The 57,671-nt window shown below is 41.9% G+C and carries 59 protein-coding genes and 1 pseudogene (2 of these 60 only partly in view); 14 read left to right on the top strand and 46 right to left on the bottom strand.

The window, feature by feature from the left end:
- Positions 1-4 carry the 5' end (the start) of a YlaH-like family protein gene (locus tag GRQ40_RS05975; protein WP_066147068.1) on the bottom strand. The gene continues 314 nt to the left of window position 1, outside the view, so 4 of the gene's 318 nt are visible here — the first part of the coding sequence; it begins with the start codon at positions 2-4; its stop codon lies beyond the left edge, outside the window.
- A 17-nt stretch (positions 5-21) separates the two neighbouring features.
- The gene (gene typA, locus GRQ40_RS05970; RefSeq protein WP_044746637.1) at positions 22-1,863 is read right to left on the bottom strand and encodes a translational GTPase TypA; all 1,842 of its coding nucleotides are present in this window, start codon (positions 1,861-1,863) and stop codon (positions 22-24) included.
- A 119-nt stretch (positions 1,864-1,982) separates the two neighbouring features.
- Here typA and GRQ40_RS05965 point away from each other — a divergent pair, with 119 nt between their 5' ends.
- The gene (locus GRQ40_RS05965; RefSeq protein WP_066147064.1) at positions 1,983-2,168 is read left to right on the top strand and encodes a DUF5325 family protein; all 186 of its coding nucleotides are present in this window, start codon (positions 1,983-1,985) and stop codon (positions 2,166-2,168) included.
- Positions 2,169-2,197: 29 nt separating this feature from the next.
- On the opposite strand, the gene GRQ40_RS05960 is transcribed toward GRQ40_RS05965, so the two are convergent.
- The 4 genes from GRQ40_RS05960 to GRQ40_RS05945 form a co-directional block, all read right to left on the bottom strand.
- On the bottom strand, positions 2,198-2,992 hold the full coding sequence (locus tag GRQ40_RS05960; RefSeq protein ID WP_066147062.1) for an inositol monophosphatase family protein: 795 nt from the start codon (positions 2,990-2,992) through the stop codon (positions 2,198-2,200).
- Between the two features lie 130 nt (positions 2,993-3,122).
- Positions 3,123-3,311: a hypothetical protein gene (locus GRQ40_RS05955; RefSeq protein ID WP_044746640.1), complete on the bottom strand. Its 189-nt coding sequence runs from the start codon at positions 3,309-3,311 to the stop codon at positions 3,123-3,125.
- Between the two features lie 124 nt (positions 3,312-3,435).
- Positions 3,436-3,714 carry a UPF0223 family protein gene (locus tag GRQ40_RS05950; RefSeq protein ID WP_159719566.1) on the bottom strand — a complete coding sequence of 93 codons (279 nt, stop codon included), beginning with the start codon at positions 3,712-3,714 and terminating at the stop codon, positions 3,436-3,438.
- Between the two features lie 20 nt (positions 3,715-3,734).
- The gene (locus GRQ40_RS05945) at positions 3,735-4,694 is read right to left on the bottom strand and encodes an NAD(P)H-dependent flavin oxidoreductase (protein ID WP_080860950.1); all 960 of its coding nucleotides are present in this window, start codon (positions 4,692-4,694) and stop codon (positions 3,735-3,737) included.
- Between the two features lie 476 nt (positions 4,695-5,170).
- Here GRQ40_RS05945 and GRQ40_RS05940 point away from each other — a divergent pair, with 476 nt between their 5' ends.
- Positions 5,171-6,640 (top strand): aminotransferase class I/II-fold pyridoxal phosphate-dependent enzyme, encoded by a 1,470-nt coding sequence (locus GRQ40_RS05940; RefSeq protein WP_159719565.1) that lies wholly within the window; start codon positions 5,171-5,173, stop codon positions 6,638-6,640.
- A 259-nt stretch (positions 6,641-6,899) separates the two neighbouring features.
- Here GRQ40_RS05940 and GRQ40_RS05935 read toward each other — a convergent pair whose 3' ends face one another.
- Both GRQ40_RS05935 and GRQ40_RS05930 read right to left on the bottom strand, forming a co-directional pair.
- A complete protein-coding gene (locus GRQ40_RS05935; RefSeq protein WP_044746642.1) occupies positions 6,900-7,022 on the bottom strand; it encodes a GapA-binding peptide SR1P in 123 nt (40 codons plus the stop codon).
- 150 nt (positions 7,023-7,172) lie between these two features.
- Positions 7,173-7,475 (bottom strand): DUF3055 domain-containing protein, encoded by a 303-nt coding sequence (locus tag GRQ40_RS05930; RefSeq protein ID WP_044746643.1) that lies wholly within the window; start codon positions 7,473-7,475, stop codon positions 7,173-7,175.
- Positions 7,476-7,587: 112 nt separating this feature from the next.
- Between GRQ40_RS05930 and GRQ40_RS05925 the strand changes: the two genes are divergently transcribed.
- A complete protein-coding gene (locus GRQ40_RS05925) occupies positions 7,588-8,007 on the top strand; it encodes a DUF1885 family protein (RefSeq protein WP_080860952.1) in 420 nt (139 codons plus the stop codon).
- Between the two features lie 578 nt (positions 8,008-8,585).
- On the opposite strand, the gene GRQ40_RS05920 is transcribed toward GRQ40_RS05925, so the two are convergent.
- The 6 genes from GRQ40_RS05920 to GRQ40_RS05895 form a co-directional block, all read right to left on the bottom strand.
- Positions 8,586-8,822 carry a hypothetical protein gene (locus tag GRQ40_RS05920; RefSeq protein WP_044746645.1) on the bottom strand — a complete coding sequence of 79 codons (237 nt, stop codon included), beginning with the start codon at positions 8,820-8,822 and terminating at the stop codon, positions 8,586-8,588.
- Positions 8,823-8,936: 114 nt separating this feature from the next.
- Positions 8,937-10,346, bottom strand: a complete 1,410-nt coding sequence (gene lpdA, locus GRQ40_RS05915) for a dihydrolipoyl dehydrogenase (RefSeq protein WP_066147056.1) — start codon at positions 10,344-10,346, stop codon at positions 8,937-8,939.
- 4 nt (positions 10,347-10,350) lie between these two features.
- Positions 10,351-11,649 carry a dihydrolipoamide acetyltransferase family protein gene (locus GRQ40_RS05910; protein ID WP_044746647.1) on the bottom strand — a complete coding sequence of 433 codons (1,299 nt, stop codon included), beginning with the start codon at positions 11,647-11,649 and terminating at the stop codon, positions 10,351-10,353.
- A gap of 61 nt (positions 11,650-11,710) precedes the next feature.
- On the bottom strand, positions 11,711-12,688 hold the full coding sequence (locus tag GRQ40_RS05905) for an alpha-ketoacid dehydrogenase subunit beta (RefSeq protein ID WP_159719564.1): 978 nt from the start codon (positions 12,686-12,688) through the stop codon (positions 11,711-11,713).
- Positions 12,689-12,691: 3 nt separating this feature from the next.
- Entirely contained in the window at positions 12,692-13,801 is a 1,110-nt protein-coding gene (gene pdhA / locus GRQ40_RS05900) for a pyruvate dehydrogenase (acetyl-transferring) E1 component subunit alpha (protein ID WP_044746649.1), read from the bottom strand.
- A gap of 374 nt (positions 13,802-14,175) precedes the next feature.
- Positions 14,176-14,811 (bottom strand): YkyA family protein, encoded by a 636-nt coding sequence (locus tag GRQ40_RS05895; protein WP_080860956.1) that lies wholly within the window; start codon positions 14,809-14,811, stop codon positions 14,176-14,178.
- A 447-nt stretch (positions 14,812-15,258) separates the two neighbouring features.
- Between GRQ40_RS05895 and def the strand changes: the two genes are divergently transcribed.
- On the top strand, positions 15,259-15,813 hold the full coding sequence (gene def, locus GRQ40_RS05890) for a peptide deformylase (RefSeq protein WP_044746651.1): 555 nt from the start codon (positions 15,259-15,261) through the stop codon (positions 15,811-15,813).
- Between the two features lie 32 nt (positions 15,814-15,845).
- Here def and GRQ40_RS05885 read toward each other — a convergent pair whose 3' ends face one another.
- Positions 15,846-16,619, bottom strand: a complete 774-nt coding sequence (locus GRQ40_RS05885; protein ID WP_044746770.1) for a Cof-type HAD-IIB family hydrolase — start codon at positions 16,617-16,619, stop codon at positions 15,846-15,848.
- A 478-nt stretch (positions 16,620-17,097) separates the two neighbouring features.
- Here GRQ40_RS05885 and GRQ40_RS18300 point away from each other — a divergent pair, with 478 nt between their 5' ends.
- Both GRQ40_RS18300 and rnjA read left to right on the top strand, forming a co-directional pair.
- Positions 17,098-17,307, top strand: a complete 210-nt coding sequence (locus GRQ40_RS18300; RefSeq protein ID WP_044746652.1) for a DNA-dependent RNA polymerase subunit epsilon — start codon at positions 17,098-17,100, stop codon at positions 17,305-17,307.
- Positions 17,308-17,310: 3 nt separating this feature from the next.
- The gene (gene rnjA / locus GRQ40_RS05880; RefSeq protein WP_044746771.1) at positions 17,311-18,978 is read left to right on the top strand and encodes a ribonuclease J1; all 1,668 of its coding nucleotides are present in this window, start codon (positions 17,311-17,313) and stop codon (positions 18,976-18,978) included.
- A gap of 242 nt (positions 18,979-19,220) precedes the next feature.
- On the opposite strand, the gene GRQ40_RS05875 is transcribed toward rnjA, so the two are convergent.
- From GRQ40_RS05875 to GRQ40_RS05845, 7 genes and pseudogenes are all read right to left on the bottom strand, one after another.
- A complete protein-coding gene (locus tag GRQ40_RS05875) occupies positions 19,221-19,886 on the bottom strand; it encodes a potassium channel family protein (protein WP_236631808.1) in 666 nt (221 codons plus the stop codon).
- A 111-nt stretch (positions 19,887-19,997) separates the two neighbouring features.
- Positions 19,998-20,452 (bottom strand): annotated as a pseudogene (locus tag GRQ40_RS05870) (TlpA family protein disulfide reductase).
- Between the two features lie 54 nt (positions 20,453-20,506).
- Positions 20,507-21,049: a peroxiredoxin gene (locus GRQ40_RS05865; protein ID WP_044746654.1), complete on the bottom strand. Its 543-nt coding sequence runs from the start codon at positions 21,047-21,049 to the stop codon at positions 20,507-20,509.
- Between the two features lie 598 nt (positions 21,050-21,647).
- Positions 21,648-21,890: a YkuS family protein gene (locus tag GRQ40_RS05860; RefSeq protein WP_044746772.1), complete on the bottom strand. Its 243-nt coding sequence runs from the start codon at positions 21,888-21,890 to the stop codon at positions 21,648-21,650.
- Positions 21,891-21,948: 58 nt separating this feature from the next.
- Positions 21,949-23,073 (bottom strand): N-acetyldiaminopimelate deacetylase, encoded by a 1,125-nt coding sequence (locus GRQ40_RS05855; RefSeq protein WP_159719563.1) that lies wholly within the window; start codon positions 23,071-23,073, stop codon positions 21,949-21,951.
- Between the two features lie 110 nt (positions 23,074-23,183).
- Entirely contained in the window at positions 23,184-23,894 is a 711-nt protein-coding gene (gene dapD, locus GRQ40_RS05850; protein WP_044746656.1) for a 2,3,4,5-tetrahydropyridine-2,6-dicarboxylate N-acetyltransferase, read from the bottom strand.
- 71 nt (positions 23,895-23,965) lie between these two features.
- Positions 23,966-24,829, bottom strand: a complete 864-nt coding sequence (locus GRQ40_RS05845; protein ID WP_066147037.1) for a transcriptional regulator CcpC — start codon at positions 24,827-24,829, stop codon at positions 23,966-23,968.
- A 127-nt stretch (positions 24,830-24,956) separates the two neighbouring features.
- Between GRQ40_RS05845 and GRQ40_RS05840 the strand changes: the two genes are divergently transcribed.
- Entirely contained in the window at positions 24,957-25,688 is a 732-nt protein-coding gene (locus GRQ40_RS05840) for a sulfite exporter TauE/SafE family protein (protein ID WP_066147035.1), read from the top strand.
- A 14-nt stretch (positions 25,689-25,702) separates the two neighbouring features.
- Here the strand turns inward: GRQ40_RS05840 and cbpB are convergent, their stop codons facing one another.
- From cbpB to GRQ40_RS05815, 6 genes are all read right to left on the bottom strand, one after another.
- Positions 25,703-26,155 carry a cyclic-di-AMP-binding protein CbpB gene (cbpB, locus tag GRQ40_RS05835; protein WP_066147697.1) on the bottom strand — a complete coding sequence of 151 codons (453 nt, stop codon included), beginning with the start codon at positions 26,153-26,155 and terminating at the stop codon, positions 25,703-25,705.
- Between the two features lie 84 nt (positions 26,156-26,239).
- On the bottom strand, positions 26,240-26,440 hold the full coding sequence (gene abbA / locus GRQ40_RS05830; protein WP_044746659.1) for an antirepressor AbbA: 201 nt from the start codon (positions 26,438-26,440) through the stop codon (positions 26,240-26,242).
- A gap of 96 nt (positions 26,441-26,536) precedes the next feature.
- On the bottom strand, positions 26,537-26,686 hold the full coding sequence (locus tag GRQ40_RS18295; RefSeq protein WP_183186303.1) for a hypothetical protein: 150 nt from the start codon (positions 26,684-26,686) through the stop codon (positions 26,537-26,539).
- A 9-nt stretch (positions 26,687-26,695) separates the two neighbouring features.
- Positions 26,696-26,944: a YkuJ family protein gene (locus GRQ40_RS05825; RefSeq protein ID WP_044746660.1), complete on the bottom strand. Its 249-nt coding sequence runs from the start codon at positions 26,942-26,944 to the stop codon at positions 26,696-26,698.
- Between the two features lie 184 nt (positions 26,945-27,128).
- Complete coding sequence (locus GRQ40_RS05820) at positions 27,129-27,362, bottom strand: hypothetical protein (protein WP_066147033.1); 234 nt, start codon at positions 27,360-27,362, stop codon at positions 27,129-27,131.
- 54 nt (positions 27,363-27,416) lie between these two features.
- Positions 27,417-28,634: an EAL domain-containing protein gene (locus tag GRQ40_RS05815; RefSeq protein ID WP_066147030.1), complete on the bottom strand. Its 1,218-nt coding sequence runs from the start codon at positions 28,632-28,634 to the stop codon at positions 27,417-27,419.
- 500 nt (positions 28,635-29,134) lie between these two features.
- Here GRQ40_RS05815 and GRQ40_RS05810 point away from each other — a divergent pair, with 500 nt between their 5' ends.
- A complete protein-coding gene (locus tag GRQ40_RS05810) occupies positions 29,135-29,914 on the top strand; it encodes a C39 family peptidase (protein WP_159719562.1) in 780 nt (259 codons plus the stop codon).
- On the opposite strand, the gene fadH is transcribed toward GRQ40_RS05810, so the two are convergent.
- On the bottom strand, positions 29,894-30,658 hold the full coding sequence (gene fadH, locus GRQ40_RS05805; RefSeq protein ID WP_066147026.1) for a 2,4-dienoyl-CoA reductase: 765 nt from the start codon (positions 30,656-30,658) through the stop codon (positions 29,894-29,896). The genes GRQ40_RS05810 and fadH overlap by 21 nt on opposite strands.
- A gap of 281 nt (positions 30,659-30,939) precedes the next feature.
- Between fadH and GRQ40_RS05800 the strand changes: the two genes are divergently transcribed.
- A complete protein-coding gene (locus GRQ40_RS05800) occupies positions 30,940-31,827 on the top strand; it encodes a metallophosphoesterase (RefSeq protein ID WP_066147025.1) in 888 nt (295 codons plus the stop codon).
- 93 nt (positions 31,828-31,920) lie between these two features.
- Here GRQ40_RS05800 and GRQ40_RS05795 read toward each other — a convergent pair whose 3' ends face one another.
- The gene (locus GRQ40_RS05795; RefSeq protein WP_044746666.1) at positions 31,921-34,002 is read right to left on the bottom strand and encodes an RNA degradosome polyphosphate kinase; all 2,082 of its coding nucleotides are present in this window, start codon (positions 34,000-34,002) and stop codon (positions 31,921-31,923) included.
- A gap of 14 nt (positions 34,003-34,016) precedes the next feature.
- On the bottom strand, positions 34,017-35,546 hold the full coding sequence (locus GRQ40_RS05790) for a Ppx/GppA family phosphatase (RefSeq protein ID WP_066147021.1): 1,530 nt from the start codon (positions 35,544-35,546) through the stop codon (positions 34,017-34,019).
- A 110-nt stretch (positions 35,547-35,656) separates the two neighbouring features.
- Between GRQ40_RS05790 and GRQ40_RS05785 the strand changes: the two genes are divergently transcribed.
- Complete coding sequence (locus GRQ40_RS05785) at positions 35,657-36,094, top strand: YkyB family protein (RefSeq protein WP_066147019.1); 438 nt, start codon at positions 35,657-35,659, stop codon at positions 36,092-36,094.
- 541 nt (positions 36,095-36,635) lie between these two features.
- Here the strand turns inward: GRQ40_RS05785 and GRQ40_RS05780 are convergent.
- The 6 genes from GRQ40_RS05780 to corA all read right to left on the bottom strand — a co-directional run bounded on the left by GRQ40_RS05780 (position 36,636) and on the right by corA (position 42,963).
- Positions 36,636-37,541: a chemotaxis protein gene (locus GRQ40_RS05780; protein WP_044746669.1), complete on the bottom strand. Its 906-nt coding sequence runs from the start codon at positions 37,539-37,541 to the stop codon at positions 36,636-36,638.
- A gap of 126 nt (positions 37,542-37,667) precedes the next feature.
- Positions 37,668-38,318, bottom strand: a complete 651-nt coding sequence (locus tag GRQ40_RS05775; protein ID WP_044746670.1) for a glycoside hydrolase domain-containing protein — start codon at positions 38,316-38,318, stop codon at positions 37,668-37,670.
- Positions 38,319-38,582: 264 nt separating this feature from the next.
- Complete coding sequence (locus GRQ40_RS05770; RefSeq protein ID WP_066147017.1) at positions 38,583-39,833, bottom strand: ATP-binding protein; 1,251 nt, start codon at positions 39,831-39,833, stop codon at positions 38,583-38,585.
- Between the two features lie 125 nt (positions 39,834-39,958).
- Positions 39,959-41,185 (bottom strand): PLL family lectin, encoded by a 1,227-nt coding sequence (locus tag GRQ40_RS05765; protein ID WP_066147014.1) that lies wholly within the window; start codon positions 41,183-41,185, stop codon positions 39,959-39,961.
- Positions 41,186-41,425: 240 nt separating this feature from the next.
- The gene (locus GRQ40_RS05760; RefSeq protein ID WP_066147012.1) at positions 41,426-41,980 is read right to left on the bottom strand and encodes a TIGR00725 family protein; all 555 of its coding nucleotides are present in this window, start codon (positions 41,978-41,980) and stop codon (positions 41,426-41,428) included.
- Positions 41,981-41,997: 17 nt separating this feature from the next.
- On the bottom strand, positions 41,998-42,963 hold the full coding sequence (gene corA / locus GRQ40_RS05755; RefSeq protein WP_044746674.1) for a magnesium/cobalt transporter CorA: 966 nt from the start codon (positions 42,961-42,963) through the stop codon (positions 41,998-42,000).
- 687 nt (positions 42,964-43,650) lie between these two features.
- On the opposite strand from corA, the gene GRQ40_RS05750 reads away from it, so the two are divergent.
- Both GRQ40_RS05750 and GRQ40_RS05745 read left to right on the top strand, forming a co-directional pair.
- Positions 43,651-43,878: an IDEAL domain-containing protein gene (locus tag GRQ40_RS05750; protein WP_044746675.1), complete on the top strand. Its 228-nt coding sequence runs from the start codon at positions 43,651-43,653 to the stop codon at positions 43,876-43,878.
- A 168-nt stretch (positions 43,879-44,046) separates the two neighbouring features.
- Complete coding sequence (locus tag GRQ40_RS05745) at positions 44,047-45,198, top strand: aminotransferase A (RefSeq protein ID WP_066147010.1); 1,152 nt, start codon at positions 44,047-44,049, stop codon at positions 45,196-45,198.
- Between the two features lie 153 nt (positions 45,199-45,351).
- Here GRQ40_RS05745 and GRQ40_RS05740 read toward each other — a convergent pair whose 3' ends face one another.
- The 8 genes from GRQ40_RS05740 to glcT form a co-directional block, all read right to left on the bottom strand.
- Positions 45,352-46,218: an NAD(P)-dependent oxidoreductase gene (locus GRQ40_RS05740; RefSeq protein ID WP_159719561.1), complete on the bottom strand. Its 867-nt coding sequence runs from the start codon at positions 46,216-46,218 to the stop codon at positions 45,352-45,354.
- A 45-nt stretch (positions 46,219-46,263) separates the two neighbouring features.
- Positions 46,264-46,479, bottom strand: a complete 216-nt coding sequence (locus GRQ40_RS05735; RefSeq protein WP_369815489.1) for a TM2 domain-containing protein — start codon at positions 46,477-46,479, stop codon at positions 46,264-46,266.
- 74 nt (positions 46,480-46,553) lie between these two features.
- The gene (locus GRQ40_RS05730) at positions 46,554-47,339 is read right to left on the bottom strand and encodes an SDR family oxidoreductase (protein ID WP_066147004.1); all 786 of its coding nucleotides are present in this window, start codon (positions 47,337-47,339) and stop codon (positions 46,554-46,556) included.
- Between the two features lie 106 nt (positions 47,340-47,445).
- The gene (locus GRQ40_RS05725) at positions 47,446-49,419 is read right to left on the bottom strand and encodes a methyl-accepting chemotaxis protein (RefSeq protein ID WP_080860992.1); all 1,974 of its coding nucleotides are present in this window, start codon (positions 49,417-49,419) and stop codon (positions 47,446-47,448) included.
- 656 nt (positions 49,420-50,075) lie between these two features.
- On the bottom strand, positions 50,076-51,797 hold the full coding sequence (gene ptsP / locus GRQ40_RS05720) for a phosphoenolpyruvate--protein phosphotransferase (protein ID WP_080860996.1): 1,722 nt from the start codon (positions 51,795-51,797) through the stop codon (positions 50,076-50,078).
- Positions 51,797-52,063: a phosphocarrier protein HPr gene (locus GRQ40_RS05715; protein WP_044746683.1), complete on the bottom strand. Its 267-nt coding sequence runs from the start codon at positions 52,061-52,063 to the stop codon at positions 51,797-51,799. Before GRQ40_RS05715 ends, ptsP begins: the two co-directional genes overlap by 1 nt.
- A 104-nt stretch (positions 52,064-52,167) precedes the next feature.
- Positions 52,168-54,186: a glucose-specific PTS transporter subunit IIBC gene (ptsG, locus tag GRQ40_RS05710; RefSeq protein WP_159719560.1), complete on the bottom strand. Its 2,019-nt coding sequence runs from the start codon at positions 54,184-54,186 to the stop codon at positions 52,168-52,170.
- A 245-nt stretch (positions 54,187-54,431) separates the two neighbouring features.
- Positions 54,432-55,277, bottom strand: coding sequence for a glucose PTS transporter transcription antiterminator GlcT (gene glcT, locus GRQ40_RS05705; RefSeq protein ID WP_066146996.1), 846 nt, complete (start codon positions 55,275-55,277; stop codon positions 54,432-54,434).
- A 274-nt stretch (positions 55,278-55,551) separates the two neighbouring features.
- On the opposite strand from glcT, the gene GRQ40_RS05700 reads away from it, so the two are divergent.
- Together GRQ40_RS05700 and GRQ40_RS05695 are read left to right on the top strand one after the other, a co-directional pair.
- Positions 55,552-56,001, top strand: coding sequence for a staygreen family protein (locus tag GRQ40_RS05700; RefSeq protein ID WP_159719559.1), 450 nt, complete (start codon positions 55,552-55,554; stop codon positions 55,999-56,001).
- 472 nt (positions 56,002-56,473) lie between these two features.
- Positions 56,474-57,229 (top strand): alpha/beta fold hydrolase, encoded by a 756-nt coding sequence (locus GRQ40_RS05695; protein ID WP_338079029.1) that lies wholly within the window; start codon positions 56,474-56,476, stop codon positions 57,227-57,229.
- Between the two features lie 389 nt (positions 57,230-57,618).
- Here GRQ40_RS05695 and GRQ40_RS05690 read toward each other — a convergent pair whose 3' ends face one another.
- Positions 57,619-57,671, bottom strand: partial view of a cation:proton antiporter gene (locus GRQ40_RS05690; protein WP_044746688.1) — the final stretch only. 1,093 nt of this gene lie beyond the right edge of the window; the window shows 53 of its 1,146 coding nt (coding positions 1,094-1,146); its start codon lies off the right edge, out of view; its stop codon occupies positions 57,619-57,621.

Raw genomic sequence — 57,671 nt, 5'->3', positions numbered from 1 at the left:
TCATCCTTCTCCCCCCTTTTTTTATCTTGCTTGCTCGGCTGCTTTCTTTTTCTTGGCCAGCTTCTCCCGTTCGTTTTTATCTAAAATTTTCTTCCGTAAACGAATGGATTTTGGCGTTATTTCACAATATTCATCATCATTTAAGTACTCGAGTGCTTCTTCAAGCGTCATCAGCCGCGGTTTTTTCATGGTCACCGTCTGCTCTTTCGTAGATGAACGAATGTTGGTTGCGTGCTTTACTTTGCAGATATTGACGACTAAATCATTCTCGCGCGTATGCTCGCCAACAATCATGCCTTCATACACTTCTGTTCCCGGCTCGACAAAGATCGTTCCCCGATCCTCGACCTGCATAATGCCGTACGATGTCGCTTTACCTGTCTCCATTGAAATCAGGACACCTTGTCTCCGTCCGCCGACCAATCCTTTTTGTACAGGAGCATAATGATCAAATGAGTGATTTAAAATTCCGTATCCTCGAGTTAAGGACATAAATTCTGTTCGATAGCCGATTAAACCGCGAGCCGGAACCATAAAAATCAAACGGACCTGTCCATTTTCGTTATGAATCATATCCGCCATCTCCCCTTTACGCATGCCAAGCGATTCTATAATCGCTCCTGTATATTCCTCAGGGATATCAATTTGTACCCGCTCTATTGGCTCAGACAGCGTTCCATCCATTTCCTTCATAATAACCTCTGGCTTCGATACTTGCAATTCAAAGCCTTCCCGCCTCATATTTTCAATTAAAATGGATAGGTGGAGCTCTCCTCTTCCTGAGACAATCCAAGCGTCAGGAGAATCTGTATTTTCTACTCTCAGACTAACGTCGGTTTCCAATTGCATTCGAAGGCGCTCTTCAATTTTTCGGGCCGTGACGTGCTTTCCTTCTCTTCCGGCAAATGGGCTATTATTGACTAAAAAAGTCATTTGTAATGTCGGCTCATCAATATGCAGTGCCGGCAACGCCTCCTGATGCTCGACAGGGCAGACCGTCTCTCCCACATTAATATCCTCCATCCCTGATACAGCAATAATATCTCCTGCTTCTGCTTCGGTGATTTCTATTCGTTTTAATCCAATAAAACCGAATAGCTTCGTCACCCGAAACGTCTTCACCGTACCATCGAGCTTCATTAAGGCCACTTGCTGCCCCATTTTAATTGAACCGCGAAACACTCGGCCAATTCCGATTCTTCCTACATAATCATTGTAATCAAGCAACGCTACTTGAAACTGCAAAGGCTCGTTCCGATTATCGATAGGAGCTGGTATGTGTTCAATAATGGTTTCAAACAATACCGACATATCCGCTTCCTGCTTGTCCGGATCAAGGCTGGCAGTTCCATTTAAAGCAGAGGCGTACACAACCGGAAAGTCCAGCTGTTCCTCCGATGCGCCAAGTTCAATGAATAAATCAATGACTTCATCAACCACTTCTTCCGGCCGAGCAAATTCACGGTCGATTTTATTGACAACAACAATCGGTGTCAGCTGCTGTTCGAGCGCCTTTTTCAACACAAAGCGAGTCTGTGGCATGCAGCCTTCATATGCATCGACAACAAGCAGAACACCGTCAACCATGCGCATAATCCGTTCGACTTCTCCGCCAAAATCCGCATGTCCCGGGGTGTCCAAAATATTAATACGTGTATCTTTATAATGAATCGCTGTATTTTTAGCCAAAATAGTAATCCCGCGTTCTCTTTCCAAATCATTACGATCCAATGCCCGTTCCTGCACCTGTTCATTTGCACGGAAGGTTCCTGACTGGCGCAATAGCTGATCCACCAACGTCGTTTTGCCGTGGTCAACATGGGCAATAATAGCAATATTTCGCAAATCTTCTCGCCGTTTCACCTTTTTCACTCCTATGTGTAAATTGCTCGTTTATTATATCATAAAGATCATAGAAAAGCGGAATATTTTCGTGTAGACTGAATAAAGAAGAGAAAAGATAATGAAGAAGGGAGATTTTCATGAAATCGTTTCAGCCGATCTTTTTGCTGTTTGCAATCTTAGCAGCTTCCTCCATTATGGCTATTGGCATTTTTATCGCTGAACAAAGCGTGATCGGTATCATTATTTCATTCCTTATCTTTATCATCATCATGGGGACTGGATTTGCTGTGAAAAAACGAAAGCGGCAAAAGGGAACATTATAAACCGGGACAAACAACAGCTTGTCCCGGTTTCATTTCCGGATGTATTGCTGCAAAATCTCACGATGGAGCCCTGGCTTCGATACAAATACAGAACTCGGACCGAGAAGATCCAGCGGTTCACCATCTATATTCGTCACAAGCCCGCCCACCTCTTTAATAATGACAAGACCGCCGGCAAAATCCCATGGCGATAGCCTCATTGTCAAATAGGCATCAAGACGCCCCGCAGCAATATATGCCATTTCTAACGCAGCGGAACCATATGAGCGCGTTCCTCTGACTTCTTGTACAAGCCGGGCCAATTGTTTCGGATCGACTTGTTTATTTTCAATAATCCAAGATGCATTTAAGCAAATAATCGCTTCTGGAATGGATACAGGTTGCAACACTGGCAGCGGCTGATCGTTTAAAAAAGCGCCCTTGCCTTTTTGAGCATAATATAGCTCATCATGCACAACATCATACACATATCCAAGCATCCCTATACCATCTGCAAAAATGCCAATGGAAATCGCAAAATTGCGGCGTTGATGAATAAAGTTCATCGTTCCATCGATCGGGTCAATAATCCAAACTATGCCATCAAGCGCGGATATACAATCGCCAAATCCCTCTTCTCCCAAGACGCGATGGGAAGGAAAGGTTTGTCTGATTCGTTCAATAAAAAATTGCTCAACTTCTTTGTCCACATTCGTAACTAAGTCGCTGCGGCTTGATTTCGTTTCAATCGTTAGCGTTTTCCGAAAGGCTTGATGAATGCGTTCACCTGCTTCTTTTATCCATTCCTTGGCGCACTTGTCGATATGCTCCCAATTTGTGCTCATTTTACTCCTCCTAAACAAAAAAATAATCATAAGCTTGTATGTACAAATATAAATTAGAATAGTGCAATTTGGTATATTCAGCAAGAAAAAACGAACCGCATCGTGCGTGGTTCGCCATATGATTGTCTTTTTATAATTGAAGACGCATAAACTCTTGGCGTAGCCTCTCTAATTTTCTTTTGCATTCCTGTTTTTTTTCTTCATCATTTTCCACCATCGCCTCATAAAGAGTCGCTAATTCATAATCAAGTTCAAGGCGCAATACCGCCATTCGTCTTTCGCCATCCGACCGTTTTAATGAATTGACTGTTTTTTTCATTCACACCAGTCCCCCTTTCTTTTGTCCATTCTCGACCCAAATAACGAAATTTTCTGATAGTTGTTGTTTATATATATTTATGTCAAGAAAGGGGGCTATGCAACAAATTTGTGTATTCGTCTAATTATTTTTCATTTCCTTGAATCCAGTCGCCATTTTTGGCTTCCTTTGCTTTTTTAACCACTTGAAAAGACGAATACCCGCTCGCCTTTTCAAACTCATCATAAAGCTTTTTTTCCTCGCTTTTGCTCGGGACAATTTCTTTAAATCGACGGTACAGGCTCATGAATTGTTCCCGCTCTATTCCCCGTTCGTATGCGGTTTCAATCGCTTCAAAAAATTTAATCACATCAATAACCTCTTGCGTTGTCCAATCATAAGAAAATGGGTATGAGTAATCCACGATCTTTTTCACCTCCGCTGTTAGTTTGTCCATTTGTTGCGAATTTGTTCCGCTTCCCGAATCATCCGCTCCAACAGCTCTGCCACAGTCGGAACATCATGAATCAGCCCCATTACTTGTCCTGCCCACGCAAACCCCTCACTCGTTTTTCCGTCATAAATAAATCGGCGATTGGCTTCTCCGCTTATGTATGTTTTCAATTGCTCATATGTTCCGCCTTGCTGCTCAATCTGTAAAATTTTTTCCGTCCACTCATTGGCAATGGCCCGTCCAGGAGCGCCTAAGCTGCGTTTAATAACAACTGTATCACTTTCTGATCCCTTAACAAGCATTTCTTTATACAATGGATGGGCGTGGATACATTCTTGTGTCGCAATGAAGCGCGTGCCCATCTCAATCCCTTCTGCGCCAAGAGCTAACGCAGCCATGAGCCCTCGGCCATCTCCAATTCCTCCTGAGGCAATCACTGGAATCGATACAGAATCGACGACTTTTGGAATCAATACAAAGGTTCCTATATCATATTTTCCTAAATGGCCGCCTCCTTCTTGCCCAACCACCATCACTGCATCAGCGCCCAATTCTTCCGCTTTGACCGCCTGCCGCACAGCCGCAACAAGCACTAGCTTTTTCACATTCACTCCCTTTAGCTGTTCGAAAAATGGAGCAGGGTTTCCACCTGTAACCGATATAACCGGTACCTGCTCCTCAATGGCCGCCTCCAGCATGTGCGAAAATGGCCGTCCATGCTGTCCAATCGCAAAATTCACTCCAAACGGCCGATCGGTTTTTTCTTTGACTTTTTTGATCTCAGCGCGCAAAGCATCCGGAGACGGCAGAGACATCGCCGTAATCTGCCCTAAGCCTCCAGCATTAGAAACGGCAGCCGCTAGGTCAGCATAAGCCAAATACGCCAATCCTCCTTGTATAATTGGATACTGAATCCCTAGCAGTTCTGTCACTCTTGTTTTCCAACCCATCTTGTTCCCTCCTCATTTGATAAGGCTGTTCATTCATTGCAGCCAGTTCTTCTCCTTTTTCATCATAGTCCTAGCGACAAAAAGGCATTTGCGGCCCTCCTTTTAGCATGAACGCAAGCCATCACCAGCCTGTCCTGATCGCTAAAGCCTATAAATGCAAAAAGCATTTTTCATATTAAGTATACTATCTTTCTTGATAAGCTGGCGATTTTCCTGTTTATCTGTTTGTTATTTATCAATCACATGCTGAATCGATCATGCCAAGGCGTGACTGACCGTTGACTCTCTAGAGATTTTTAGACTGCATGCATATCACCCTTTACTTATATACACGAGAAAAAACGCCATGATGCAAGCGACAAAAATTCTATAGAAAAAAGGTGGCTGATTTGTCAAAAATGATTCTTTGCAAACAAATAAATAAGTGCTATAATGCATTTGTTTTATTTTTATGCAAAAAGAGGTGTGAGGAAGAATTGTCACAGTATGAAACGCCGTTATTTACCGGACTGCTAGAACATATGAAAAAAAATCCGATCCAATTTCACATTCCCGGCCATAAAAAAGGAGCAGGAATGGATCCTCAATTTCGCCATTTTATCGGCGAAAACGCATTAGCAATTGACTTAATTAATATTGGACCGTTAGATGATTTGCACCAGCCAAAAGGCATCATTAAACACGCCCAAGAATTAGCAGCTGAGGCCTTTGGTGCTGATTATACGTTTTTTTCTGTACAAGGAACAAGCGGGGCAATTATGACAATGGTGATGTCCGTAGCAGGTCCTGGTGATAAAATCATTGTTCCTCGCAATGTGCATAAATCGGTGATGTCCGCGATCGTTTTTTCTGGAGCAACTCCGATTTTCATTCATCCTGAGGTTGATAAAGAGCTTGGCATTTCGCATGGAGTTACACCAGAATCGGTAGAAAGTGCCTTAAGGCAGCATCCTGATGCAAAAGGAGTGCTCGTGATAAACCCTACTTATTTTGGCATTGCTGGCGATCTGAAAAAAATTGTGGACATCGCCCACGCTTATCATGTTCCCGTTCTTGTTGACGAGGCGCATGGCGTGCATATTCATTTTCATGAAAGATTGCCGATGTCGGCCATGCAAGCGGGAGCGGATATGGCAGCAACAAGTGTCCACAAGCTCGGCGGCTCGATGACGCAAAGCTCTATTTTAAATGTCCGCGAAGGGCTTGTATCCGCTAAACGTGTTCAAGCGATTTTAAGTATGCTCACGACGACCTCTACGTCCTATTTGCTGCTCGCTTCTTTAGATGTCGCACGCAAACGCTTAGCCACAGAGGGACGAGAGCTTGCTGAAAAAGCCATTCAGCTGGCTGAAATGATCCGGGAGCAAATTAATCAAATTCCTCATTTGTACTGTGTAGGAAAAGAAATTTTAGGCACAACCGCAACATACGATTATGATCCAACCAAATTAATTATTTCTGTTAAAGAGCTTGGGCTAACCGGTTATGACGTCGAAAACTGGCTGCGCCAAATGTATAATATCGAAGTAGAGTTATCTGATTTATACAATATTCTATGTATTATCACACCTGGAGACACGGAGAAGGAAGCAGACATTTTGATAACGGCTCTTCGTCATTTATCAGAGGAGTTTCGCCATCAAGCAGATAAAGAAATCAAACCGAAAGTATTGCTGCCGGATATTCCTTCTCTCGCTTTCACGCCGCGCGACGCGTTTTATTCAGACACAGAAGTCGTACCGTTCGAAAAATCAGCTGGAAGAATTATCGCTGAATTTGTGATGGTTTATCCTCCAGGCATTCCCATTTTTATTCCTGGAGAAATTATTACAGAAGAAAATTTAGCCTACATTAAAAAGAATTTAGAAGTAGGATTACCGGTGCAAGGGCCTGAAGATGATACACTGCAGACATTGCGCGTGATTAAAGAGGTTCAATCCCTATAAAAAGTACCATGTGGTAGACAAAGTAGAGATTTACTTTGTCTACTATTTTTTTAGATCCAGCCGTTTCAATATTTTTCGATATCAAACGGTCTGACACAACTGACAGGCAATCGATGCAGAATGAAAGCACTTGCCAACAACCTGAGAACACAAGTCGATGGATCAGCCTGTGTTTTTTATAACAAAAAAAACGCATGCTTCTCCCGTTCGCATGCGTTTTCTTTATTTTGAAACCCTTCCCCCATCTTTTGACCGTGACTTATTGGTTGTCATCTATTTTGTCATGTGTGCATTCTGCACATTTTCCATAAAGTGTTGTTACTTTTTCATCTTCAAAATGTCCAATTGTCGAATTGCACGTTTGACAAACGATTGTACCCATCCATACAACTCCTTTATGATGACTTAATGACTGACTGATTTAATAATAATATATCACATTAAAGGTGTCAATGGTTATTTTGTATGTCACATTTTTAAAAAAAGATACAAAAAAAGCAGGCATCAATGCCTGCTTTTTTTCTCTCCTGTTTTAGTAATCATACTCGGGATGCAGCGGTGCTGGTGGAATAAGATCAGAAAAGAAATCAGCCAAATCGGCAGTCTGACTTGCTGTATCAATACGAAAAATATTCTGTAAGTATTCATGATTTTCTACATCTCTTGGATCGAGGAGAGCGGAGCGTCCAGTTTGCATACAAATGACAAGCGGTTTACCAAAAAACAAGTTTGTATACACGATTCCGAAATCATAGCGTGTGTCCTTCGTGGCAAATCCCACAAATTGGACCTTCACTTGTTCGTGTTCGTCATACAACTTATCTACTAAATCCATAAACTCCCCTCCTTTTAAATATACTGAATTTTATTATAATTCAGTATATTTAAAAAATCAATAGAAAATTTTTTCTACTAATGCTAAAATGCGATTAGAGAGGTGATTATTTATGTCAACCCATGCATACATAAAGCTCGTTCCTGCTTCACGGCAAAAGACGGTAACGCTCGAAGAAGTAAAAAAGCTGCTCGATTCATATCAAGAGATGACAAAAAAGACAGGAGAACAATTAGGTTGGGAATATAAAGAAGCTGCTTTTCCGTATGAAATCATGGAAGTGAACAACGAAAACGGCTCTTGGCTTTATTTAAAAGGAAAAAATGGACGCTACCAAGCCATTTTCATCGTTGTCGGTCAAACGCAGCCAAATGAAACAGAAGCAAGTTCCTTTATTCAAATTACCCTCCCTAACGGAGCCACTCACGGAGACAAAGGAAAGGCCAATGAATTTTGCAAATTTTTAGCCAAAAAGCTTGAAGGAGAACTCCATTTATTTAATGGACGCATCATGTATTTTTATAAACGATAAAATGATAGAGAAAATCCCATTTTAATTTTATGTACAAGGGATGTTGATTGTCTAATTGACATCCCTTGATTCTTAGTGCCGTAGTGGGCAAGCGATGTGCTTGCCCACTACGCATGTTTTCTCAAATCAGAATACCAGCTGGCTCGTTCACTTGCGTTCGCTGTTTGAAGACAAAGGCAGAAAAGCCTGCGTTTAGCTAGATAATTTAGTATTTTCATCCACACTTTTATGTTTGTCTCCTATCATTTTGATCCCCCCATTCATTCCACTTCAGACTGGCTTGTCATTGCTTGATCAACAAGTTGTTCACGGGCAGACAAGCGCAGCCAGTGACGCAAAATATAAAAGCGCTTATCAATGAAACGATAGCCAAATAGCGATCGTTTTCTTTATTGATGAAACAGAGCTTCAGCCTCTCCTTTCCTCCAACGGTCCAAAAGGGGAATTCTGCTTTCGAATCAGCTGTATGTCCATCTTCTGTCGTATCTATGATCTGATTAAGAAAGCCTGTAAGTCGGCTAAAAGAACAAGGAAATCAATGGGCTTCTGTCAGAACAACCATTTATATTTACAAACGATCATGCTTCCCAGACAAGCCGCTGACAACTAAAATAAATAATCGCCGTCAGCAAGGTAATCCATATGGCTTTCTTTGTGCGCAATCCCATTTTTCTCGCCAGCAAAAAAGCAAAATACCAAAATATGCAAAGCAACAAACCTCGGAACAGCGGGCGATCGCGGCCAGACAACCATTCAATGAGTGAAAAGCTGCTCCAAATCATCATCTGCGACAAAAAAACAACATATTCTTTCATTGGACGATCCCCTTTTTTCTTTATACCATAACGATATGAAGCAAAAAGAAAAATTAGTCGCAGTCAATAGATAAAAAAAGGACATCCCTTCTGCTGGGATATCCTTTGATGCTTTTACTTAATAATATGAATCGGACTGCCAAGAACAGCTTCAGCTGTTTCCATCGCAATCTCGCCTAATGTTGGATGGGCATGAATCGTCATAGCCACATCTTCCGCCGTCATTCCCGCTTCAATAGCAAGACCAAGCTCAGCAATCATATCAGAGGCATTTGGTCCAACAATTTGCGCACCGATTACAACACCGTCTTCTTTACGCACGACAAGCTTCATAAAGCCATCCGTATCGTTTAATGCGAGCGCTCGTCCGTTTGCTGCAAATGGGAATTTAGCGGTTAGAACTTCAATTCCTTCATTCTTCGCTTGCTGTTCAAAATATCCGACAGAAGCGCACTCAGGATCTGAGAAGACAACAGCAGGAATCGCTAAATAATCGATTTCAGATGGATGTCCCGCAATCGCCTCTGCCGCAATTTTCCCTTCATAGGACGCTTTATGAGCAAGCGGCGGGCCTTGAACGATATCGCCAATCGCATAAATATTTGGAACGCTTGTGCGGCATTGTTTGTCAACCTCAATGAGCCCGCGCTCTGTCATTTTGATGCCTACTTGTTCTAGGCCAAGTTCATCCGTATTCGGACGTCTTCCAACGGTTACAAGCACATAGTCCGCATCGATTGTTTTCGTTTCACCTTTGCTTTCAAATGTAACCGTTACACCGTCTTCTCGTTCCTCAACACCTTTTGCCAACGCATTCGCAAAGATTTCTACACCTTTTTTCTTCAAGCGGCGTTTAACAATGGCGCTCATTGATTTTTCAAAACCGGATAAAATTTCATCTGCACCTTCAAGAATCGTCACTTGTGTGCCAAAGTTCGCATACGCTGTGCCTAATTCTGTTCCGATATATCCACCGCCGATGACAACCATGGATTTTGGAATTTCAGGGAGATTTAATGCCCCTGTTGAATCAAGGACGCGCTTCGAAAATTTGAATGCTGGAAGCTCAATTGGACGAGAGCCTGTCGCAATAATCGCGTTTTTGAATTTATATGTTTGTGCGCTGTTTTCTGTCATCACACGCACCGTGTTAGCATCAACAAAATAAGCCTCGCCGCGGACAATCTCAACCTTATTTCCTTTTAGAAGCCCTTCAACGCCGCCAGTTAATTTTTTTACAACGCTAGCTTTCCATTCTTGCACTTTTGTGAAGTCAACTGTGACATTCTCCGCTTTAATTCCCATGTCCTCTGAATGCTTCGCCGCTTCGTAGCGATGAGCAGCTGAAATTAAAGCCTTGGATGGGATGCATCCTACATTTAAGCAAACACCGCCTAGGTTCGCCTTTTCAACAATTGTTACCTTTTGGCCCAATTGAGCTGCGCGAATGGCAGCAACATATCCACCAGGCCCTGCGCCAACGACAAGAGTTTCTGTTTCGATTGCAAAATCACCGACTACCATTGTTTTACGCCTCCATTAATAATAATTCTGGATCATTTAACAGACGTTTAATATGGTTCAATGCATTTTGTGCTGTTGCTCCGTCAATCATGCGATGGTCAAAGCTTAATGACAAGGCTAATACCGGAGCAATGACAATTTCTCCATCGCGAACGATAGGTTTTTCAGAAATACGGCCAATACCCAAAATCGCTACTTCCGGATGGTTAATAACCGGTGTGAACCATTGTCCCCCAGCAGAACCAATATTCGTAATCGTGCAGGACGCGCCTTTCATTTCAGCTGGAAGAAGCTTACCTTCGCGCGCTTTTGTTGCAAGCTCGTTAATTTCTTTGGCAATTGCAAACATTGATTTACGATCCGCATGCTTCACAACAGGAACAAGAAGGCCTTTATCTGTGTCAGCCGCTATGCCAATATTGTAATAATGCTTGTGGACAATTTCTTCTGTAGCATCATCAATCGACGTATTCAGCGTTGGAAATTCACGCAATGCCGATGTTAATGCTTTTACAACATAAGGAAGGAATGTGAGTTTGATTCCTTTCTGTGCTGCAAGATCTTTGAATTTCTTGCGGTGTGCCACCAATTTTGTCACATCTACTTCGTCCATCAATGTGACATGTGGAGCCGTATGCTTAGAGTTAACCATCGCTTTAGCAATTGCGCGACGGATACCGCTCATTTTCTCGCGTGTTTCAGGGAACTCTCCCTCAAGCACAGCTGGTTGTGGTGCTGCTTTTGACGCCGCTTTTTCTTCTGATTGCTCTGCTGGAGCTGTTGAAGAAGCTTCTGCTTTCGGCGTTGCGGCACCTCCCGCTAAAAATGCATCAATATCGCTTTTCAAAATACGACCATTTTTTCCTGTCCCTTGCACAAGACGGATGTCAATTCCTTTTTCCCGAGCGTATTTCCGTACAGATGGCATCGCAATGACGCGGCGATTCGGGTCCGCTTCAGCCGCCGCTGAAGAGGCTTCCTGCGCTGGAGCAGCTTCCTGCTTTGGCTCTTCTGCTGCTTTTGGTTCGTCATGATCCTGTCCCTTAAATTTTAAGTTTTCGTACCCCGGTGCGTCAAATTTAATTAATGTTTGACCAACCGTTGCAACCGTTCCTTCGTCTACTAAAATTTCGAGCACTTTTCCTTTGACAGGAGAAGGGATTTCTACAACCGCTTTATCGTTTTGCACTTCACAAAGCACATCGTCTTCGTTGACTTCATCCCCAGGCTTCACAAACCATTTGACAATCTCGCCTTCATGAATGCCCTCGCCGATATCTGGTAATTTAAATTCAAATGCCACTGTTTGTCGACCTCCTAATTGTTTCCAATGTGCTAGAGGAGGAATTTTCCTCCTCTTTCGCTTAGAAATTCATGACTTTTTTCACCGTTTCGATCACATCTTTGAAGTTTGGCAACCAAACAGGCTCTGCTTGAGAGAATGGATAAACCGTATCTGGAGCTGCTACGCGCAATACCGGAGCCTCTAGGCTTAAAATCGCGCGTTCATTAATTTCTGCTACCACATTCGCAGCAATTCCCGCTTGTTTTTGTGCTTCTTGAACAACAACAGCTCTGCCTGTTTTTTCTACAGATCCGATAATCGTTTCAATATCTAATGGCTGAACGGTGCGCAAATCGATCACTTCTGCAGAAATCCCTTCTTTTTCAAGTTCTGTTGCTGCTTTTAATGATTCATGAACCATTGCGCCGTAAGCAATAATGGATACATCTTTTCCTTCCCGCTTAATATCCGCTTTGCCAATCGGGATGGTGTATTCTCCTTCTGGAACTTCTTGACGGAATGAGCGATATAATTTCATGTGCTCCAAGAAAATAACTGGATCGTTATCACGAATGGCAGAAATCAACAATCCTTTTGCATCATATGGAGTAGAAGGAATAACCACTTTTAATCCAGGCTGCTGTGCTACTAATCCTTCTAAGCTGTCCGCATGCAATTCAGGTGTATGAACGCCGCCGCCGAATGGAGAACGAATCGTAATTGGAGCACGGTAGCGTCCACCTGAACGATAGCGCATACGAGCCATTTGTCCGGAAATGGAATCCATGACCTCATATACGAAGCCAAAAAACTGAATTTCAGGAACCGGACGAAATCCTTCGAGCGCAAGACCGATCGCAAGACCGCCAATTCCAGATTCAGCAAGCGGTGTATCAAATACACGTTCTTCCCCAAATTCCGCTTGCAAGCCTTCTGTCGCGCGGAATACCCCGCCGTTTACTCCAACGTCTTCCCCAAACACCAACACGTTCGGATCGTTTTTTAATTCGATGCGCAATGCATCCGTGATTGCTTGAATCATTGTCATTTGCGCCATGGCCTATTTCGACTCCTTCTCTTTATAAATTTCATATTGTTCTTTTAAATGAAACGGCATCTCTTCATACATAATGCTCATTAAATCCGTTACTTTTTGTTTCGCTGTTTCGTCTGCTTTTTTGATCGCTTCTTTAATATCTTCTTTCGCTTGCTCAATTACGCTGTTTTCTTCAGCTTCGCTCCAAAGACCTTTTTTCTCCAAAAACTTGCGGAAGCGAACGATCGGATCTTTTTTCTCCCACTCGTTTTCAAGTTCTTTTGTGCGGTAACGAGTTGGATCGTCCCCAGCCATTGTATGTGGACCGTAACGGAAGCACAATGTTTCGATCAGCGTTGGACCTTCTCCATTAACCGCGCGCTCACGAGCTTCACGCACAGCTACGTAAACAGCTAATGGATCCATGCCATCCACTTGAATGCCAGGAATACCCGCTGCTGCGGCTTTTTGAGCGATCGTTTTTGCTGCTGATTGCTTTTCTACTGGGGTCGAAATCGCAAAACGGTTGTTTTGCACAACAAAAATAGCAGGGGCTTTAAACGCTCCGGCAAAGTTCATTCCTTCATAAAAATCGCCTTGGGAAGCTCCGCCATCGCCTGTGTATGTAATGGCTACCGCTTTTTTGCCGCGCTTTTTCATTCCTAAAGCAACGCCGGCTGTTTGAATGATTTGCGCTCCGATAATAATTTGTGGCGGCAATACGTTAACGCCTTCAGGAATCTGATTGCCATGAAAATGGCCACGCGAGAATAAAAAGGCTTGATAAAGCGGAAGTCCATGCCAAATCATTTGCGGTACATCACGATAACCAGGCAAAATGAAATCTTCTTTTTCAAGCGCAAATTGGCTTGCAAGCTGGCTTGCTTCTTGACCGGCCGTTGGCGCATAAAATCCTAAGCGTCCTTGGCGGTTTAACGAGATCGAACGTTGATCAAGCACGCGTGTATAAACCATTCGACGCATTAATTCTTTTAGTTGCTCATCGCTTAAATTCGGCATCGCTGCTTCGTTTACAACTTCGCCTTCTTCGTTTAAGATTTGGAAAGTCGGAAATTGCTCAGCCACTTTTTCGAGCTGCTTCTTCAAATTGAATACGGATGTTTTCGCACCCATTCCATTCACCTCTACCTTTCTTGTATATAAAGTAAAATCAACCATACCAAGCATCTGCAAGCACTTTCATACAGCATTAATTTACCCAAATTCCGCTATAAACAGACAATATTTGCCGGCCGTCTGCACATGATGTGGCAGGATTACGAGAATCAAAAAACTGTATCAATGTTTTCACAAATAAAATTAGTACAATGATTATTTGCAACTTCAAGTTTACACCTTCTTAATCCATCCGTCAATTACTTTGATTTCTCGAATCGCTCCCATACATATATTGTAAAATGAAATAATCTGTTATAATATATAAATGAAGTTGTGTTATATTCTGTTATAGTATATTAAGGCATTAAAAAAAGCTGCCTTTTCGACAGCTATTTCCATTCACGATATAATCGCTTCTTTTCTTGATTATACTGTTCCGTATAATCATTAAATTGGTCATTGTCTGAAAGCAGTTCTTTATATGCACGATTAATTTGGTCCGTTTGGTGTTGCAGCTTTTCTAACGTTATATGCTCATCTTCAAGAAGACGATAAAATTCCTTTTCTAGCGCTAACGCTTTATGATAGTGATCATATACTGACTTGTACGCATCGTACCGCTTACCAATAATTTTTATCAAGGAACTCGCCTGTTTTTTCATTGTTTCATCTTGTACATGCGAAAGGCTTTCCTTAACGATGGTTAATTGTTCCTCAGCCTTTTCAATGTTTTTATATTCTTCCTCTATTTGCTTGTTTCTTTTTTCAATAAGCACTTGAGCCTTTCGCGATAATTTGGACACTTCAGAAAATCGTTTCATTCCAAGATCCATGATCTCGTTGTACAGCTTTGTCTGCTCCTGCTCGAGACGAACAAGCTGTTCATGCTCTTCGTTCATTTTGTCCTCGTATTTAGCCATTTTCTCCAACGCATCCATCACTTCTTTTTCAGGTGCCAACACCTTGCACCCTTGCACGAAAACCATCAGACAAAGAATCAGAAAAAATAGTTTAGCTTGCTTCATCTTTCATTCCCTTCTTTCCTGACCCATTTTATCGTATGTTTATTTACGATCCACAAATTTGTTTGATAGACTATTATAGATGAAAAACATTTAATTCTTCTATATAATATGGTATTGTTTTCGACGGTGGGGGGTCGCTTCATACCCCCGTGAATGGGTCTGAAAGCGGCGTGTTCCGCGTCTTTGTCACGCGAATATGTGGCGAAAACAGGTCCGAAGCTTGCCTCCAATCGTCGATTGTTCACAGATCATTTTTTGATCTTTCAGTTGCACAGATATTATTTCACTAGTGTTGATGGTCCATTATTTTACTTTAAAACAGATGATATGGCTCACCATCCGCTTTTCTACTGAAGCAGAAAAGCGAGGAATTCAGTACTGTTCATTTGTTTTTATTCAATCATCAACACGCTTGATATGATTTCATTATACAAGGAGTGATAAGCGATGATTACCATGAAAGATATTGTTCGCGAAGGCCATCCGGCTTTACGGGCCGTTGCTGAACCAGTTGCTTTGCCTGCTTCTAAGGAAGAGCAGGACCTTTTGCGAAGCATGCTGGAATACTTAAAAATGAGCCAAGATCCAGAGACGGCGGCAAAATATGGACTGCGTCCCGGCGTTGGATTAGCAGCCCCACAAATTAACGTCTTAAAACGAATGATTGCTGTTCATGCCCATGATGAAAAAGGAACGCTATATAGCTATGGTCTGTTTAATCCAAAAATCATAAGCCATTCCGTTCAGCTCTGCTATTTAACAAGCGGAGAAGGATGCTTGTCTGTTGACCGCAACGTTCCCGGATATGTACCGCGTTATGCCCGAATTACGGTTACCGGTACAACCCTTGAAGGCGAAAATATCACTTTGCGCTTAAAAGGATATCCGGCCATTGTCTTCCAGCACGAAATTGACCACTTAAACGGTATCATGTTTTATGATCACATCGATCAAGAAAACCCTTTCAAAGCACCAGAAAATGCGATTCCGATTGAACGATAAAGCGTAAAAAGAAGGGCGGACCGCCCTTCTTTTTACTTAATCAGCTCGAGCTGCTTCAGTCCGTATAAAATCCCTTCTTCATCCACTCGCTTTGTTACAAAATTAGCCACTTCTTTCACTTTCTCATTGGCATTTCCCATAGCCACACCTGTACCGACAAACTGAAGCATTTCGATATCATTTAGCCCATCGCCAAATGCATAAACATCCTCTTTGTCAATGCCGACTCGTTCGATCAGCCTGCGAATTCCTTCCGCTTTCGAACCACCAAACGGCAATACATCTGTAGATACGTTATGCCAACGCACAAAATGAAACTCAGGATACGATGTGATATAGACATGCTCTTCCTCTGGTTTGCAAAACAAAAGCGCTTGATAAATATCGCGCTGCTCATAGTAAAGCGGATCAAATGGAGGATGAGAAAATTTTAGGCTTTCCATACTTACATGAATATATGGATGTTCTTCAACGCTCGCCCTCATCCTTTCGGCATCCATAAACACAAGCGGATGCCCATTCTCATGAGCACGCTCTTTCAATTCATGCAACTTAGAACGATGCAAAGGATTTTTATAAATGACCTCGTCTTCAAAAACGACATATTGACCATTAAAGCTGACAAAGGAATCGATTCCTAATTTCTTCCGCAAATTTTCAAACATAAAAGGAGCTCTTCCTGTCGCAATCGCTACATACACTCCCGATGTTTTAAGCTTCTGAATAGCTTGCACAGTAGAAGCCGGCAATTCTTTGTTTTCATCAAGCAGTGTGCCATCAATATCAAAAAATACAATTTTCTTCATCGTTTTCTCACCTTTATAAAAAATCATTGCATTTCTTCATCATTACGTTAATGAAAAAAAGCAGGAATGTCAAACAAAAAATCTTCCAGCTTTCACCATGAAAAACCCTTCTTAATCTTCATATACTAAATAAAAAAAGTGGACATTTACTTTCGACAAGAAATGAGTACAATAAAAAGTAGGGAGTGATGAGAGATGTTGAAGAAGCTCAAGAAAAAATTGCTCCAACAATGGAAAGATTTGCTCCGTAAAAAATCAATCGCTTAACCGGACAGCCCTTCTTAAGAACAAAGAAGGGCTTCTTTTAAAATGAAAGACATGAATGAAAGCTCGGAGTTTCGTCAAAGATGATAGAAGTAAAAGGCAGCGCTGCTTGGAACATGTGCCGTGTCCAAAATAAAAAGCATGAAAATCAACTATATTTTATATATAATAAAAAAGTTAGGGAAATTATCGGTTAGTAAGGAGAGGTTTTACAATGATTTTTAAAGTGTTTTATCAAGAAAATCTTGACGAAGTGCCTGTAAGAGAAAAAACAAACACGCTGTATATCGAAGCGGAATCAGAACGGGAAGTACGCCAAAAACTTAAAAATCGCGCAATCAACATTGAATATATTCAGCCTCTTGAGGGCGCTCATTTAGAATATGAAAAACAAAGCCCAAATTTTAATGTACTGGAGATTTAGATGATGAAGTTTTTAAAAGAAAACCAAGTTGGTGTATTTGCGCTCGGCGGATTAGGCGAGATCGGAAAAAATACATATGGCGTACAATTCCAAGACGAAATTATTATCATTGACGCGGGAATTAAATTCCCGGAAGATGAACTGCTCGGTATTGATTATGTTATTCCTGATTACAGTTATTTAGTCAAAAATGCAGAAAAGATTAAAGGATTATTTATCACTCATGGTCATGAAGACCATATTGGCGGTATCCCCTATTTGCTTCGTCAAGTGAACGTTCCAATATACGGTGGAAAGCTTGCTTTAGGACTCATTCGCAATAAACTAGAAGAGCACGGATTATTAAGCCAAACAAAGCTCATTGAAATTAAAGAGGATGATGTGATCCGTTTCCAAAAGACAGCCGTTACGTTTTTCCGGACCACTCACAGCATTCCGGATAGCTATGGGATTGTCGTAAAAACTCCAGCGGGGCAAATCGTGCATACAGGTGATTTCAAGTTCGATTTCACTCCAGTAGGTGAACCAGCCAATTTAACAAAAATGGCTGAAATCGGAAAAGAAGGTGTTCTATGCTTGCTATCCGACAGCACCAATAGCGAAATTCCACATTTTACAATGTCAGAACGCCGCGTCGGTGAAAGCATCCATGATATTTTCCGCAAAGTTCAAGGCCGGATTATTTTTGCCACATTCGCTTCTAACATCCATCGTTTGCAGCAAGTAACTGAAGCTGCAGTACTTAATAATCGAAAAATCGCTGTATTCGGCCGCAGCATGGAGGCAGCCATTGAGATTGGACAAGGACTTGGCTACATCAAATGTCCAAAGGATACATTTATTGATGCCGGACAAATCAATCGCCTCCCAGCCCATCGCGTCACGATTTTATGTACAGGAAGCCAAGGAGAACCAATGGCAGCATTATCTCGCATCGCCAACGGCACGCATCGGCAAATTCAAATTATTCCTGGGGATACAGTTGTCTTTTCATCCTCCCCAATCCCTGGAAACACGGTCAGCGTGAACCGTACGATTAACATGCTGTATCGAGCCGGTGCCGAAGTGATTCATGGACCGTTAAATGATATCCATACATCCGGTCACGGTGGGCAGGAAGAGCAAAAGTTAATGATTCGTTTAATGAAGCCAAAATATTTTATGCCGATTCACGGAGAATACCGAATGCAAAAAATGCATGCGAAGCTTGCTGTTGACTGCGGGGTTCCTGAAGAGAACTGCTTTATTATGGACAACGGCGAAGTGCTTGGTCTAAGTGCAGAGGAAGCAGGAATCGTCGGTAAAGTTCCGTCCGGATCTGTTTATATTGATGGCAGCGGCATTGGAGACATCGGCAATATCGTGCTTCGCGACCGTCGTATTCTTTCTGAGGAAGGCCTTGTGATTGTCGTTGTCAGCATCAATATGAAAGAATTCAAAATCGCGGCTGGTCCCGATATCATTTCACGCGGTTTTGTTTATATGCGGGAATCTGGCGATTTAATTAGCGATGCTCAAGCATTAATTACAAAACATCTTGAAAAAGTGCTTGAACGGAAAACCAATCAATGGTCAGAAATCAAAAATGAAATCACAGATACTCTTGCGCCGTTTTTGTATGAAAAAACGAAGCGCAAGCCGATGATTTTGCCAATTATTATGGAGATCTAATCAGAAACAGCAAAAAGCAGGGAGAGTCTCCCTGCTTTTTGCTTTCCATATTCCCGGTTTGAAACAACCACTCGGCGAAAAGACAACCTTCTGCTTTTGAATGGACTATACGTTTCAGCCTCTCTTAACATCTAAAAAAGCGCCATAAGCAAGACATGAAGGGCGGCTGAAAAACGAGGAAAATCATTGTCTTATGCCACGTATTGATACAAAACAGCAGCGGTTCGTTTCCTCCTATGCTTTTAGCCGCTCACCACTTTTGCTTCAAAGCGGTCAATATCTTCGTCGGCGCCGATGACAACCAATATGTCCCCTTTTCGAATCATTTCAGAGGCCAACGGAGAAACAATAACTTCATTGCCTCGCTTAATCGCAACAATATTGATCCCATAACGCGCCCGAATATCCAACTCCAGTAATGAATGGCCCTCAAGGCGATGGCTTGCTGCAATTTCAACAATGCTATGAACATCAGAAAGCTCTAAATAATCAAGAACATTATTCGAAATAATGCTGTGTGCAATTCTTTCTCCCATATCGCGCTCTGGATGAACAATTTGGTCGGCTCCGATTTTTTTCAATACTTTTTCATGATAGTCGTTGGTAGCTTTTACGGTAATATTTTGCACCCCAAGCTCTTTTAAAATTAACGTCGTTAAAATGCTTGCCTGGATATTGTCGCCGATCGCAACAATCACATGGTCAAAATTGCGAATGCCTAAGCTTTTCAGCACGGCCTCATCAGTTGAATCTCCTACCACAGCATGTGAAGCAATGGAGGCATATTCATTGACGCGATCCTCATCAATATCAATCGCAAGCACTTCCATCCCTTGTTCACTTAATGTACGGCAAATACTGCCGCCAAATCGACCTAATCCAATTACAGCAAACTGCTTTTTTTTCACATGTATTCCTCCAATTTCACATCGCAACATGATCTTCTCTTGTTAATGTAATACGTTATGACAAAAAATGCAAATCAAAAAGGAACGAGCGGTATCGTTCCTTTTGGAGCTTTATTCTGCTTTTTGCTTTTCCTCCAGCACTCGATTGACGCGTTTTTCCAGCATCTTCATTCCGCTTCCACCCGCTTGAAAATGGCGCAGTTTTCCTTCTGCATCGAATACATAGTAAGCAGGAACGTATTGGTTTTCAAATGCATCCGTAATATGGTGTTCATTGTCTACTAAAATCGGCTGTGTCATGCCATGTTCTTCTGCCGTTCTTCTGACTAGATCAATATCTAAATCTCTTTCCGAGCGTGCATATGTACAGCCACCACATTTAATACATCCTTATAGCGATTGCGAAATTCATTGACTTGCGGCATCGCTTCCTTGCAAACATGGCAGCTTACGGACCAGAAATGAATAAGCGTCGGTTTTTTTCCGATCAAATCCTCGTTTGTAACAGTGCCATTTACATAAGCTGTTGCTCCGTTCAATGTAGGCATTGTCTCACGTAATTTCATCATATCCCTCCTCGTAAACGAAGGTCTAACATGATGTTGTTAGACCTTCTTCGATTATACCTCCAGCGTTTTTTGCCTCGGGTTTGCCGGGCAAAGCTGGCCTGTTTGCAGCGCTTGCAGAACGCGCAATACTTCATCCACATTACGACCGATATCGTTATGATGTGCGACTGCGTATTTTAGCTCTCCCTCTGGATCAATAACGAATAAACCGCAAAGCGCGACTCCTTCCTCCTCAATAAGTACGCCATAGTCACGGGATACTTGATGATTTGTATCCGCTGCTAATGAATACTTAATCTTTCCAAGGCCATTTTCTGTGCGCGACATATTTATCCATGCTTTATGAGAATATACAGAGTCTGTAGAAGCACCAATGACAACCGCATCTAAATCTTCAAATTCTTCATAGCGTTCAGAAATAGCGGTGATTTCTGTTGAACACACGAACGTGAAATCTAATGGATAGAAGAAAAGAACCGTCCATTTATTATTTTTGATATTTTCTTCTAAGCTGACCATGCCAAAATCTCCGTTAGGTAAAACAGCTTTCATTTCAAAACGAGGAGCCTGCTTACCTACCATACGCTCTGCCATATGTATCCCTCCATCATTTTAGATTGAGAAAATATTATATATTTCCTCAATGGTATACCATATATGCGGAAAAATTATACAAAAAGCTATATGGTTATGAAAGATTATATAATAATCGATTCTGAAAAGCTGTTGAGCGACTTCTTAACATCCCTATTCATTCACAACAGACCAAACACTCACGATTCCATGAAAATGTTATGAGCCAAAACACAGATAGCGCGCTGATCAAACTGATCGCCATTATTCTAGTGATTATAATTCGCTCACTATTTTTTCTATATCCATATCATCGTTTTCTAATCGATTGACATGCTTGCATCGTGGACTTTATACATAGATCCCATTAGAAGATTAGGCTTATAGCCCATTCCAAAGCCCCGCTTTTCGTCGTTTGGAGAACAAGTCAACGATTTGTCCCGACCACGCCAAAACATGGCCAAGCGCCAGAATCAATGATCACTAGGTCACTCGGAAACAAATGCTGACACATCAAGTGGTATCTATATGTCACTTGCATGCAAACGATTGAGAGCAGAAAAAGACTAGGAAGGCGCCTAGTCTTTTTTCAAAAGCTGTTGATTTACGAGACGCTTGATTAGCGTAACTTCTCCTCGACTTTTTGGCAAACCTCGTCTGCGGTCAAACCGCTCGCTTCAATAACAGAAGCTGAGGATACAGCATTTTGGATGCCCATCACATTTGAATCCTGGCCAGTCACAACGCAGCAATCGCATCCTTTTGCATCACTTTCCTGTTGAAGTGCAATCACTTCATGACCTCTTTCTTTTAATGCTTGTTGAACATTTGTTAACGATGGTTCTACCCCAATCTTTGCCAGCATTCATCCACCTCCTCATTCACATAATGTGCCTTATCGGAGAGGAAAATATGCCATTCTAATTATTTCCTTTCCATCCAATATAAGATGCCAGCAAGGAAATGGCTTGATCAATCGCAAGTTCGTTCGGATTTAACTTTGCATGATGCAGCCCGTATTCTGATTCTACACCAAGCCAAAACATAAACCCTGGAATTTCGGCAAGCATATAGCCAAAGTCTTCTCCTGTCATGGCCTCTCGACATTCTATCATGTGAATATCAGAATGCTGCTGCACAAATGTCATGAACTCTTTCGTCAGTTTTTCGTTATTATATACTTGGTAGTACATGGAGCCATAATCAATCGATGCTTCACATTGATAGGCGATTTCCATTCCTTTAACAAGAGATTCAATTCTCTCTTTCACTTTTTTCATAGATTCTGCTGATAGTGTGCGAATCGTTCCTTCTAAACGCGCATTCTCAGCAATTACGTTTTGCACCGTTCCTCCCGAAATTTTCCCGATGGTGATAACAGCGCTGTCAAGTGGGTCAACGTTGCGCGCTACAATTGATTGAAGTTGTGTAACAAGAGCGCAGGCGGCGACGACCATATCATTTGCTAGATGAGGAAATGCCGCATGTCCACCTTTTCCTTTTAAATCAATGAACAGTTCTGATGTATTGGCAAATAGCAATCCTGCTTTTATAGCAATCGTACCAACAGGATATTCCGGTGCTATATGCAGTGCGATAATCATATCTGGCCGCCACTGCTGCATGGGCTCGCTTTGAAGCATCGGCAACGCACCGCCTGGACCTTCTTCGGCTGGCTGAAAAATAAATAATAAATCATCACGAATGGGATGATGCACAAAATGGGTTAATACACCCAAAGCAATACTCATATGAAAATCATGTCCGCAAGCGTGCATTTTTCCTTCATGTTGAGAACGATAGGGAAGTTCTGTTTCTTCATGAATGGGAAGTCCGTCAATATCCGCGCGGTAGGCAATCGTTTTTGTCGGCTGAAGGCCATTGATTTTTACAAAAATACCTGTTTTCCATGTTTGAATTTCCAACCTTTCCTGCGGCAATGACGCAATATAATTTAATAAATATTGCTGAGTTTTAAACTCTTGAAACCCCAATTCAGGAATTTTATGCAAATCACGGCGAATCGATACAAATGGGCTTACCATGCTTTTCTCCTCCTCGTAAAAAAGCGTGGAGCATCTCCACGCTTCGCTTGGCTGTTTCGCCTTAACGGGTATATTGATAGATAGCCTTTGAAAACGGAACAACACCACTTTTATAGTTGGCGCAATTCTTGCTTAATTTCTGTTTTGGCTTTTGTTTTTTCATCAATTTGTTTAATCACACGAGCTGGTACCCCTGCCACAACAGAATAAGGAGGCACATCATCGATTACCACCGCGCCGGCTGCAACAACTGCGCCTTTTCCAACCGTTACCCCTTCTAAAATAACGGCATTCGCGCCAATCACTACGTCATCCTCTACAATGACCGGCTTCGCTGAAGGCGGTTCAATCACTCCTGCCAATACCGCTCCAGCACCAACATGGCAATTCTTACCTACCGTTGCCCGACCACCAAGCACTGCATTCATATCAATCATCGTTCCTTCGCCAACAACTGCGCCAATGTTAATAACAGCCCCCATCATAATGACCGCATTATCGCCGATCTCAACCTGATCGCGAATAATCGCACCCGGTTCAATGCGAGCTTTAATTCCTTTTAAATCAAGCAATGGAATAGCAGAGTTGCGGCGGTCATTTTCCACAACATAATCTTCAATGCGGTCTTTATTCGCTTCCATCACCGCTTGAATTTCCTGCCATTCACCAAACACGACTCCAGCATTTCCCGTTATAAACGCTTTTGAGCCGGTTCCAAAATCTAATCCTTCAAGATTTCCTTTTATGTATACTTTGACTGGCGTCGCTTTTTTACTATTTTGAATAAACGCAATAATTTCATTTGCATCCATCATTTTCATGTCAGCATCCTCCTTTTATTCTCTTATTCCTTTACTTTAGCAAAACAAAGCCTGCGCTGACAAGCACCAATTCAGTCCATCAGCTCTCGGACCACTTGATAAAACGCTTGTACTTGCGGAAGCTGCCACGCGGTATCTGCACCGATAAGCCACGTACCTCTCTCCATCAATCGCCCCGTTCGATCCTTTAGCGGAATTTTGTTCATAGAATCGTCTAAATCATGAAGCGCTATTTCCGGCAAAATCGCATAACCGATCCCATGATAAGCCAACTGTTTGCACGTCTCAATTTGATCAACAACCATTGTCCGTTCAGGCGGTGTTTCAAATTGTTCATGCCACCATTGTTGAATATGGAGAAAATAGGTGGAATCGCTTTTAAACTGAATAAACGGTCGATCGGTTTTGGGCAGCTGCTCAAGACCGTTAATTTTTTGATCGATTAAATACAGCCGATCAGCAAACAAAAAATGCTTGATGCCGTTCCAATGGGGAACACCGCGCACGATCCCGATATGAAAATCGTTTTGATACATCCATTCCATAATATTGCTTGTCCATCCTGTAACTAACGCAATTTTGACGTTCGGATATCGCTCGGTAAACCGTTTTAAGATGGATGGAAGCCAGTGCTGGGCAGCAATAGAAACGACTGCTAACCTTAACGTCCCGCTCGCCCGTCCATCCATTTGCTCGACTTCCTCTTTTACTTGCTCAGTCGCTTGCACGATTTCTTTGGCCAGCTGGACAATTCTCTCTCCAGCCGGTGTCAAAATCAGCCCGCGAGGTGTTCGAACGAAAATTTTTGTATTCCAGTCATTTTCAAGCGTCTGCAAACGTTGAGAAAGAGCTGATGGGCTTACATATAATCTTGCCGCTGCTTTGCGCATGTTCAGCTCCTCAGCTAAAATCACAAGCCATTCATATTCAGTCATGCACCCATTGCCTCTTTCTGATAAGTTTTGCTTATCATTCTTGTTTATTTTTATGAAATTTCCTTATACCATTAAATTGTATATGATGATAGTAGAAAATACTAAACCAAGGAGAGGACGGTTGCATATGGACTATGCCTTATTTATCGTCATCGGGGCATTAACATCGTTTGTCGGAACTCTGGCCGGCGGTGGTGGCTTAATTGGCATGCCTGTCCTGCTTTTAACAGGCGTACCTGTCCATCAAGCGATCGCCGCCGCTAAATTTTCCAATATGATCAGTTCATTTTCAAGCTTTTTTGTACTTCTTGGCGAAGGAAAAATCGGCTGGAAGCAAACCGCTTTTATCGTTCCGATCAGCTTAGGAGGGGGGATTACAGGCGGATTGCTTGCTTCATCCCTGCCTGAAAAAACCATGACGGCTATCGCCATTGCGTTGTTGACATTTGCTCTCAGCCTGCAGTTTTTTCGAAAAAAGATGACGCAGCAGCGGTCAGCCGTTTTTTCGAAAAAATTATATGCGCCGCTTTATGGAATTAGCGTCTACGACGGAATGTTCGGTCCAGGTCAAGCCACGTTATTAATGTATACTTATTTGTCAACAGGACTTGACTATTTATCGGCGATCGCCTTTACGCGATTCCAAACGTTTATCAGCTGCTTTGGCGCCTTTGCCACGTATTTGTACGCCGGCCATGTGAACTGGCATATCGCCCCTTTTTTAGGGCTAGGGTCCGTCATTGGTGCACAAGTGTCTGTCAGACTTGCCCAAAAGCTAAAACAAGAACACTTGTCACTCATTTTAAATATCGTCACATTCCTGCTGATTATTCAGCTTGTTTTTAAAATGATCGGGTAAAGCACGCTGAAGCCTCATCCATTATAATGATTGAAGCGCCTCAGCTGCTTGTTCAACCGTTTTAATACTTCGCGTCTTGTAAAAATCCCTTCAAAATAGCCTTGCTCGTTTTCAACACAAACGAAAGGATGATTGACAATCAGTCCGATTCCCTTAATCACATTGTCGTTTAAAGATAAACGTGGAATATCTTTATTCATCACTTCCTCAACTTTCATTCGCTCCAATCGTTCAAGCTCAATTCGCTCTAGTCCTAAAATAGCATCCATAATCATCGTTGTACTGATAAGTCCATGCAGCTTATAAGATATATCAAGTACAGGAATTGCGGAGTATCTAGTTTTTGTTAAAACTAACAAAGCGTGATCCAAGTAATTTCCAACTTGAACATGAGCCACTTTTTCTGAAGGAATTAAAAATTGTGCAATCGTTTTGCCGGTAAATTCTTTGCTATCAAAACTGATCATGCCTATTTCCGCCTTTCGCATATACTTCTTCCCTTTTCAGTTTAACATACTCAGCGGTGTTGGATAAAAAAATAACTATCGCTTTTAAAGCGATAGTTCTTCATGAATTCGATGATACAGCTGTACTAATTTTTGATGACGCGCTTCATCTACATATTTGTAGCCCCTTTCGATATCAGAGAGCTCGCAGCTAATAATTTCAAGTGCATACTGCTGAGTAAAAAGCACATCCAGCAGCAACATCTGCTCATCTAAAGATAATCTTTCCAGCCATTCGTTTCTCATGATTCATCCTCCTTGCCAACATCCATTAGTATATATTCACAAATACGATGAAAAAGTCCAAAAAAAAATAAAAAGCCTTCGCTATTCGAAGACCTTTTATCCTTTACTTGTATAAATGTTGCGCAGCATAAACTGACAAGAAGGACATGCATAAATCACATTTTGATTGGATTGTGCCGTTAATACCTCTTCTAAATAAGCTTGGCTTCGGCATACAGGGCAAATAACAACCGGCTTTTTTTTCATGATTTCGCCTCACTTTTTTTCATCTAATAACTCAAAAATTTCGATCGCAATCATATCAATATTGTCAAATTGGTAAGTATTTGGCTTCTTCCCTTTCTCATATACCTCTAGCATAAATGTATCGTTTTTCGCTAGGTAGGTGACACTGCATTTTTTTTCTCCATTCACTTCAAAATTTCGCTGCGGCGCCTCGTTGCCACTCGGCTCTTGGTCACGAAGCTGCATAAGCCGTTGAATAATCCCTAGCAGTTGAGACATAAGCTCTTCCTCCTTTATACGAAAAGGGCACTTTATGTATAGTATAGGCCTGATGCTCTCAAAAAAATAAACATATGCCCATGTTTCCCCCATTGATTATATCAGAAAAAACGTGTAAAGTATCCTCTTTCGTCAATCTCCCTCGTCAAAAAGGGCAACCCTTCTAATGGATCGCCCCGCTTGTTTATCCTCTGTTTAAAGCAAGATAAATAATCATGCCTAAAGCCAACAAGCCAGCAAGCACATATGCCAGCAGGACAGGATTGCGAATATACGGATGCTCTTGTATTTTTTCATTCACCGGCGCATCGTATTGTTCCTGCAATTTTTGGCGCCGTCCAAGTGAATACGTATAGAGAAATCCAATAATCGCGATAAGTAATACGATTATTGATAATATAAATGAAGTTTGCGCCATCGTATTTTCACCTCGTGCTTACTTTCCCCCATTTCCCCTATATTTTATTCAATACTAATAATGAGCATCGTGCTCAAATAAATAGCTATAAGATAAATCAATGAACAAGTAGTGGCACTCATCAATCGGATAGGAGTACGTACGAATTGTCTCTCCTGTTTCGATATCTCCGTACAAGTCTGATAAAATGCCCCTTTTACGCGAACGCATACGCACAATATTTTCTAAAAAATATGGACGCCAACTCCAATTCTTCATATAGTACTCCGGCTGCAGTTCCCAAACATGACTCTTTTTGAAAATATTTGCTGATTTTTGAAATCCATCCTCGTCACACACATAGATGCGAAAGCATACATCGCTCAGCTCAGCAGCTAGAGACGAAATGAGTTCGTTAAAACTTGCTGTTTTTTTATACTTGGAAAGCAGCGCTGTGACTCTCTGTTGAAACTGTTCGGAAATATTGTATAGTATTTGCAGTTTTTTCTTTTCCAGCTGAATAAATCCGTGGCACTCTTGACGCAAACGGTCTTTTAGAAAATCAGCCGGTAGCAACGCAGACTGCGGTTCAGCCAAATAATACCCTTGATAATAACGGCCGCCATTTTGCCAAGCATATTGCAGCTGAAAAGAGGTTTCAATATCCTCATACAAAAGAGTAGCCCCCATTTTGCGAGCAAGCAAAGAAATCGAATAAAGCACATCCTGATAGGAGTAGCTGCTCGAGATTTTTCGCAGTTCATGCAAATCCATTTTTAATATATCTGGCGCCAACAGGCTAATGCGCTCAAGATTGCTGCTGTGTTCCCCAATATGATCGAGAGCCACGCGAATCCCGTATGTACGAATATAGGTTAATAAATGACTAAGCTGATTAAAGTCTCCTTTAAAAAACGGCTCGTTAATTTCCAGCACAATACGATCTAAGGACAAGCCCTTCTCTTTATATTGAAACAATAAAGATAAAAATGACTCTGCCCGATCCATCATCAATAAATTAGCATCTTGATTAAGAAAAATAAGCAGCGAATGGTCATCATTCAATAAAAAATGGTCAAGCGCCTTTCTTGTTACGACTTCATCGACTTCTAAGCGAAATTCCTCCGGAATGGCTTCGTCATGAAAAAAAGGGCCTAAGCTTACAATTCCATCCTCAGAGCGATATCTGCCTAGTACTTCATAGCCGATGACGCGATGCTCATCAGCGCTAAAGATCGCTTGGTAATACGGGATGACGCGTTGCAAATTAGTTACAATATCTAACGCATCCATGCTGCTCACCTCTTTTTGCACTCGTCATTTTGCATATTATACCACACGATTCCCCTACCTCATAAAGAAAAAAATCGTTGCCATACTATAAGTCCGAACATGCTTTAAGGCATGCGCTCGTCGAACAGTGAACGCTTTTACGGGCCAATCCCTTTGCTCGCTGGCGTTCCTGTTTAAGGGAAGAGGCAGAAAAGTTTGTTTGTAACTATATAAATACAACTTGATGTCTCAACATGTGCCTCCCATGCCAAAAAGGAATGAGCCGATTTCGACGGCACGGTTTAGCTTGATCGAAGGAGGTCGATGACTTACCTTCCAACCATAAGTTTTCACACATATCGTTCATTCATATTACACAGCATAAAGACAACAAACGAATGGATGTGTTCAATACCAATATATAGGCTCTCATGATAAGGTCTGTCATTCGTTTCAGCTTCATATCTGTTTCAGATCATATACTGCTTCAAAGTGAATTTCGATTGGATTAGGTGATGAACATGAACTATCTTTATATGGGAATAGCGTTTTTTATGCTGCTTGGCTGCTCAAATGAAGAGAAAAAAGCAGCACCTCCGTCCCATTTGGCAAAAGAGGCAGAAAACCCTCATTTCCGTTATGAGCCGAAAGCGGTACAAAATCCCGAAAAAGTGATTCTGCATGTACCATTAATTAAGCAAGTTCCTGAGTTGAAATATGGATGTGAAGTAACAAGCTTAGCCATGGTGCTGCAATATGCAGGAGTCCAAGTAAATAAACTGACCTTAGCCAAACAAATAAAAAAGGATTTAGATCCAAAAATAAGAGATCGACATGGAAACATCATTTCATGGGGAAATCCGGCAGACGGATTTGTTGGAGATATGACTGGAAAATCGAGCGGTTATGCCGTGTTTGATGAACCGATTGTAGAGCTGATGGAAAAATATCTGCCAGAACGTGCCATTAATTTAACTGGACAACCTTTCACTGAGCTGCTTAGGTACGTTTCCAATGGCCATCCCGTTGTTGTTTGGACAACAGGAGATTATCGCCTTCCAGATCGTTGGGAAAGCTGGAAACACGGTGGGCAAACGATTCGTACACCGCTCGATTTGCATGCGGTTGTTCTTGTCGGTTTTGATTCAGATTTTGTTTATATCAACGATCCTCTCTGGGGAAAAAAAGCACATCAAGTAAACAAGCAGCAGTTTATTCGTTCATGGATAGCCTTAAAAAAAGAGCGGTTTCCTATAATTGAAACCGCCTTCTTTTATCAATTAAAACGGATATTGGTTTAGCCATTGCCCCCCATCTATTGTAATGCATTCCCCATTGATGTAAGCGGCTTCATCTGAAAGCAAAAAAGCAGCAAGTCCAGCAATTTCTTCAGGTGTTCCAAGCCGGCCAAGCGGCACACTTGCCAATGTTCGCTTCGCTGCTTCCTCGGATTCCCAAAGCTTTTCCGCTCCTCCTGTTCGTTCAATCGGACCAGGAGCGATCGCATTCACACGAATCCCATATTTTCTGCCCCATTCTACAGCAAGTGTGCGCGTCATCGCTAACACGCCAGCTTTCGCGCACGCCGAATGGATAACGCCAGCACCGGCATTCCACGCATATGTAGCAACCATGTTAATAATGGTGCCTTTTGCTTTTTTATTGATCCAATAATTCCCTATTTCTCGACTGCAATAAAATGTTCCGTTCAGCACAATGTTGATCACGCTATTCCATCCATTAATTGATAGCTTTTCAGCTGGACAAATAAAATTTCCTGCTGCATTATTAATTAATGCGTCAATTTGCCCAAATTCCGCATCCGTGCGCTGAACCATTTCGGCGACGAGTTCAGGTTCACGCACATCCATTTGAATCGGCAGCACCATTCCTTCCGCTGTCTCAATTTCCTTTTTCACCTCTTCTAACGCCTCTAATCTCCTTCCTGTGATCACAACACGAGCTCCCTCTGCCACAAACCGCTTGGCCATATATTTTCCCATTCCGCTGGATGCACCTGTTACAATAATCACTTTTCCCTGCACATTTTCTCCCCCTTAAATTACTGACTGATTATTCATTCATTTTTATTTTACTATAAATATACATAATTTTCTAACATTTTTATTGGTCTACATATCTCTTAAAAATAAAACAAACGATTGGGAAACGGTCCGCGTCCGAAAGACAAGTCGGCCGTTTCCACTACTAAAAGCCGATATTTTTTTACCTGCAAGAGACAACCAATGAAAAGCTGAGCTTGATCTATTACTTTTCTGTTTTTGATTCTCCATTTATAATAATGGGGAAAGGACGTAGATAATTCATGAAAACCACGCCACAAATGAACAGAAGAACATTTCTCAAAAAAAGTATTGGCTCCCTGCTCGGAGGCATGTTTATCGCTTCCTTCGGGTATTACTACGCTCGTTTTATCGAGCCAAGCCGGCTGACCATCAGTAAACATTCAATTACTCATCCATTAATCCCCAAGAGCTTCGATGGTATGACGATTGTACAATTTAGCGACACACATCTCGGAGATTATTATTCACTCGAGCGGCTGAACCAGCTTGTTAGCCAAATCAACGATATCAAGCCAGATCTGGTTGTTTTTACTGGGGATTTGATCGATGCTCCTCATCAATATCCTCATGCTCATCAAATTATTCCTATCCTTTCCAGAATTCGTGCTCCGTTTGGGAAGTTCTCCATTTACGGAAATCACGATCATGGAGGTTATGGAACGAATCTATACCGAAATATCATGAATCAGGCCGGATTTCATATGCTTGTGAACGAACATGCGATCATCCAGCTCGTCGATAAAAGCAAAATCGCGATTGCGGGCATGGACGATTTAATGCTTGGCCGCCCGCATTTTGAACAAACCTTTCAACAAATTCCTCCATCTACCTATACCATTTTATTATTGCATGAACCAGATGGAGCCATTCAAGCGGCGCATTACCCTGTCCATCTGCAGTTATCAGGGCATAGTCACGGCGGCCAGATCCAGCTTCCTTTCATCGGTCCTCTGATCACACCTCCACTGGCCATTCAGTATTATGAAGGATTTTATGAGGTGGGGAAAATGAGGCTTTATGTCAATCGAGGCCTAGGCACAACTCGAATGCCATTGCGCTTTTTAACTCCTCCTGAATTAACAATCTTTACATTAAAGCATCAACCATCGTCGGCGTCGGATGGTTGATGCACTGATTTAAGGTTGAGAATTCAAGCAGTATGGACCATCGTTGCCTCATCATCCTCAACTAGTATCACGGGTTTATCCACCTTCCTCTTTCTATTCTTCATCTTCTTTGACGCGATAGGCTAAATTAAATAGCCACAATTGACTGTCAATTTCCCGTTCCCCCTTCGCTTTTTTCACATAATGATACTCACCATACCTATCCTGTTCCCTAGCTTTCACATTATCCGCAAGCAAGATAGACAAAATGTCCACAATTCTTGATTTTAAATGATCGGCTAAAATCGGAAATAAAATTTCCACGCGTTTATCCATGTTACGCGTCATCATATCAGCTGATGATAGAAACACTTTCTCCGCTCCATTATGCTGGAAATAGTAAATTCGGCTATGTTCAAGAAACCGACCAACAATACTGCGGACGCGAACGCGATCACTAACTCCCGGGATGCCCGGGCGAAGGCAGCAAATTCCGCGAACAATTAAATCAATATTCACCCCTGCTTGCGAAGCTTCGTACAGCTTCATAATCAGCTCTTTATCTGTCAGCGCATTCATCTTTGCAATAATACGTCCATTTCCGTGTTGACGATGCAGGCGAATCTCCTCATCAATGAGGTGAATAAATTGGCGGCGAATATCGAATGGAGCAACGGATAGATAGTGAAAATGAGGTTTTTCCATATATCCGCTTAAATAGTTGAAAAAATTCGTAGCATCCTCGCCAAATTCACGGTTGGATGTTATGAGACCTAAATCGGTATATAGTTTGGCTGTCGCATCATTATAATTTCCTGTACCTAAATGAATAAAGCGCTCGATTTTTCCATTTCGCTGCCTGACAATCAGGGTGATCTTACTATGTGTTTTTAAATGCGTAATGCCATAAATGACATGACATCCTGATTTCTCCAGTTCTTTGGCCCATTGCACATTATTCTCTTCATCAAAACGAGCTTTCAACTCAACAAGAACCGTTACTTGCTTGCCATTTTCCGCTGCCCGCTTCAAAGCTTCGATAATGGGAGAATCACCGCTGACGCGATACAATGTTTGCTTGATGGCGAGCACCTGCGGATCATCTGCCGCCTCCGATACAAAATCGATGACGGGTTCAAATGATTCATAAGGATGATGAAGCAAAATATCCTGTTCTGCCGCTTTTTCAAAAATGTCCTCCCCAGAATCCAAATCTCTTGGGGGCTGCGGAATAAGCGCCTCATATACCAAATGCTCTTTATATAAAGATAGTTCTTGATAAAAGCGGTAAAAGAAGGTCAAATCAAGCGGTCCGTCGATTTCATATAGGTCATCATGACCAATTTCTAATTCCTCTAATAAATAATTTAAAATAAATGGATCAAACCCGTCCTTTCTTATTTCCAGACGAACAGCAGCTCCCCATTTTCGTTTTTTTAGCTCTTTTTCAATTTCTTTTAATAAATCGCGCGCACCTTCTTCATGGATCGTCAAATCGGCATTGCGCGTAATGCGAAATGGAGTCACTGAAATCACATCATATCCAGTAAATAACGTTTGAATATGAGCCGTAATGACATCCTCGAGCAACACATATACAAAGCGGTCAGATTCCGATGGGAGACGGATGAAGCGATTTAACACAGAGGGGACCTGAACAATCGTTAATTTTCGTCTTTCCTCCTCTTCTTCAGCATCAAGCACAACTGCTAAATTTAAGCTTTTGTTCAGCAGCATCGGAAACGGACGGTACGCGTCCACGGCCATTGGAGTTAAAACAGGGAAAATCCGTTCAGTAAAATACGCCTGCAAAAACTCCCTCTGCTTTTCCGTCCATTCATCTATAGCTGCCAAGTAAATCTTCTCTGCTTTTAACATGGGCAAAAGCTGTTCATTATAAAACCGATATTGAGCAGCTACTAGCTCATATACTTTTTCGGAAATTTTGTTTAGTTGCTGCTTCGGCGTCAGCCCCGCTTTATTTTCAGGTTTATTAAATCCTGCCTTTACTTGATCTTTTAAGCCGGCTACACGCACCATAAAAAATTCATCTAAATTCGAACTGAAAATCGCTAAAAATTTTAATCGTTCAAGCAATGGATTTCTCTCATCAAATGCTTCTTGCAACACACGTTTATTGAAAGCAAGCCAGCTTAATTCGCGATTATTATAATAATTTGGATTATTTAGCTCCATCGTGCTTCCCTTCCTTATTCATTTTGCTGAAAATGCAATTCAATCGGGCGTTTGAGTATTTTCTCGATATGTTTTTTATTTTTTTCCGCCTGGTACTCCTCTGCTCGAAAATCTCCGCTACAAATGATGTTCATGATAATGGTGTCGCTCTGCTCAGACCATCTAATTTGCTGAACAATCTTTCGCTTCGTATCGTTTAGGCTATAAGCAAATTTTAAAAGAGCACCAAGAAAGCGAATGCGCTTTTGTTCTTCTTTCGTAAACCAACTGCTAAACGGAGCGATATACTGTTTAAATAACGGTTTATTTTTGTAAGAAGCCATAAGGGCAAGCTTTACGCGGTCCTTATGCATCAATCCATCAATGGTTCGATTGGCCAATAAATAAAATGTATGCTGACTGCTTGATTCTTCATCAATATACTGCCCTAAATAAAACACCCGTGCAGCCCATTTCATATCCCGCACATCTTCATCTGTCAACGGGTATAATTGAAGCAAACGAATTTGCTCCACCATTTGCGAAAGAAGATGGGACACATATTCCACATCGTCTAAGCGAATATCATAATCCTGTGCCAATTCGAAAAAGCTTTCTTGGAGAACGTTGGGAAATACTCTAGTCCCAAACGGTTGAGTGAATTCTTCATAAAAAATGCCATCGCGCAAGCCTTTTCTGCTCAACACAAACGAAGAAGCTTCTACGACATCATACAGTACACGAAAAACCTCCAATGCAGGAATCATTAAATCCGCACGATCCTTGGATAAACCTTCTAATTTTTGAATGTCTTCAAATGGAAGTGAGGTTAGTAGCTTTCGAACGTCTAGCAGGTGCTTTCGTTTCATTTCGTATTGATGAACACCAGCAAGCGGATATCGGCACATAAGTTGATGAACTTGTACCACATTTCGAGCACTTCCCCCCATAGCAACAATAGGAACATTTCTTTGCAGCAGCCATGGCAAAGAGTGAAATTGCTCTTCTACATATTCGGCAAGAAGCTCTAACTCCTCATCTGTTGGAACGTTGCCCGCCACAAACTTTTGCTTTAATGACAAAACTCCGAACGGAAAGCTGTGTAATTCATATAGTTGCCTGTCTTTATAATAAGTGATTTCTGTGCTACCGCCGCCAATATCTATTGTTATCGCTTCAGAAATGGGCGTAGAATTAACGACGGCAAGAAACCCGTAATAGGCTTCCTCCTCTTCAGTAAGTACCCGAATACAAAAATCTGTATTCGCTTCTATCCATTCAGCGATTTCTTGTTGGTTTTTCGCCTGGCGAATTGTAGCGGTAGCCACACATTTGACGCGTTCTAAACGATGATAGCGGGTAATTTCCTGAAAGCTTTGCAGTGTATTTAATAAAAGCGACACGCCCGATTCCGCCAACATCTGGTCTTCTGTTAAATGGCTGCGAAGTCTTGCCACCACTTTTACATTTTCAACTTCACGCAACCGACCGCTTTTTTGCCGTTCATAAATCACTAAACGAATCGTATTTGATCCGATATCAATGATTCCGTACTTTTCTTTCATGCTTGTTCATCCTTACGTTTATTTTTCATTAATCATATCATATGTTGCAAACAAATGTTCATGCTGTATAATAAAAGTACTAGACAAGCCTATTGAAAAGGAGACGAATCATGGAGAGTTTAGAACCAACGATAGATAACTTAGCGAAAGCGATTTTCACTGTTAATCGCCATGCGAAAACAGCATTAAATCCATCTTTTTTATATCTGTTAAAGAAAAAGACGATTGAGAAGCTGATTAGTGAGGGCAAAGCCAAAAAGGTGGGTCTTCATTTCTCGCCGAATCCGCGCAACAGCCAACAGCAATCTGACGTTCTTGTCGCTGTCGGCAACTATTATTTTCATATTCCTCCGACAAAAGAAGACTTCGCAACTCTTCCGCACTTAGGGGCCTTAAATGGCGTTTATCGCAATCCTGTCGCAAAAATGCCGCTGTCGCAAGCCAAAGCATTGTTACAGTCATATGCCGGCATCAGTGAAACACCAGCTAACAAACCTTCGCCAAGAACATACCAAAAGCCGGTATTTAAACGGCTCGGTGAACGTTAAGGATGGAATGGAGCCGCTCTCTTTGAAATCTGGTCATTTCAGAATAAGCAAAACGAGACGCGCTTTTGCTCGCGCCGGTTGTCGGGTTTACTCGCCTTCGGCAACCGGCGCTCGTTTTTCTATTCTTATTCTTTTCTGTCATTTCGGTTCATGAACAAGCAAATACACTTTATCATTCAACCGTTTCTCTTACAGCCATCTTTTTTGTCCCTTTCTTTTTTATTTTTCATCAATCCCCTGCTTTTATCCCTTATTCTAATGAAGGCCTCAGCACTTTATCGACCTGTCAGTTGTTCCTTGCAAAAGAGGAATCCTCTCTCGTTTGTATCTTTATATGAAATTCATCCTGCTTTTAGACGAGAAGCCCCTTGTTTCCGATCATCGTGAACCATTAAGGCTTTTCATACCTAAAAATAGCATTTACATAAAAAAATGGACAGCCTTTTGCAGAGACTGTCCAACGGTAACAGGAGGCTCTCAAAACCGCCATTCTATCCAGGACAAGGACAGCAAATGAATCGGTTTTATCTGTCACCACGGATTATAAAATATATTTATCGATTACTTTCACAAGCTCGCCCACTTCTGGTTTGCTGACTTGCGCCGTCGCTCCAACTTTTTCGCCCTTATGACGCAAATCATCGGTAATAAGCGACGAGAAAATGATAACAGGAAGCTTGCTTAGTTTTTCATCCTCGCGGATTCTTTTCGTCAAATGATGTCCATCCATTTGCGGCATTTCAATATCAGTAATCACAAGCTGCACTTCCTGCTCAATGTCTTTCCCTTCTTTCACAATTGCTTGTAAATAATGAAGGGCTGCTTCTCCATCCTCGAAAAATTCAACAAGCACATAACCTGCTTCAGCAAGCGTGTCATGCAACAGTTTACGCAAAAGCGGGGAATCCTCGGCAACCACGATTTTTTTATTCGAGCGTTCCCGTTTTCCGAGTTTTTTCACTTGCTGTACGTTAATCCCTGTTTCCGGGTTAATATCCACCACCATTTTTTCAAAATCAAGCAATAAAATCATTTTGCCTTCAAGCTTAACAACCCCGATTACCTGACCATCAAGTCCTTGATACATTTGGGAAGGCTTTTCGATTTGCCTCCAAGAAATTCGATGAATCCGAGTAACATTATGTACATGGAATACCACTTTTTGCTGATTAAACTCAGCAACAATAAATTTATCTTGCTGAGGCGTTTCCGATGGAGGAAAGCCGAGTGCCTTGGCCATATCAATAACGGGAAGCACCTCTCCCCGCAATTCGATAATTCCTTCTATATTAGGATGAGAATGGGGAACTTTTGTAATGGGGACAGGATTTAAAATTTCTCTTACCTTCATCACATTAATAGCAAATTGGTTTGTACCGATTAAAAATTCGACAATCTCCAATTCATTGGTTCCGCTTTCTAACAAAATCTCCCGTTTTTCATTCATCTTCGATAACGTCCTTCCTCGTATAATGTCCTAATTTTATTATATTTTTTCCTAAGCAAATAAGAAACCTTTTTCTTTATAAATTCCTCTCTAAAAAATAAAGCTGCCTTCTTATCGGCAGCTTTTCTAATATAAAAAATCAAGCAATCGGCGGTCAGCTAGGTTGGTGTCGACAGGGCATGCTTCGGCATCACGTCCGTATTGCCAGGCCCATACATTCGCTTTACAATTTGGCGAAGCCGGAGAATATTTCGGAGCTTTTTGCTCGGATGTCGTTCCGGGTCTCGGTGCTGAACTCCAAATAACGGATTGAACAGCCACTTGGTTATTTTTTTGTACTGCTTCGCAATAAGCTGCAGAGAAATCCCCTTTGGATGGATCTGCATAAAATCCAGGACGATAGCCAGTAGGCTGAAGCGTTTCCACCCAAGCGCGAATCCATGCCTCATCAACAGCAAAAAAATCTTCAATATTGGCAAACAACATTTTATTTTTTGGAATCCCAAGCCGACGCGCATGAAATACTGCATTGCGTGCAACGACTTGTCCGTTGGCATATCCTGTTGCTTGGCGAAAAGCGTTGTAGATCGGCAATATTTTTATACCATAGCTATGTAGCCGAGCTATTTCTTGAGCTGTTAATCCATCAGAGACATTCGGCACCTCTACTAAGTAACGCCCCCAAAATTTTGGATAGCCAAGCTCATTTTTCACGCAATAAAACGATTGATCTGTCACTGTTGCCGCGGAATCAACTCCCCAAACCGTTCTCGCCATAATTTCTCTCATTCCTTTCTCTCTGCACTTTTTTCTATACGAAAAATGCAACGATGGAACGAAGATCTGGAAAATCGACGCTCAAAGGTATATTTGCAGACTGGCATTGGTCACGCATTCGTATAGCAAAGGTCCAAATACTCCCGCTGTCAGACCCATTCATGAATCTATGAAGCCATTCATCGTGTAGCTACCTGACCGCCGAAAAACATCATGAGCTCCGTATAGCTGCTTTATATTATCATATGACTGAGACGGTTTGTCTTATTTCATTAAAGGCAATGTAATCTCTACGCGCGTTCCTTTTCCAGGATGGCTCATATAATGAACGGTTCCTCCCATTTCACGGATTAAGCGATTGGAAATCATGCTCCCTAACCCCGTTCCTTTTGACTTCGTTGTGTAATAGGGAAGACCAATCTTTTTTAACTCCTCCTCTGTCATTCCTTTTCCGTTATCTTCAATCACTACTTTGACAGTCTTTTGCTGCATAAGAGATTGTGTCGTAATAAAGACACTTCCGCTGCCATTATCAATTGCTTCAATCGCATTTTTGATAATATTTAAAAATGATTGCTTTAAATATTGCTCGTCTCCCCAGACGTAACATTTTTCAATATTCTCCCATTCGATAGACACATTGGCAAACGCTCCTAACGGGCGAAGCAAGTCCACACAGTCACGCAGCACTTCACTTAAATCAATCGGCTGCAAGCGAAAATCAGCCGGCTTTGCCAATTTTAAATAATCCGTAATGATTTTATTTGCCCGATCTAGCTCCTCTAGAATAAGGGGAGCAAATTGCTCTAATTGTGAATTTCCAGCATCCTTTTGCAGCAATTGCACAAACCCGCGGACCGTCGTAATCGGATTGCGAATTTCATGAGCAAAGGATGCCGCCATTTCACTGACCATCGTCAGCTTATCCATATATACCATCTCATCAAATTGGCGATTATACACAATTAAGCGTTCAATTAAAACAATAATCAACAGGTAAGTCGCCAAAAACATGGCAAAATACGTACTATAAAATTCCCAATTCAAAAATGAAACCGTTTGAACAATGATCGTAAAATAAAAAAGAAAATACAGCATCACAATCATTAATGCATGCCATAATTTATTTTTTGCTTTCCAATAAAAAGGCCGAAATAACCAAGCAGTGATAAACGAAAGAACGGAAACAAGCACTCCGATTCCGGCAAAAGAGCCGCCAATAATCAGACGCGTAATCACCACAATCAATGTGCATATGCCTCCGGCCGGCCAGCCAATATATAGCGTCACAATTAAAATGACGATCATCCGAAAATCAAAATGTGTCTCCCCTAGGGTCTCAATTGGATAAAACATACACAGCATGGCAGCAAACGCAGCAAATAGCCCATAAATGGCTTGCTGCCGCATCGTTAAAGTCAGACGGTCCCGAAAAGGGAAAAATAAATTCGCATTAAATGTTAATGAGAGCAAAATCGTAATATTGACAATGAGAGGCTTAATCATGAAAATCATTCTTGATTTCCCCCGTTCATCGATACATCGCCCATCATTGTATCATACTCTTTTCATTTCTTGAATGAGTTTTACAAAAATAAAAACACGCTTGGCTAGGTAATCATAGCCAGCGTGTTTTTTCGTCATCTTTTCCAACGGTGAAGCAATTCGTTACGCTCTCCACGCGCAAAAACATCGAGACGATTTCCTCCCCATGAAATAGCAGCGGGTTCAGATGTAATACGCCTTCCATCAAGATGAAGAAATTCGCTCCAATGCGCGCCATCCCAATATTTATAAAGAAGTTCATGATTCCCACCGCGCGCAAAGATATCTAAGCGGTTTTTTCCTCTAGATGCCGCTGCTGGGCTCGAAGTAAGAATACCTTTCAGATCTTCCCAATGACTCCAGCGCACGCCGTCCCACCATTTATGCAAAAGTTGCCGCTCTGCTCCTCTCGCAAATACATCAATTCTTTGCTTTCCCCATGAAACAGCTCCGGGAGCGGATGTAATAATGCCGCCCAAGTTTTCCCATTCACTCCAACGCACACCGTCCCACCATTTATGATACAGATGACGATCCTCACCGCGCACAAACACATCCAGCCGATTGGCTTCCCATGATGCCACCGCAGGAGTTGAGCTTAACACTCCTCCTAAGTCTTCCCATTCACTCCAGCGTACACCGTCCCACCATTTATGCAAAAGCTGCCGTTCTGGCCCGCGACCAAATACATCAATGCGATTTTCCCCCCATGAGACAGCAGCTGGAGAGGAAGTTAATGTACCGGAGAGATTTTCCCAATCGCTCCAACGCACACCGTCCCACCATTTATGGAGCAATTGATGCCTTTCACCTCTTGCAAATACATCCAGCCGATCTCGTCCCCAAGACGCCACAGCCGGTCCTGATGTTAATGTTCCTCCTAAACTTTCCCACGCGCTCCAATCCTGTTCCGGCCTATATCCGATATTCTCTAGCACCAAACGAATGACGGATCTTACGATTTGCTCGATTTCATTTTCCGGAACGCGATACGCCTGCAACACAGTAAACAACCAAGGGGAGTTTCTTCTAGTTAGCTGAAACAGCTGCTCAATCTTTTGATCCATTGTTCCTTCCACATGTTCCTTATGATCTAACGCTGTTTGGACAATGACACGAAACATATAGCGTGATATATTGCGCGGAACATAATATTGTTGCAGCTTCGCATATAGTGGCTGCAGCTTCGGACGAATCATGCGCCATATATTCTCCATTTCTTGGTTTCTTTCACTATTTTCCCTGTCATGATAATCGATTAACATTTCAGTAAATCCCGGTACATAGGCAGAAAACATGCCATACGGATCAAGACGGTCCATCCTATCCCCTCCTCTTTGTCAAAGATCCCATCACTTTATCGTATGATGCTGTCCGATTATATAGTCCTTTTTTTGTTGCAAGTACAAAGCCTTCGATTAATGTATATAGAATATGGTGGGTGGATAAACAAACATGATGCCACGTGCTATCATTTTGTTTTCATTAGTCATAGGAGCTACTCCTCTTCCAACGGAAATAAAAAGAGGGTGCCCAAACTATTCGTTGGACACCCTCTCTTTTTAATCGCCAATTCTCCCTGTATTTCTTTCCCTATCAAGCGGCTCGGAAATGCGGTTAAAAGCCAGATCCACTGCAGCTTCTGCTGAACTGCAAAACGCAATCTCCACCGTGCGCCGCTCATCCAAATACCCTCCTTCATAGGCCACCTCTTTTATTTTTGTCGCCCATCCGCCTGTCGTTTCAATAATAACCACCGGTTTTTGATTCATATATGCCGCTGACAGCTCCCCAAGCGTCCCATTGCCGCCGCGGATCATAATAAGGGCATCCGATGAATGAACGAGCACCATGCTGCGAAAATCAAAATGAAGCCCTGTTGTAATCGGTACATCTAAATAATCATTAGCGACATCTGTGCGATCTCCGGCTAAAATGCCAATCACTAATCCCCCTGCCTGCTTTGCTCCTTTAGAAGCTGCTTCCATGACTCCGCTTCCTCCGCCGGTTAATAGGACCGCCTTTCTTTTCGCAATTTCTTCGCCTACCTGCTCCGCAATTTTTCGTACGCTGTCAGGAATATCCCCTGATTGTCCAATGACTGCAATTCGCTTCATTCGCTGTCTCTCCCGTTTTACCGATTTCCTTTATGAAAACGAAACCATCCTTTTTTCTTAAACAAGAAAAACATGGCTACCGCAATGAGTGCCATTATTCCTAGCACAGCAAAATACCCGTATTTCCAATGCAATTCAGGCATATTGTCAAAATTCATCCCATACACACCGGCAATGAACGTCAACGGCATAAAAATCGTCGTAATCACCGTTAATGTCATCATAATTGTATTCATCCGATTGGAGTTCAATGACAAATAGCTATCGCGAATATCAGAAGTAATATCGCGATTCGCCTCAATCATTTCCACCAATTTTAATAAATGATCATAAATATCATGAAAATAAATATGCTGTTCCTTCATTCGCTGTAGCCGATCAGAGTTAATAATCCGATAAAGCAAATCACGCATCGGGACAATGGTTCTTCTTAGTTTGGATAAATCACCGCGAATATCAAATACTTTTTCGAGGATTTCCTGAATGGTATGATCGTTTGTATTTTCATCAAGATCATTTAACATATCTTCCATTCGATACATCGGCGGAAAATAATCGTCTACAAGCTTATCTAAAACATGATACATCACGTGAAATGGTCCTGCTTGAAAATGCTCTTCTGTTTGCAGCCTTTCCCATACTTGATTTATTCCCCATACGGATTGTTTATGAAACGAAACGAGAAAGTTTTGTCCGATAAATAAATCCACTTCTTCCGCTTCCAATGTTTCTTGATTAATAGAGTGCACAACCATAAACAAATACTGATCATAAAAATCCAGCTTCGGTCGTTGAATAAATTCCAAACAGTCCTCAATCGCTAATGGATGAAAATGAAAAAAATCGGCCAACAATTTTGCCTCTTCATCTGTCGGTTCGTGGAAATCGACCCAATACCATGAAACGGAAGGTTTTTTTAAAAATGGCAGTGGTACATCATAGACTACTTCAAAGTCTTTAGTAATCGCACAAGTTCGGATCATCACTCTCCCCCTTCCTTCGACGTCAATGTATCAAAACATAGGCATGTAGATGAACGAACGAAAAACCTTCACCTCTAGCTTCATTTTTTCACAGGCAGCAAACGCATCGTTCGCTAAAGACATATCTTAATTCTTGGCTTTTCTGCCATAGCCGGCAATCCTCTTGCTAACGACTAGCATGCTATATAGGCGATCAATGATTTTGGCACTGGATCTATCTGTGAAGGATCAAGATCCAACGAGAAGATCGAGCAGATGGCTCATGCAAAAGCCAAATGGCATGTTTTCGACGGTCGGAGACAAGCCGCGGACTTGTCTCCGTCACGCCCCAGCTGCCAAGAACCGAACAACCGTCATACCTGCTCATCGGAATGGGAAATATTGGCACATCAAGCTGTATCCATATCATACCACGAATTTATAGATGGAGCATTGATATCAGACGATTGTGGTTGTTCAATTGGTTCACTCCGCTCGAAAAAGTTTATCTCTCCCCAGCCATCAGCTTTTCAAAAATAATTTTATTCCATTCTCAAGCTGTATTTATCTATATAATACCCGAAAAATAGTCGCTTGTTTGTAAAAATTACTACCTTCGAATTTATCAAAATTTTCTTTACTTTTTTATAAAAAAAGACGATAATATAAAAAAGGGAACATCTTGTTCCCGAATAAGGGGGAGTTTCCATGTACGAAAAACAATTTCCTCACGAAGGGATTATGATGTTTGGGCAACCGGAAGAAAAAAACAGCTACGGACCGCTTGCTGAAATGATTCTGGAACAAGCTATTTTCCTTTATCAAAAAAATAAATTAATGGAAAAGATTGATGAAGCGCTAGCTACCAAAGATCAAGCGCTGTTTTTAGAATTATCCACCCAATATAACGAATTGCTAAAAAAACACAGAGAATAGGCAGGGAGATTTTTCGAAATGATGGAATGCGAAGCCTCACAGCACTATAATCATGAATCGTTTGATTAGGTGAGCCACTTCTTCGTCTTTATACGCAGAAGAAGGCTCACCTTTTATTGTACTTCCGTGATAAAATAAAACAAATGGAGTATGGAAGGAAGGAATACTATGGAGCATCTCATTCATCCGCGTATTAAAAATATTGAAATCTCAGGAATCCGCAAATTTTTTAATATGGTTGCCGATCGTCCAAACCTCATTTCATTAACAATTGGCCAGCCGGATTTTCCGACTCCTGAACATGTGAAAGAAGCTGGGAAACAAGCCATTTCTGATAACTTCACAGTCTATACCCACAATGCAGGCTTGCTTGAAGTGCGTCAAGCGGCTTGCCGTTTTGTCAACGAAAAATATGGCTTGCACTATAATGAAAACGAAGTGATTGTGACGATTGGTGCAAGTCAGGCCATTGACATCGCTTTTCGCACCATTTTGGAGGAAGGAGTCGAGGTGATTTTACCAGGCCCTGTGTATCCCGGTTATGAGCCGATTATTCGCATGTGCGGAGCCAAACCTGTATATGTCGACACCCGCCATAACCAATTTAGGCTTTCCGCCGACTTGATTAAACCGTACATAAATGAACGAACGCGCTGTATCGTTTTGCCGTATCCCTCCAACCCAACTGGTGTAACGTTAGCGCAGCAGGATTTGCTAGAACTGGCTGAGCTGTTGAAGGATCGCCCAATTTGGATCTTATCGGATGAAATTTATAGCGAGCTTGTTTATAGCGGCAAACATGCTTCAATTGCCAAATGGCTGCGCAATCAAACCATTGTGATTAACGGATTAAGCAAGTCACATTCAATGACGGGATGGCGAGTGGGGTTTGTCTTCGCCCCAGAGTTTTTAACAAAACATCTGATTAAAGTGCACCAATATAGCGTCTCATGCGCTTCTTCCATTTCGCAAAAAGCCGCTTTAGCCGCCTTGACAGCGGGAAAAGAAGACGCCAACGACATGCGGAAGCTATACGAACAGCGAATGGAATATGCCTACAGCCGGCTTGTTGACATGGGCTTTCAAGTGGAAAAGCCAACAGGGGCTTTTTACTTATTTCCATCTATTGAACCATTTCATACTTCCTCTTTTGAATTCGCACTTGATTTAGTGGATAAAGCTGGCGTAGCCGTCGTTCCTGGAAGCGCCTTTTCAGCATATGGAGAAGGATATGTTCGGCTTTCGTATGCCTATTCATTAGAAACGCTAGCAGAGGGGCTGAATCGCATCGAACAGTACGTTCAAAAACATAAAAGGTGAGAGCTTGGGTAGCTTCTCACCTTTTTATCAAGGAGGCAGCTGGTCATGCCATCGACTGGCCTCTGACAGTCGAAAATTTGAAAACGTCTATAAGTTCCCTCTTCTTAGTTGGCGCAATAGAGAAGGTGCCATTTTCTTAGTGCTAGAGGGCGTTTATGAATGATCATAGTGCTTGTATAACGCATGTGTTCCGCTGTTCTCCTCACCGCTTGCCGCCAGTTCTTCATACATTTTTTTAGCTAAGCTCAGTCCGGGCAGCTGCAAATTCATTTTTTCTGCCTCTTCCAGCGCAATTTTCATATCTTTAATAAAATGCTTTACATAAAATCCTGGCGCAAAATCCCCCGCCAACATTCTTGGGGCTAATTGGCTCAGTGACCAGCTGCCGGCAGCTCCTTGTGAAATGCTTTCCAACACTTTATAAGGATCAAGACCTGAACGTTTCGCATAAATGAGCGCCTCACAAACACCGATCATATTGGTAGCAATCGCAATTTGGTTACACATTTTCGCATGCTGGCCCGCTCCCACTTTTCCTTGAAAAACAATATTTGTTCCTAGCGCTTCAAAAATTGGCTTGCACTCATGAAATGCCGCTTCATCGCCCCCAACCATAATCGCAAGCCGGCCTTCTCTGGCACCAACGTCTCCACCAGAAACAGGAGCATCTAGCGCAAATACCTTTCTCTTCTTCGCCTCATCATAAATTTTCTCGGCCAACGACGGAGGAGAGGTTGTCATATCAATTAAGTACGTGTTTTCCTTCACATTTTCAATTAATCCGTTTTCGCCAAAATATACGGCTTCTACATCCTGTGGATAGCCCACCATCGTAATAACAACATCCGCCTCGCGGGCAAGCTCGCGAACCGTTTCCTTCCAGACCGCCCCTGCTCTTAATAGCTCCTCTGCTTTCTCCTTCGTGCGCGTGTGCACAAGCAAATCATATCCTGCTTGCAGCAAATTGCGCGCCATGCTTTGTCCCATCACACCAAGACCAATAAAGCCGATTGTTTTCATACTCATTCCTCCACATATAAAACACCTTGGCTTGCGGCCAAGGTGCTAATCTTCTAACACGACATTATATTTTCGATTGAACTCTTCATCGGATTTAACGAGATAAACGATTCCCTCAATAAAGCCGATGATGCTTGGAATTCCTGTCCACGAAAATAATAAATAAAGAATGCCTTGGCCAAGCTTTCCCAAATAAAATTTATGAATGCCGAGACCACCTAACAAAATGGCTAAAAGACCTACAACCACCTTATTTTTCACGATGCCTCTTCCTTTCTCCGCTGGGGTAAGTCCTTTTATTTATATTCACCCAAATGAGAAAGTAGCACCTTTGGTTAAATCGCTTTGACCATCCCCCCATCGACGAGAAACGATTGGCCTGTCATATAAGAATTGGCTGCTGAAAGAAGGAAGGTCACCACATTGGCAAACTCCTCCGGCGTTCCATAGCGGCCAAGCGGAATGGCACTTTTCATCCGCATTTCCATTTCTTCCTTTGTGATTCCAAATTTTTCTGCGTTCATCTGATCTAAAAAAGCCACCCGTTCCGTTGCAATTCTTCCCGGCGCTACGGTATTGATTAAAATGTTATATTGAGCAAATTCAGAAGCCAACGTTTTAGTCAAGCCGACAATTCCAGTGCGGAATGTATTTGATAGCAATAAGCCAGGAATGGGCTCTTTGATGGAAGAAGAAGCAATATTGACAATTTTTCCGCCATTTTTCTTTAAATAAGGCAGTGCTTCACGAATGAGGCGAATATAGCTTAGTAAATTTAATTCAAATGCTTGATACCAATCCTCATCCGTAATCGTTTCAAAAGTTCCCGTCGGAGGTCCTCCCGCATTGTTGACAAGCAGTTCAAGAGCTCCATATGTTTCTGCCGTTTGAGCAACAAGCCGCTGAATTTCTTCTTTTTTCGTTACATCCGCTCGAATGTAAGCAACCCTTCCTTTATGTAACTCGCTTAGCTCTTGAGCCACCTCCTTCAGCTTTTCTTCATTGCGGCTCGTAATCATCACATTGGCACCTTCCAGCACCAGCCGCTGGGCAATCGCTTTACCAAGCCCTTGACTAGACGCTACAACAAGCGCTGTTTTTCCCTCTAACTGAAGCTCCACCTTCTTCACTCCTTTTCTTTATTATTACTATACCATTCGGCAAAGCCGCTGAGTTTTCCTCCTTCTCATCAATAAAAGCGCACGGATTTCCCGCGCGCTTAAATGATTATGCATCGAATTTTTCAACTAATTTCTTGAGCTGCTGTCCCATCTCACTTAATTTTTCAGCAGACTCTGTGACCGTGCTGAGCGCCTGCAGCTGATCATCGGCTGATGCTGCCACTTCCTCCGCAGAAGCTGCCGCCTGTTGAGCAATAGCGGAAATATTTTGCATCGCTTCAACCACTTGATCCTTACTTTCGTTCATATGCTTCACTTCATCACTAATATGAGAGATGGAGTTTGTCAGTTCTTCCATCATGACGGAAATTTTCATAAAGGATTCGCCTGTCGTATGAACGGCTTGCTGTTGCTCTTCGTTCATATCTTTTGAACGCCCAACTGCTTGCATTGCTAAATCCGCTTGTTGCTGAATCGTCGCGATTGTCTGACGGATCAACTCGGTCGCTTGAGAAGATTGTTCCGCCAATTTGCGAACCTCCTCAGCCACAACCGCAAATCCTTTACCATGTTCGCCTGCTCGTGCTGCTTCAATGCTCGCATTTAACGCAAGCAAATTCGTTTGTGCGGAAATCGCTGTAATCGTTTGAATGACTTCATCAATTCTTTTCATTTTTTCAACGAGATCATCCATTACTTTTTCTACAGACTGCAATTCATTTTTTGCTTCATCTGATTTTAATTGCAGCTCATTTAATTTTTCTAATCCATAATAACTTGCTTCTTTTGTATCATTTGATAAAGTTTGCATTTCTGAAGCGGATTGAGCGACTGCTTCAATTTGACTTGACAGCATGGTTGTTCGTTCGTTGATCGTATCTAGGTCACTCGCCTGTTCAGATGTTCCTTTTGCAATATCATTAATCGCTGTCGCTACTTGCTCGCTTGAAGTCATCGTTTCTTCGGAAACAGCGCTTAAATGATCGGCAGATTGAGCGAGCTCAGCAACTGACTGATTCACTTGATGAATGAGTGCCCGCATTTCATGAACCATATGGTTAAAATGAGAAGCCAGCTGCCCGATTTCATCTTTTGCTTTTACTTTCACTTGAACCGTTAAATCTCCCTCTGCTACCCTCTCTACTTGCTCTTGCAAGTAGACGATTGGTTTGACAATGGAGCGAGCCATCAAATAAATGACAATCATTCCGATAAGTACTGCGATAATCGTAATCATGAGCATTTGTGCTGCAATTGAATTACTGACCGCAAATAAATCTTTTTCTTTATACACCGCTCCAACTTTCCAACCTAGCTCGGGAATAGTTGTAAAATAAAGCATTCTCTTTTCGCCGTCTCTCGTATACTCATACACGCCGCTGTCACGGTCAAGCATGTATTTCACAGTGGCGTCGTTTGCCATATTCTTTCCTTTGTATTGAGGGTGGACGATAGCAATACCTGTTTGATCAAATAAAAACGGATAGCCTTTGTATCCTACATCCATTTTATTCACAATTTTTGTAACGGCATCAAGTGACAAGTCCATCCCGATGACACCAACTACTTGTGCACCGTCTTTCACCGCCTTGGCAAGAGTCACCACATACTTTCCTGTAACCGTATCTACATATGGATCCGTCCAGGCAACCTCATCAGGATGCTCGATTGCTTTTTTATACCACGGACGGGAAGTCGGATCAAAGCCAGCCGGAAGGTCCACTTTCGGCGTCGTATACATCTTTTTCCCTTCAGTTCCAATATAAACAAGCTGTGTATTGCTATGAATCTTTAAAAACGTTTGAAATTCCTTTTCAACTGTCGGCGATTCTTGATTGTCTTTCGCCATTTGGACTATCGCCGGCGATTCGCTAAATTGCTTCATACTATTCACTTCACTTGTAAAGCTTGATTGAATATCGTCAATCAGCTGCTCAACAAGCGCATGCCCGCGGCTGCTGACATCCTTGCGAATCATCTGCTTTGTTTCTACGACCCCGACAATTTGTGTAACGGCTAAAGAAACGACCATTAGTAAAGCTATTAAGACAACCAGTTTTGTTCTTAATGTTTTGAACACTTCGCTTTTTCTCCCCCTTGTCAAAATTCATCCTATTTTGTCGAGTTGCCATTTCCATTATAAAACCATGGTCTATAGCCGTCTATAGTAGCATATTCTCAATCATAGCAAAATGAATGAAAAACTTTTTTTGCTATCGCATTTATCACGGTAAAAATTCCAATTGTTGACGATCCATGATTTTACTAAAAATATGGAATCATATAGCTAGACACAAGCTTTTCGCTTGCCGACTACGGCAGAAAAGCGAGGAATCAAGCAGTGTCCATTGATTTGTATTGGATCATCACACACCTAGATAAAAATAGAAGTACGATAGAATTAAAGATGGAATAAATGGTCCCTGTATGTATTTTCATCATGAGGCGATATAATTGATCTACACGCCTGTTGTTCGGTTCGTCTTGATCAGCTGCTTAGTAGAGGAAAAATGTGAGACTATGGCCATTATGTCCAGCGCCTTTCAGCGACTAAATATGGACAAAAAAAAGATCATGTAGCCAGCAAAATCAAAGCTTTTTGCTTCATTTGGGCCATGCTGTTCGATCAGTGGCTGAAAATGATGGAGAAGACGCAAAAGCAGCAATCATACTGTATGAATGGAGTGGAAGCCTCTTTTAAATAATAAGCGGTGGTTACGGCCACCGCTTATATTTTTACTCAATATGGAAAGTTTGTTTCACAAATGCCACCACTTCTTCTGCTGTGCTCATGGATAGAATGGCTTCTTTAAAGCTAGCTGCTTCTGTTTTTGAGAGTTTTTTCATTTGTGAACGAGCACGTAAAACCGAAGTTGCGCTCATGCTAAATTCGTCCAGTCCTAAGCCGAGCAAAATTGGAATCGCCAATTCATCTCCTGCCATTTCTCCGCACATTCCTGCCCATTTTCCTTCTTTATGAGCGGCTTCGATCACATGATGAACAAGGCGCAAAATGGCTGGATTATACGGCTGATAAAGGTAAGAAACCCGTTCGTTCATACGATCAGCCGCCATCGTATACTGAATTAAATCATTTGTTCCAATACTAAAGAAATCGACTTCCTTGGCAAATTGATCGGCAAGCACCGCGGCCGCAGGAATCTCCACCATCATTCCAATCTCAATCTCTTCAGCTACTGGAATTCCTTCATGTTGAAGCTTCTCTTTTTCTTCTAAAAGGATGGCCTTTGCTTGCCGGAACTCTTCCAGTGTTGCAATCATCGGAAACATAATTTTTAAGTTTCCATACACACTTGCGCGCAGCAACGCACGAAGCTGAGTTCGGAACATGTCCTGCATTTCAAGGCACAGACGGATCGCTCGGAACCCTAGAAACGGATTCATTTCTTTTGGAAGATCTAAATACGGCAATTCTTTGTCGCCGCCAATATCAAGCGTACGAACAACGACTGGTTTGCCTTGCATTTGTTCCAGTACTACTTTATATGCTTCGAACTGCTCCTCTTCTGTCGGCAGCTCAGAGCGGCCCATATATAAAAACTCTGTACGATATAAGCCAATTCCTTCTGCACCGTTGGCTAGCACACCTTTAACATCTTCTGGCGTGCCAATATTTGCAGCTAATTCAACATGATGGCCATCGCTTGTCACCGTCGACTCGTGAACAAGCTTCGCCCACTCCGCTTTTTGCTTCTCAAAGCGCTCCCGCTTTTCTTCATAATGAGCGAGCACATCACTCGATGGATTCACAACAACTTGTCCATCCAGTCCATCAATAATGACCACATCGCCATTTTGGATTTCCGCTGTGGCACATTTCGTTCCCACCACTGCTGGAATTTCAAGAGAACGAGCCATAATCGCCGAGTGAGAGGTTCGGCCGCCGATATCAGTAGCAAATCCTTTTACATATTGACGATTGAGCTGTGCTGTATCAGAAGGTGTTAAATCTTCGGCAATGATGATCACTTCTTCGGAAATCAAGCTCGGATTGGAAATCGCAATCCCGAGTAAATGGGCAAGCACGCGCTTCGCTACATCGCGAATATCAGCTGCTCGCTCTTTCATGTACTCATTATTCATCGATTCAAACATCGCAACAAACATGGACGTTGTTTCATTCCATGCGTACTCTGCATTGACTTTTTCTGCTTTAATTTTATCCTTTACCGGATTTAATAGTTCCGGATCACTTAACACAAGAAGATGCGCAGAAAAAATGGCAGCTTTGTCCTCCCCTAATTCGCGTAATGCATGGGCCTGAATTTGCTCAAGTTCGCCTTTTGCTTTGACAATAGCTGCTTCAAAACGTTCAATTTCAGCCTGTGGGTCCGTAATGTCATATTTTTCAACAGTAAAATTAGGGGTTTCTAAGCGGTATGCCTTAGCAATGGCAATACCGCTTGATGCAGCAATCCCTGTAATATTCTTAGACATTATTGTGCGAGACCCTCTTTTGCCAATGTATCTGTTAATGCTGCTAACGCTTCTGCTGCATCTGAACCCTCAGCTGTAATTTTAATTTGAGCACCTTGTGGAACACCTAGCGACATAACGCCCATAATGGATTTCAAATTCACTGTTTTCCCGTTGTACTCTAAGTTAATGTCGCTGTTAAATTTGCTCGCTGCTTGAACAAGTAAAGTAGCAGGACGAGCATGAATACCAGATTCAGCAGTTACTTTAAATACTTTTTCAGCCATTTAAACCATTCTCCTTTAACAATATATTTTTTTGTCATCATAACAAACATATCTGCTCTTATTCAACAGAAAAGAAATTTGTCGATCGTTGTATCACCTTTTGGTTATTCGATGACAGCTACTTTGTGCTCACCTTTTGTTACTGTCGTTTCTGTCTCTAAGCGAATCTGCTCGTTCGCTTTTAAGTTTGTAAAAATAATCGGTGTAATGATGGAAGGAGCATTATTTTCTACATATTGCAAATCTACTTTTAAAATCGGCTGTCCTTTTTTCACTTCGTCTCCTTGCGAAACAAGTGCTTCAAAGCCTTGTCCGTTCAATTTTACGGTATCAATACCAAAGTGAATTAAAATTTCTCTGCCGTTCTTCGATTCAATCCCAATCGCATGCTTCGTCGGGAACACATTGATAATTTTTCCATCAACAGGAGAAACTACGGTTCCATCTGTTGGCATGATGGCAAAACCATCCCCCATCATTTTTTGTGAAAACACTTGGTCTGGCACCTCTGACAACGGAAGTACTTCACCTGTTAACGGAGCGATAATTTCATCTGCACCCGCTGTGACTTGAGCACTTGCTGTTTTTGGCTCTTCTTTCACACGAACTGGCGTGCGCCCTTCCATAATATCCTTAATTTGCCCTTTTAAGATGTCGGATTTCGGTCCAAAAATCGCTTGTACATTATTTCCTACTTCAAGTACACCAGCTGCACCTAACGTTTTTAACCGTTCTTTATCGACATGTTGAATATCATGAACTGATACACGTAAACGAGTGATGCATGCATCTAAATGTTCGATATTTTCTTTGCCGCCAAGTGCTGCTAAAATCTCGTACGGTAAATCTCCCGCGCTTGCTGCTTCGCCCGCTTTTTCTTCCGTCACTTTTTCACGTCCCGGAGTCGCTAAATTCCATTTGCGAATCGCAAAACGGAAGCCGAAATAGTAAATAACGGCAAATACAAGACCTACTGGGATCACAAGCCACCAGGCTGTTCGGTTTGGCAGCACTCCAAATAGCAAATAGTCAATGACACCACCAGAGAACGTCATCCCGATTTTCACATGCAATATATGCATAATCATAAACGATAATCCGGCAAAAATGGTATGGATCGCAAATAGTGCCGGTGCGACAAACAAGAACGAAAACTCAATTGGTTCGGTAATTCCTGTTAAAAACGATGTAAGTGCTGCAGATGCCATAATTCCGGCAACGACCTTTTTGTTTTCAGGGCGGGCCTCATGATAAATAGCCAGTGCAGCTGCAGGAAGACCAAACATCATAAATGGGAATTTCCCTGTCATAAATGTTCCGGCCGTTAAATCGACTCCATCTTTTAGTTGAGCAAAGAAGATTTTTTGGTCACCATGAACAACTTCTCCAGCCTTGTTGACATACTCACCAAATTCATACCAGAATGGCGAATAGAAAATATGATGCAAGCCAAATGGAATAAGCGCGCGTTCAATCACGCCAAAAATAAAGGCTGCCAGCGTTTTATTCGCGTCAATCATATTATGTGAGAATGAATTCAAGCCATGCTGGATAGGTGGCCATACCCATGTCATCACAATTCCCAAAAGAACAGCAGATGCTGCTGTGATAATGGGTACAAATCGCTTGCCGGCAAAAAATCCTAAATATTGCGGCAGCTCGATATTGAAAAACTTATTGTACATATACGCTGCTAAAATACCGACGATAATACCGCCAAATACCCCTGTTTGCAATGTTGGAATCCCTAAAATATTCGCAAACGACGGATCTGTGCCGATTTTATCAGCCGTGACGCCCAATATAACGCTCATCGTTTTGTTCATAATTAAGTAGCCGACAATCGCAGCAAGGCCCGCAACACCTTCGCCTCCGGCTAACCCGATCGCTACCCCGACCGCAAAGAGCAAAGAAAGGTTGTCAAACACCGCACCTCCTGATTGCTCCATGACTTTGGCCACAAGAACGACCCAGTCTGCCTTAAGTGCAGGAATTTTGTCTGTTAGCGCCGTATTCTGTAAAGCGTTACCAAAAGCAAGCAAAATACCTGCAGCCGGTAAAATCGCTACGGGAAGCATTAACGCTTTTCCGACTTTTTGCAGCGTTCCAAACGCTTTTTTCATAATGTAATCCCCCTTCTCATTCTAAATTGGCAGCAAACATTTTTTCTCTTTATAGTCATCTCACCAAATGCCTGATATTTGTAAGCACTTGCAAAGGATGAAAAAACAAAAGGCATGAGCAAAGAAAAACAAAATTGAACATGAATAGCAACAGGATAGAAAAACAACCATCCATAATTGCTTGTTCCATTTTGTCTTCTTTACTCATGCCTGATCGAATCAGTAACACGTAAAGATGTAGACAATTATTTACTTTTTTTTGCAAGCCTTTGCAAATGCATCGTTAAATAGACTGCTTCTGCATCGTCCACAGGCATCTGCAGCGTTTGCTGCATGATTTTTACTAACTTCCATGCAGCATTATAACATATCGGATATTCTTCTTTCAAGATTTTCGACAACTTTTTTGGTTCTTCGACACGCTCACCTTTTTTAATTCGTTCGATCGCATACCGTAAATGCTGAATAAATCGCAAATAATAAATACTTTCACGGTCAATGGCAATATGAAGCTGTTCTTCTACAATGGAAATCAGTTGAGCAATTAATTGTGAGTGCTTATTTACTTCTGAAAGACTTTGATGCGAAATCCCACTATGGATATGTAAAGCAATAAATCCCTTCTCTCCTTCAGGAAATTGCACGTGCAGCTTTTTTGTTAACATGTCAACGACTTCTCCGGCAATTTCATACTCTAAAGGATATAAGCTTTTTGTTTCAATCAAAAATGGATTTTTCAGATCAAGTCCTTGCTGAATGCGCTTAATCGCAAAAGAAATATGATCGGTCAGAGCAACGTGGATATGCTCATTCAATGGCGCATTGACCCGATTTTTGATGTGCTGCATCACTTCATTCATGACACCGATGAATTCTTCGTCAAGGCTTGGAAGCAACTTTTTATATTGCTCCTGCTCACGTTCATTTTTCAAGATAAACCATTTTTCGACCGCGTTTTGCTCAATGAAATCTCCCTTTTTCTTGCCGAAGCCGATCCCTTTTCCTAACAAAACCACTTCATCATACTCTTCGTGCGAAGCAACCAATACGTTATTATTCAATACTTTTTCAATCCGAAAGGACTTTCCCACAAAAGCCCAGCTCCTTTGATTTAGACGTTTACAATACTATCATCTTACGCAACGATTTACCATTCGTCAATAATCGACTTTTTTCGAAGCGAGCTTTTTTGCTGCCAAAACATACAATATAACCAAACTATACAAATCCCATTTAATAAGTAGAGATCGAGCAACAGCCAGCTTCAGAAAGAGCAATGGACCGGTCTTTCAAGTCACTCGCAATCGTCGAAAAACAATCGTTAAAAAGCTAAGCCTCATTTATAGACAAAAAGGAGACAGAATGATGAATCAGATAAATCCTAAAAAACTTCACGTGCAATGGGAAAACAACGCACGTCTGCACATTCCACCTAACACAAGAAAATACACGTTAATCCATTCTGACGACACTGGTGATCTTTATTTGTACATTGGGTCATCATTTGCTTTCAAACATCTTCATCCGATGCGCGACGAAGTATTAGCTGAGTGGAAACGAGTGAAGCAAACACTCATTTTATTCCTCTATGTATACGTAGGAAACAAAAATAGCGGAAAAGAAACAAATGAGCAACGAAAGCAAGCGTTCCAAAAAAAATTGCCGCTTGCGCTTGAAGCCATTCGTCATGGAGACCAACAGCTGTTTCAAGCGTATCCATTTTTAGATTTTAGTCCTATTCTTGTTCATTTTACATCAGAATATCCCGATTTGAATGTGACAGAGGATTACGGATCTCCTTATCTGTATAAATAATCGATTCCTCGAAAGCGAAAGCTGATATTTCTTTTCCCCTCGATCCATACTATTGAAATGAACATGTGATCCATTACCCATGGTGCTAGTTGCGCATAATAGCTTGAGCGCTCAATATTTCCTCTCCTATATGTACAGGGGATGAGCCGCTTTCGGCGATCAGGCAACTGAACCACACCGCCTCCAGATAAATTCAAATGGCTTATTGATCGCCGCGCGATCGCTTAGGCTGACCGAGACAAGTCAATGGTTTGCCTCCTGACCGTGAGCTTGGATCAATACGGTTCATTTACCATATGGATTACCGCGCGAGAACGATCAGTGAAACCGATTGGATCTGGCGCCACGCGTATCCATTATGTCATGGGAAAATGGAAAATATAAGGCTTAGCAAAGCTTTTTCAACAGCGACGATAAAAATAGGATGAAGCACAAACTTTTCAATGAATGGAGGACCTTACACGTGCCATACATGACGATAGAAAACGATATTCGCCTATATTATACGGATGCAGGAGAAGGAAAAGCTCTGGTGTTTATTCACCCGCCAGGAATGGGAAGCAACGTTTTTGCTCAGCAGCAAGCGTTGACAGCCAACTTTCGCGTTGTCACCTATGATATGAGAGGAAACGGAAAAAGCAGCGCTTCAAACAAACCAATAACGATTTCTTTGCTTACGGAAGATCTTCATCAATTGCTTCGCTCTCTCCAAATTGAACGAGCGATTATTTGCAGCTACTCAAGTGGAGGCTCTGTTGCGCAAGCTTTTGCGCTTCGCTATCCAGAACAAACGGAAGCGATCGTATTAATCGGCGGGTTTCCCGAAGTACGCACATTATGGCTATATTTCGAATTTTTATTAGGCATTTTCACAGCGAAAATCGGAGCCATTTCGTTACTTGCTAAAGTATTAGGAACCGCTCACGGAAAAAGCCAAGACGAAAAAAGAGCAATCGAACGATATGCGCGGCTCGCCAATCAAAAGGATTTATTCAGTATGTATAAAACGATGCTGCACGATCGTAACACAGAGCATTTAGCAAAACTAACGGTTCCTCTGTTGATCATATACGGCAATCGTGATTATTATCTCCATGCTTATGAAACCACTTTTAAAACATACGTCCCTCATGCTCGCGCCATCTATATTGATAAAGCTAGACATCAAATTCCAACACGGCATGCTGATGAACTGAATGCCATTTTAACATCATATTTTTTACCGTAAGACGAGCGATATAAACACCGCTCATGCTTCCACCTTTGTTTCCAAGTGGAATTTCACCAATTAGACGACCGAACAACACCACTTCTAAACAGTTTCATTTGTCTGGAAGTGGCTGATTGTTCGGCGCTTAGTGACTATTAGTAAAAAATAGAGCTTTGCTTTTGAGTCAACAATCAACCCAATCTTGTCATGATGCCTATCCATAAACCGGCATAAGCAAGGCATGGAAGTCATCGACGAAAAAACGATTGGTTTAGGTTGGAAAATATATCTGCTAGCCAAAAAACAAAAAGCCCGTTTCAGTAACCAGTCTCAGGTTGTAGACAAAGTCAATATTGACTTTGTCTACAACCATTTTCATTTCCTTCATCGATTGTGAGGGCTGCACGTCAGACTGGTTGAGAAATCGAGCCGCGCTTAAAAATCATTTTTAATAGCGGAG

This window comes from Anoxybacillus sp. PDR2, assembly GCF_009834045.1.
GTDB lineage: Bacteria > Bacillota > Bacilli > Bacillales > Anoxybacillaceae > Anoxybacteroides > Anoxybacteroides rupiense.
This window is presented reverse-complemented; position numbering and strand designations above follow the sequence as displayed.

What these genes read in the sequence shown, in the direction of transcription:
- GRQ40_RS05965 (WP_066147064.1), top strand. Translation starts at nt 1,983, where the DNA reads ATGAAATCGTTTCAGCCGATCTTTTTGCTGTTTGCAATCTTAGCAGCT.
- GRQ40_RS05960 (WP_066147062.1), bottom strand. Translation starts at nt 2,992, where the DNA reads ATGAGCACAAATTGGGAGCATATCGACAAGTGCGCCAAGGAATGGATA.
- GRQ40_RS05955 (WP_044746640.1), bottom strand. Translation starts at nt 3,311, where the DNA reads ATGAAAAAAACAGTCAATTCATTAAAACGGTCGGATGGCGAAAGACGA.
- GRQ40_RS05945 (WP_080860950.1), bottom strand. Translation starts at nt 4,694, where the DNA reads ATGGGTTGGAAAACAAGAGTGACAGAACTGCTAGGGATTCAGTATCCA.
- GRQ40_RS05935 (WP_044746642.1), bottom strand. Translation starts at nt 7,022, where the DNA reads ATGGGTACAATCGTTTGTCAAACGTGCAATTCGACAATTGGACATTTT.
- GRQ40_RS05930 (WP_044746643.1), bottom strand. Translation starts at nt 7,475, where the DNA reads ATGGATTTAGTAGATAAGTTGTATGACGAACACGAACAAGTGAAGGTC.
- GRQ40_RS05925 (WP_080860952.1), top strand. Translation starts at nt 7,588, where the DNA reads ATGTCAACCCATGCATACATAAAGCTCGTTCCTGCTTCACGGCAAAAG.
- GRQ40_RS05920 (WP_044746645.1), bottom strand. Translation starts at nt 8,822, where the DNA reads ATGAAAGAATATGTTGTTTTTTTGTCGCAGATGATGATTTGGAGCAGC.
- lpdA (WP_066147056.1), bottom strand. Translation starts at nt 10,346, where the DNA reads ATGGTAGTCGGTGATTTTGCAATCGAAACAGAAACTCTTGTCGTTGGC.
- GRQ40_RS05905 (WP_159719564.1), bottom strand. Translation starts at nt 12,688, where the DNA reads ATGGCGCAAATGACAATGATTCAAGCAATCACGGATGCATTGCGCATC.
- pdhA (WP_044746649.1), bottom strand. Translation starts at nt 13,801, where the DNA reads ATGGGTGCGAAAACATCCGTATTCAATTTGAAGAAGCAGCTCGAAAAA.
- GRQ40_RS05895 (WP_080860956.1), bottom strand. Translation starts at nt 14,811, where the DNA reads ATGAAGCAAGCTAAACTATTTTTTCTGATTCTTTGTCTGATGGTTTTC.
- def (WP_044746651.1), top strand. Translation starts at nt 15,259, where the DNA reads ATGATTACCATGAAAGATATTGTTCGCGAAGGCCATCCGGCTTTACGG.
- GRQ40_RS05885 (WP_044746770.1), bottom strand. Translation starts at nt 16,619, where the DNA reads ATGAAGAAAATTGTATTTTTTGATATTGATGGCACACTGCTTGATGAA.
- GRQ40_RS18300 (WP_044746652.1), top strand. Translation starts at nt 17,098, where the DNA reads ATGATTTTTAAAGTGTTTTATCAAGAAAATCTTGACGAAGTGCCTGTA.
- rnjA (WP_044746771.1), top strand. Translation starts at nt 17,311, where the DNA reads ATGAAGTTTTTAAAAGAAAACCAAGTTGGTGTATTTGCGCTCGGCGGA.
- GRQ40_RS05865 (WP_044746654.1), bottom strand. Translation starts at nt 21,049, where the DNA reads ATGGCAGAGCGTATGGTAGGTAAGCAGGCTCCTCGTTTTGAAATGAAA.
- GRQ40_RS05855 (WP_159719563.1), bottom strand. Translation starts at nt 23,073, where the DNA reads ATGGTAAGCCCATTTGTATCGATTCGCCGTGATTTGCATAAAATTCCT.
- dapD (WP_044746656.1), bottom strand. Translation starts at nt 23,894, where the DNA reads ATGAAAATGATGGATGCAAATGAAATTATTGCGTTTATTCAAAATAGT.
- GRQ40_RS05845 (WP_066147037.1), bottom strand. Translation starts at nt 24,829, where the DNA reads ATGACTGAATATGAATGGCTTGTGATTTTAGCTGAGGAGCTGAACATG.
- GRQ40_RS05840 (WP_066147035.1), top strand. Translation starts at nt 24,957, where the DNA reads ATGGACTATGCCTTATTTATCGTCATCGGGGCATTAACATCGTTTGTC.
- cbpB (WP_066147697.1), bottom strand. Translation starts at nt 26,155, where the DNA reads ATGATCAGTTTTGATAGCAAAGAATTTACCGGCAAAACGATTGCACAA.
- abbA (WP_044746659.1), bottom strand. Translation starts at nt 26,440, where the DNA reads ATGAGAAACGAATGGCTGGAAAGATTATCTTTAGATGAGCAGATGTTG.
- GRQ40_RS18295 (WP_183186303.1), bottom strand. Translation starts at nt 26,686, where the DNA reads ATGAAAAAAAAGCCGGTTGTTATTTGCCCTGTATGCCGAAGCCAAGCT.
- GRQ40_RS05825 (WP_044746660.1), bottom strand. Translation starts at nt 26,944, where the DNA reads ATGTCTCAACTGCTAGGGATTATTCAACGGCTTATGCAGCTTCGTGAC.
- GRQ40_RS05820 (WP_066147033.1), bottom strand. Translation starts at nt 27,362, where the DNA reads ATGGCGCAAACTTCATTTATATTATCAATAATCGTATTACTTATCGCG.
- GRQ40_RS05815 (WP_066147030.1), bottom strand. Translation starts at nt 28,634, where the DNA reads ATGGATGCGTTAGATATTGTAACTAATTTGCAACGCGTCATCCCGTAT.
- GRQ40_RS05810 (WP_159719562.1), top strand. Translation starts at nt 29,135, where the DNA reads ATGAACTATCTTTATATGGGAATAGCGTTTTTTATGCTGCTTGGCTGC.
- GRQ40_RS05800 (WP_066147025.1), top strand. Translation starts at nt 30,940, where the DNA reads ATGAAAACCACGCCACAAATGAACAGAAGAACATTTCTCAAAAAAAGT.
- GRQ40_RS05795 (WP_044746666.1), bottom strand. Translation starts at nt 34,002, where the DNA reads ATGGAGCTAAATAATCCAAATTATTATAATAATCGCGAATTAAGCTGG.
- GRQ40_RS05790 (WP_066147021.1), bottom strand. Translation starts at nt 35,546, where the DNA reads ATGAAAGAAAAGTACGGAATCATTGATATCGGATCAAATACGATTCGT.
- GRQ40_RS05785 (WP_066147019.1), top strand. Translation starts at nt 35,657, where the DNA reads ATGGAGAGTTTAGAACCAACGATAGATAACTTAGCGAAAGCGATTTTC.
- GRQ40_RS05780 (WP_044746669.1), bottom strand. Translation starts at nt 37,541, where the DNA reads ATGAATGAAAAACGGGAGATTTTGTTAGAAAGCGGAACCAATGAATTG.
- GRQ40_RS05775 (WP_044746670.1), bottom strand. Translation starts at nt 38,318, where the DNA reads ATGGCGAGAACGGTTTGGGGAGTTGATTCCGCGGCAACAGTGACAGAT.
- GRQ40_RS05770 (WP_066147017.1), bottom strand. Translation starts at nt 39,833, where the DNA reads ATGATTTTCATGATTAAGCCTCTCATTGTCAATATTACGATTTTGCTC.
- GRQ40_RS05765 (WP_066147014.1), bottom strand. Translation starts at nt 41,185, where the DNA reads ATGGACCGTCTTGATCCGTATGGCATGTTTTCTGCCTATGTACCGGGA.
- GRQ40_RS05760 (WP_066147012.1), bottom strand. Translation starts at nt 41,980, where the DNA reads ATGAAGCGAATTGCAGTCATTGGACAATCAGGGGATATTCCTGACAGC.
- corA (WP_044746674.1), bottom strand. Translation starts at nt 42,963, where the DNA reads ATGATCCGAACTTGTGCGATTACTAAAGACTTTGAAGTAGTCTATGAT.
- GRQ40_RS05750 (WP_044746675.1), top strand. Translation starts at nt 43,651, where the DNA reads ATGTACGAAAAACAATTTCCTCACGAAGGGATTATGATGTTTGGGCAA.
- GRQ40_RS05745 (WP_066147010.1), top strand. Translation starts at nt 44,047, where the DNA reads ATGGAGCATCTCATTCATCCGCGTATTAAAAATATTGAAATCTCAGGA.
- GRQ40_RS05740 (WP_159719561.1), bottom strand. Translation starts at nt 46,218, where the DNA reads ATGAAAACAATCGGCTTTATTGGTCTTGGTGTGATGGGACAAAGCATG.
- ptsP (WP_080860996.1), bottom strand. Translation starts at nt 51,797, where the DNA reads ATGTCTAAGAATATTACAGGGATTGCTGCATCAAGCGGTATTGCCATT.
- GRQ40_RS05715 (WP_044746683.1), bottom strand. Translation starts at nt 52,063, where the DNA reads ATGGCTGAAAAAGTATTTAAAGTAACTGCTGAATCTGGTATTCATGCT.
- ptsG (WP_159719560.1), bottom strand. Translation starts at nt 54,186, where the DNA reads ATGAAAAAAGCGTTTGGAACGCTGCAAAAAGTCGGAAAAGCGTTAATG.
- GRQ40_RS05700 (WP_159719559.1), top strand. Translation starts at nt 55,552, where the DNA reads ATGAATCAGATAAATCCTAAAAAACTTCACGTGCAATGGGAAAACAAC.
- GRQ40_RS05695 (WP_338079029.1), top strand. Translation starts at nt 56,474, where the DNA reads ATGACGATAGAAAACGATATTCGCCTATATTATACGGATGCAGGAGAA.